Source organism: Micromonospora sp. MGP-C2 (assembly GCF_057766525.1).
On the sequence record NZ_JBYMEN010000002.1, the window covers coordinates 1 to 57,671 of the forward strand.

Here is a 57,671-nt window from a genome sequence, read left to right on the forward strand (position 1 = left end):
ACCGAACTCACCCTCGCCCTGGTGCAGGAACTGGTGCGGGCTGGCGTTGTCGCTCCGCTGTGGGTGGTGACCACCGGCGGTGCACCCGTGGGCCGCGCCGACGCCGTCACCCCGGAAGCGTCAGCGGTCTGGGGAGTCGGTCGGGTGGTCGGCCTGGAGTTGCCGCATCTGTGGGGTGGTCTGGTCGATGTCCCGGCCGGCTGGGATGCGCGGGTGGGTGCCCGACTGGTGCGGGTGTTGGCCGGTGGTTTCGGTGCCGAGGATCAGGTGGCGGTGCGGTCCTCGGGTGTGTACGTGCGGCGGTTGGTCCGTTCGGCCGCCGCAGTCGGTGACCAGCCGGGGTGGTCGCCGTCGGGGACGGTCCTGGTGACCGGTGGCACGGGCTCGCTGGGTGGTCGGGTCGCGGTCTGGGCCGCTGAGCAGGGCGCCGAGCACCTCGTGCTGGTGTCGCGGCGAGGTCCGCAGGCCGAGGGCGCGGCGGACGTCGTCGCTGCGGTCGAGGCGGCCGGAGCGCGTGCCACGGTCGCCGCCTGTGACATGGCCGATCGGGACGCGGTCGCCGCGCTGTTGCAGAACCTGGACACACCGGTGCGGGCCGTGGTGCACGCCGCCGGCGTCGAACGGTCCGCGCTGCTCACCGACACCACCCCCGACCTGTGGGACGAGGTGGTCAGTGGGAAGGTCGCGGGTGCGGTTCATCTGGATGAGTTGTTGGGTGATGACCTGGACGCGTTCGTGGTGTTCTCGTCGATCTCCGGTATTTGGGGTTCGGGTGGTCAGGGTGCCTATGCGGCGGCGAATGCGTTTTTGGATGGGTTGATCGCGGCGCGTCGGGCTCGTGGTGTGGTGGGTACGGCGTTGTCGTGGGGTCCGTGGGCTGGTGGCGGGATGGTCGCGGCTGCTGGCGATGACGTGCAGTTGCGTCGTCGGGGGTTGCCGCCGATGCCGGCGGAGTTGGCGATGGCCGCGTTCGCGCAGGTGGTGGGGTCGGGGGAGCGGGCGGTCACGATCGCCGACGTGGACTGGGAGCGGTTTGGTGCGTCGTTCACCTCGGCCAGGTCGCGTCCGTTGCTCGATGAGGTGTACACCCCGGTCGAGGACGTGACCGCAGCGCAGAGCACCTTCCTCGACGGCCTGAGTGCCACCGAACGCGCGAAGCGCCTCCTGGACGTCGTGCGCACCGAGGCGGCCGCGGTCCTCGGGCTGGGCGGCGTCGCCGACATCGGCACCGACCGACCCTTCCGCGAACTCGGCTTCGACTCACTCACCGCAGTCGAACTCCGCAACCGTTTGGTCACCACGACCGGCCTGCACCTGCCGTCCAGCGTCGTCTTCGACTACCCGAACGCCGCCACGCTCGCCGGCCACCTGGCCGCCCTGCTCGGCAACGACGACGGTGCAACCCCGCAAACGCGGGCGACGGCCGCCGCCAACGAACCGATCGCCATCGTCGGCATGGCCTGCCGCTACCCCGGCGGAGTCGGTTCGCCGGAGGACCTGTGGCGACTGGTCGACACCGGCACCGACGCCGTTTCGAGTCTGCCCGCCGACCGAGGCTGGGACCTGGACGCCCTCTACGACGCCGACCCCGACGCCCGCGGCACCTCGTACGCCGCAGCCGGCGGCTTCCTCGACGGCGTGGCCGACTTCGACGCCCGGTTCTTCGGCATCTCGCCCCGCGAGGCGCTCGCCATGGACCCGCAGCAGCGCCTGCTGCTGGAGACGTCCTGGGAGGCGGTGGAGCGGGCCGGCATCGACCCGGTCGCCCTGCGCGGCACCCACACCGGCGTCTTCACCGGCACCAACAGCCACGACTACCCGACCCTGCTGATGGCGGCGCCGGACGCCGTGGAGGGCTACCTGGCCACCGGCAACGCCGCCAGCGTCATCTCCGGCCGGGTGTCCTACGCGCTGGGTCTGGAAGGGCCGTCCGTCTCGGTGGACACCGCCTGCTCGTCGTCGCTTGTCGCGTTGCACCTGGCCGCGCAGGCGCTGCGGTCCGGTGAGTGCGATCTCGCCCTCGCCGGCGGCGCGATCGTGATGGCCACCCCGGGCACGTTCACCGAGTTCTCCCGCCAGCGTGGCCTCGCCGCCGACGGCCGGTGCAAGTCGTTCGCCGCGGGCGCCGACGGCACCGGCTGGGCCGAGGGCGTGGGCGTCCTGCTGGTGGAACGCCTCTCCGACGCCCGACGCAACGGTCACCAGATCCTCGCCCTGGTCCGCGGCAGCGCGATCAACCAGGACGGCGCCTCCAACGGCCTGACCGCCCCGAACGGCCCCGCGCAACAACGGGTGATCCGGGCGGCTCTCGCCGCCGCCGACCTCACGACCGCCGACGTCGACGCGGTGGAGGCACACGGCACCGGCACCGTGCTCGGCGACCCGATCGAGGCACAGGCGCTGCTCGCCACCTACGGCCAGGACCGCCCGAAGGACCAGCCGCTCTGGCTCGGCTCGATCAAGTCGAACATCGGCCACTCGCAGGCCGCCGCGGGCGTCGCCGGGATCATCAAGATGGTCGAGGCGATGCGACACGAGACCCTCCCGCGAACCCTGCACGTGGACGAGCCGACCCCGCACGTGGACTGGTCCGCCGGCTCGGTGGAACTCCTCACCGAAGCGCGACCGTGGCCGGCCGGCGACCACCCGCGCCGCGCCGCCATCTCCTCGTTCGGCATGTCCGGCACCAACGCGCACGTGATCATCGAGGAGCCACCTGCCGTCGACGCCGATCCGCCGGCCCGGCACCGGCCGCAGGCGGGCATCGTGCCGTGGACGCTCTCCGCACGCAGCCCCGGCGCGCTGCGCGACCAGGCCGCGCGCCTGCTGACCTGGGTCACCGGCGGGGAACAGCCGGACGTGATCGACGTCGGGCACTCGCTGGCCACCACCCGCGCGGCGCTGACCGAACGCCTGGTGGTTCTCGGCCCCCAGCACGGCGACGCCCTGGCGGCGGCAGCGGTCGGCAAGCCGGCCGCCGGCCTGGTGACCGGCGAGATCTCCGACGGCAAGCTGGCCTTCGTCTTCTCCGGTCAGGGTTCGCAGCGGCCCGGCATGGGCCTGGACCTGGTCGAGGCCTTCCCGGTGTACGCGGACGCGTTCGACGCGGCCTGCGCCGAGCTGGACCTCCACCTCGACCGGCCGATCCGCGACGTGATCGCCGACGACGCGCAGGCCCTGGACCAGACGGTCCACACCCAGGCGGCGCTGTTCGCGGTCGAGGTCGCGTTGTTCCGCCTGGTCGAGTCGTTCGGCGTCACTCCGGATTACCTGGTGGGGCACTCGATCGGTGAGATCGCGGCGGCGCACGTTTCCGGGGTGCTGTCCCTGGCTGACGCCGCGAAGCTGGTCGCGGCGCGGGGTCGCCTGATGCAGGCACTGCCGGCCGGTGGCGTCATGGTGGCGGTTCGCGCCACCGAGGCCGAGGTGCTGCCGCTGCTGACCGACGGGGTGTCGGTCGCGGCGATCAACGGTCCGCGTTCGGTGGTGCTGTCCGGCACGGAGGACGAGGTGTCCGCTGTCGCCGCCCACTTCGAGAAGTCGAAGCGGCTGCGGGTCAGCCATGCGTTCCACTCGGTGTTGATGGAGCCGATGCTGGCCGACTTCGCTCAGGTCGCGGGTTCGTTGACCTACGCCGAGCCCCGGATCCCGATCGTGTCCAACGTGACCGGGCAGGTCGCGGACACGCAGGACGCCGGCTACTGGGTGCGGCACGTGCGGGAGGCCGTCCGGTTCGCCGACGGCATCGCCACCCTGGAGGGCTTGGGCGTCGCGACGTTCGTCGAGATCGGCCCGGACGGCGTGCTCTCGGCGATGGGCGCGGACTGCGTTTCCGACGCGGTGTTCGTACCCGTGCAACGCTCTGACCGCGACCAACCGACCTCGCTGCTCACCGCCCTGGCCCAGGCCTTCGTGCGCGGCGTCGCGGTCGACTGGACCCGGTGCTACCCCGGTGCGCGGCGCGTCGACCTGCCCACCTACGCCTTCCAGCACGAGCGTTACTGGCCGGACACCGTGCGGCCCACAACCCGCGACGAGCACCCCACCGATGCCCGCTTCTGGGACGCCGTCGAACGCGCCGACCTCGACCTGATCGCCGGTGACCTCGACAATGCGGCCCGCGAGGCGCTCGACGCCGCCCTGCCGGTCCTCTCCACCTGGCGGCAGCGCAGCAGGCAGCACGACACCGTCCGCAACTGGCGCTACCGGGTCACCTGGAAGCCGCTCACCTCCGGCGCGGCACCCGCCCTCACCGGCACCTGGCTCCTGGTGTCGCCCACCGACGACACCCGATGGGTGCGCACCGCCCTGGAGGAGCACGGCGCGCACGTCATCACCACGACCGTCGACGACACCCTCACCGATCGGGGCGTGCTCACCGACCAGCTCTGGCAGATCGTCTCGGAGACCCCCGACCTGGCCGGTGTCGTCTCCCTCCAGGCCCTCTGCGACAACGGCACCGACCCCGCACTGTCGACGTTGCGCCTGCTGCAGGCACTCGGCGACAGCGGCGGTGCCGGCGCCCCACTCTGGTGCCTGACCCGGGGCGCGGTCACCGTCGACCGCACCGACCCGTTGCGGCGGCCGTCCCAGGCGACCGTCTGGGGCTTCGGCCGGGCCGTCGCCCTCGACCACCCACGACGTTGGGGAGGGCTCGTCGACCTGCCCGAGCAGATCGAGGAGCGTACCGCCGGGGACCTGGTCGCGGTCCTCGCCGCCGGCGGCGAGGACCAGGTGGCCATCCGCCGCACCGGTACGCACGGACGCCGCCTCGTCCGGGTCACCTCCGACGCCGACGGCACCTCCTGGCAGCCGACCGGCACCGTCCTGATCACCGGCGGCACCGGCGGTCTCGGCGCGCACGTCGCCCGCTGGGCCGCCCGGTCCGGCGCGGAACACCTGGTCCTGACCAGCCGGCGCGGAACAGCGGCGCCCGGCGCCGCGGAACTCTCCGCCGAACTCCAGAGCCTCGGCGCCCGGGTGACCATCGCGGCGGTCGACGTCACCGACCGGTCCGCGGTCGCCGACCTGCTCCTCGAAGTACACGCCGATCCCACCCCGCTGCGGGCCGTCGTGCACGCGGCCGGCGTCGACCACCCCACCTCGCTGGACGACTGCACCGCCGAGGAGTTCGCGGCGGTCACCCGCGTGAAGGTGGACGGCGCGACCCACCTCGACGAGCTGCTCGCCGGCCACGACCTCGACGCGTTCGTGCTGTTCTCCTCGATCGCCGGGATCTGGGGCAGCGGCGGTCAGAGCGGCTACGCGGCGGCCAACTCCTACCTGGACGCTCTCGCCGAGCACCGGCGCGCGACCGGGCTCCCGGCCACCGCGGTCTCCTGGGGGCCCTGGGCCGGGGCGGGCATGGCCGACGACCCCGCGGTCGAGGACCGCCTGCGCCGACGCGGTCTGCTGCCCCTCGACCCGGAGGCGGCGATCGCGGCCCTGGCCCGGGCGGTCGGTGGCACCGACGCCACCACCACTGTCGCCGACGTCGACTGGGCGAAGTTCACCCCGGCGTACACCATGGCACGGCACAGCAGCCTGCTCGCCGACCTGCCGGAGGCCCGCGACGCCCTGGCCGACGCGGACGGCGACGGCCCGCAGGCGGGCACCGACACGGTGACGGCCTTGCGCGACCACCTCACGGCCCTGGGCGAGCAGGACCGGGAGAAGCACCTGCTCGAACTGGTACGCACGGCGGCGGCGACAGTGCTCGGCCACTCCTCGGCGGACAGCATCCCGCCGACCCGGGCGTTCCGGGAACTCGGCTTCGACTCGCTCGCCGCCGTCGAGGTCCGCAACCACCTGAGCCGGGAAACCGGCCTCAAACTGCCCGCCACGCTGGTCTTCGACCGGCCCACCGCGACCGTGCTCGCGCGGTACCTCAAGAACGAACTCCTGCCCGACACCGCGACGATCCTGCCCACCGCGGCCGAACTCGACCGGCTCGAACTGGCGCTGACCAGCCGCGACGGCGACGACAGCGGCCGAGCCCGCATCGTCCTGCGCCTGCAGAGCCTGCTGGCGAAGCTGAACACCGGCGGGGCCGAGACCGACGGCGTCCCGGACGCCCTCGCCGACGCCTCCGACGACGAGTTGTTTGACCTGGTCGACAACGACCTCGGTCTGTAACGCCGGACATCCTGCCCCGCCCGATCAAGGAGCGTTCTGATGGCGGACGAACTACGCCTGCGCGAATCCCTCAAAAAGGTGATCAACGAACTGCAGCGCACCCGCGACCAGGTGCGCGACCTCGAAGCCGCGGACCGCGAGCCGATCGCGATCGTCGGGATGGCCTGCCGCTACCCGGGCGGGATCAGCACCCCGGCGGACCTCTGGCGGATCGTCGCCGACGGCGCCGACGTGGTCTCCGGGCTGCCCGACGACCGTGGCTGGGACCTGGCCGCCCTGGCCGGCGACCCGGACGACCGTGGCTCGTCGCACACCGCGCAGGGCGGCTTCGTCGACGCCGTCGCCGACTTCGACGCCGCGTTCTTCGGGATCAGCCCCCGCGAGGCCCTGGCGATGGACCCGCAGCAGCGGCTCCTGCTGGAGGTGTCGTGGGAGGCCATCGAGCGGGCCGGCATCGACCCGGCGTCGCTGTCCGGGTCGCGGACCGGTGTGTTCGCGGGCACCAACTCACACGACTACTCGACACTGCTGATGGGCGCCGCCGACGACGGCCTCGACGGTTACCTGGCCACCGGCAACGCGGCCAGCGTCGCGTCCGGGCGGGTCGCCTACACGCTGGGCCTGGAAGGGCCGGCGGTCACCGTCGACACGGCCTGCTCGTCGTCGCTGGTGGCACTGCACCTGGCCGCACAGGCACTGCGACGTGGTGAGTGCACCCTCGCGCTGGCCGGCGGCGCGGTCGTGATGGCCACCCCCGGCACGTTCGTCGAGTTCTCCCGCCAGGGCGGCCTCGCCGGTGACGGTCGGTGCAAGGCGTTCGCCGCCGCCGCCGACGGCACCGGCTGGGCCGAGGGCGCCGGCATGCTGCTGGTGGAGCGACTCTCCGACGCGGTCCGCAACGGGCACCGGGTGCTCGCCGTGGTCCGGGGCACCGCGGTCAACCAGGACGGCGCCTCGAACGGACTGACCGCGCCCAACGGGCCCGCCCAGGAACGGGTGATCCTCCAGGCGCTCGCCGCCGCCGGGCTCTCCGCGGCCGACGTGGACATGGTGGAGGCGCACGGCACCGGCACCACCCTCGGTGACCCGATCGAGGCGCAGGCGCTGCTGGCGACCTACGGTCAGGAGCGGGCCGCCGACCAGCCGCTGTGGCTCGGCTCGATCAAGTCGAACATGGGTCACGCGCAGGCCGCAGCCGGTGTCGCCGGCATCATCAAGGTCGTCCACGCCATGCGGCACGAGACGATGCCGCGCACCCTGCACGTCGACGAGCCGACGCCCGATGTGGACTGGTCGGCGGGTGCGGTGGAGCTGCTGGTGGACGCGCGGCCGTGGCCGGCGGGGGAGCGCCCGCGCCGGGCTGGGGTGTCGTCGTTCGGCATGTCCGGCACCAACGCCCACGTGATCATCGAGGAGCCGCCGGCCGCGCCGACTGTCGCACCGGTAGAGGTGACGGGGTCGGGTGCGCCGTGGCTGCTGTCGGGGCGTACGCCGGCTGCGGTTGCTGATCAGGCCGCGCGGCTGTCGACAGTGGCGGCGGACGCGTCGTCGGTGGCGTACTCGTTGCTGTCGTCCCGGTCGGTGTTCGATCACCGGGCGGTGGTGCTGGGTCCGGACGTCACCGGTGGGGTGCAGGCGCTGGCGGGTGGTGTCCCGTCGGGCTCGGTGGTCTCCGGTTCGGCGGCTCCCGATGCCGGTGTGGTGTTCGTGTTCCCGGGTCAGGGTTCGCAGTGGGTGGGTATGGCCACGGGGTTGTTGGATGCGGAGCCGGTGTTCGCGGCGCGGATCGCGGAGTGCGCGGCGGCTTTGGATCCGTTCGTGGACTGGAATCTGCTGGAGGTGTTGCGCTCGGACGATCCGTTGGAGCGGGTGGATGTGGTGCAGCCGGTGTTGTGGGCGGTGCACGTGTCTCTCGCGGAGGTGTGGCGGGCCAGGGGCGTGACCCCCGACGCGGTGATCGGCCATTCGCAGGGGGAGATCGCGGCGGCCTGTGTGGCCGGGGTGCTGTCACTGAGCGACGCCGCGAAGGTCGTCGCGTTGCGTAGTCAAGCGCTGCTGTCGATCGCGGGCAGTGGTGGGATGGTGTCGGTCAACGCCGGTTTGGACGTGGTCACCCCGTTGTTGACCGAGGGTGTGAGTGTCGCCGTGGTCAACGGCCCGACGAGCGTCGCCGTGGCGGGTGCGGACCTGGATGCGTTCCTGGCTGCTGCGGAGACGGCCGGGGTGCGGGCCAGGCGGGTGAAGGTGGATTACGCCTCGCACTGCGCTCTGGTCGAGCCGGTGGAGGCGGAGCTGGCCCGTCTGCTCGACGGGGTGCAGCCGCAGCCCGGTGCGGTGCCGGTGTTCTCCACGGTGGAGGACGGCGGTCAGATGGACGCCGACTACTGGTATCGCAATCTGCGCCAGCGGGTGCGCCTGGACCTGGCGGTCGCGGCGGCATACGCGGCCGGGCATCGGATCTTCGTCGAGGTCAGCGCGCACCCGGTGCTCACCGGAGCGATCGCCGACACCGCCGAGGTGGCCACGGTGGGCACGTTGCGTCGTGGCGAGGGCGGGCCCGAGCAGATGGTCCGGTCGTTGGCCGAGGCGTGGGTGCGCGGCGCACCCGTCGACTGGCACACCGTCATCCCGGCAGCCCCCGTCGTGGAACTGCCCACGTACGCCTTCCAGACCCAGCGCTACTGGCCGCGCCCCAGCACCCGGCCGCACGGCGACGCCTCGGCCTTCGGCCTGGCCCCCGTCACCCACCCGGTCCTCGGCGCGGCCCTCGGACTCGCCGGGACCGACGGCACGATCTTCGCCGGGCGGCTATCCCTCACCACGCACCCGTGGCTCGCCGACCACCGCGTCTCCGGCCGCCTGGTGGTCCCCGGCACCGCGCTGCTCGACCTGGCCATTCAGATCGGCGACCAGCTCGGCTGCGCGATCGTCGCCGACCTCACCCTGGAACGGCCGCTGATCGTGCCCGACCAGGCCGGTCTGGCACTACAGGCGGTGGTCGACGCCGCCGGGGACGGGCCGGACCGGGCGTTCACCCTCTACGCCCGGCCGGACACCGCCGACGCCGAACAGCAGTGGACCCGGCATGCGACAGGTCTGCTCAGCACCATCCGACCGCAAGCCCCGGAACCTCTCCCGGTCTGGCCGCCGGCCGGCGCGCAAGCCGTGCCGGTGGACAGCTTCTATCCGGACCTGGAAGCCCGTGGCTACGGCTACGGCCCGGCGTTCCAGGGACTGCGGGCGATCTGGCGCTCCGACGACGACGTGTACGCCGAGGTGGCCCTGCCCCGGGGGACCGACGCCGACGCGTACGGGCTGCACCCGGCGCTGCTCGACGCGGCACTGCACCCGATCGGCCTGGCCCTCGGACCGGCCGGCCCGGAACAGGGCGGGCTGCTGCCGTTCTCCTGGACCGACGTGGACCTGTTCGCCTCCGGTGCGGAGGTGCTGCGCGTCCGGCTGCGTCCGCTGGGCGCCGACACCGTCTCGGTGCTCGCCGCCGACCAGACCGGCAGCCCGGTCCTGTCGATCGCCTCGCTCGTGCTGCGCCCGATCGCCGCAGGCGCCCTGGAGGCGGCCGACGACCCGGCCCGGGACTCGCTGTTCCGTCTCGACTGGACCCCGCTGACCCTTCCCGTCGACGGTGCTCCGGCCTTCGTCGCGATCCTCGGCGCCGACGAGATTGGCGTGTCCGCTGCCCTCGCGGAGGCCGGGCACGACGTCGTGGCGTACGCCGATGTCGCCGATGACGCGAGCCGGCGCCCCGACCTGGTCATCGCGCCCCTCGGCCCGGGCGGCATCGCGGGTGCCGTCGCCACGGCCGCGACCAGCGCGACGCACTCCTTCCTCGCCCTGTTGCAGGACTGGCTCGCCGGCCCGGACGCCCGGCTCGTGGTGGTGACCCGCCATGCCGTGTCGACCGGCCCCGAGGACCCGATCGAGGACCTGGTGCACGCCCCCCTGTGGGGTCTGATCCGCGCCGCGCAGGCGGAGAACCCGGACCGGCTCCAACTCGCCGACCTGGACGGCGATCCCGCCTCGGCGGCCGCGCTGGTCACCGCGACCGGCACCGGGGAACCGCAGGTCGCGCTGCGGGGTGGCACCGCGCACGCGCTGCGGCTGGCCCGCGCCGCGACCACCTCCGCCCTGGTCCTGCCGGACGGCGACGAGCCGTGGCGCCTCGACGTGCGCGAGCGGGGCACCTTCGACAACCTGGAGCTGCTGCCCTGCCCGGAGATCGGCTGGGACCTGCCGGACGGTCACGTGCGCGTCCGCATCCACGCCAGCGGCCTGAACTTCCGGGACGTGGTGCTGACCCTCGGCATGGTTCCCGACCAGCAGGTGCTCGGCAACGAGGCGGCCGGTGAGATCGTCGAGGTGGGGCCGGGTGTGAGCGGCTACGCCGTCGGCGACCGGGTGATGGGTCTCTTCTCCGGCTCGATGGCACCGATCGGCGTCACCGACCACCGGATGATCGCCAAGGTCCCCGACGACTGGTCGTACCCGGTCGCCGCCACCGTGCCGGTCGCGTTCCTCACCGCCTACTTCGGCCTGGTCGACGCCGGCCACCTGCGCGCCGGGCAGTCGGTGCTGGTGCACGCCGCGACCGGCGGCGTCGGCATGGCCGCCGTCCAACTCGCCCGGCACTTCGGCGCCGACGTGTTCGGCACCGCCAGCCCCGGCAAGTGGGACGTGCTGCGCGCCAACGGCTTCGCCGACGACCGGATCGCCTCGTCGCGCAGCCTCGACTTCGAGCAGCGCATCCTCGCGGCGACCGACGGCCGCGGTGTCGACGTGGTCCTCGACTCCCTGGCCGGTGAGTTCATCGACGCGTCGCTGCGGCTGCTGCCCCGCGGGGGGCGGTTCGTCGAGATGGGCAAGACCGACATCCGCAACGCCGACACCGTGGCCGCCGAGCACCCCGGCGTCGGCTACCAGGCGTTCGACCTCATCGAGGCCGGCGGCGAGCGGATCCGCGAGATCTGGACCGACCTGATCGCACTCTTCGCGGCCGGGCACCTGCGCCCGATGCCGCTGCGCACCTGGGACCTGCGTCGCGCGCCGGAGGCGTTCCGCTTCCTCAGCCAGGCCCGGCACATTGGCAAGATCGCCCTCACCCTGCCGCCCCGCCCGAACCCCGAGGGCACCGTGCTGATCACCGGCGGCACCGGCACGCTCGGCGCCCTGATGGCCCGGCACTTCGCCCGACAGGGCCGCCGGCACCTGCTGCTCACCAGCCGGCGCGGTCCGCAGGCTCCCGGCGCCGCCGAGCTGTGCGCGGAACTCGCCGAGCTGGGCGCCCAGGCCCGGGTCGTCGCCTGCGACACCGCTGACCGGGACGCCCTGGCCGGGCTGCTCGCCGGCATCCCGCCCGAGCACCCGCTCAGCACTGTGGTGCACGCGGCCGGCGTCCTCGCCGACGGTGTGGTCGGCTCGCTGACACCGGAGCGCCTGGACGAGGTGATGCGGCCCAAGGTGGACGCCGCCTGGCATCTGCACGAGCTGACGCGCACGGCGCCGGTCGCCGAGTTCGTCCTCTTCTCCGCCGGCGCCGGCACGTTCGGCGGCGCCGGGCAGGCCAACTACGCGGCGGCGAACACGTTCCTCGACGCCCTCGCCCAGCACCGGCGCGACCAGGGACTACCCGCGGTGGCGCTGGCCTGGGGCCTGTGGGCCGACGCCAGTGGAATGACCGGTCACCTGGACGCGACCGACCACGCCCGGATGGCCCGCGGTGGGATGGCCCCGCTCACCGCCGGGCAGGGGCTCGCCCTGCTGGACGCGGCACTACGCCACGACGAGGCGATCCTGGTCCCGGCGAACATCGACACCGGGATCCTGCGCGGGCAGGGCGGCGCCGTGGCGCCACTGCTGCGTGGCCTGGTGCGGGCCCCGGCCCGCCGGGCAGCGGCCGCCGCCGCCGAGACCGGCGACGACCTGGGTCGGCGGCTGGCCGGGCTGGGCGCGGCGGACCAGCAGCGGATCCTGCTCGATCTGGTACGCGGGCACGCCACAGTGGTCCTCGGCCGCCCCGCCTCGGAGCCGATCGAAGCCACCCGCGCCTTCAAGGAACTCGGCTTCGACTCGCTGACCGCCGTCGAGCTGCGTAACCGGCTCAACGGCGCGACCGGGCTGCGGCTGCCCGCCACGCTCGTCTTCGACTACCCGAACGCGCAGGCGCTCGCCGAGCACCTGGGCAAGGAACTCACCACCGGCGCCGAGCCGGACGGCAACGCCGTGCACGTCGCGTTCGACCGGCTGACCGGCGCCATCTCGGCGCTGGACGCCGAGGCGCTGGCCGGCACCGGCATCACGGCCCGGCTGCGGGAACTTCTCGCCGCCGTGGAACCGGCCTCGGCCGTGCCCGCCGCGACGACGTCCGACGACGCCGACCTCGACAGCGCCTCCGCCGAGGACATCTTCGACCTGATCGACAACGAACTCGAATTCCCGTGATCCACCACTTCCGTCCTAGGGGAGGGCCGAACGATGGCCGATGAGCAGCAGCTTCTCGACTACCTCAAGAAGGTCACCGCTGATCTGCGGCGCACCAAGCGTCAGCTGCAGGCCGTCGAGTCACGCGACCAGGAGCCCATCGCGATCGTCGCGATGAGCTGCCGCTTCCCGGGCGGTGTGAACAGCCCGGAACAGCTGTGGCGGATGCTCGCCGACGGTCGGGACGGCATCACCGAGTTCCCCGCCGACCGGGGATGGAACGTGGAGGAGCTCTACGACCCCGACCCGGAGCACCGCGGCACCACGTACACCAAGCATGGCGGGTTCATCGACGAGGTCGGCGAGTTCGACGCCGCGTTCTTCGGGATCTCGCCGCGCGAGGCGCTCACCATGGACCCGCAGCAGCGACTGCTGCTCGAGTCGGCGTGGGAGACCTTCGAACGCGCCGGGATCGACCCGCTGTCGCTGCGCGGCACCAGCACCGGTGTCTACGCGGGCGTCACCATGCAGGACTACAGCGCCCGGGTGCTGATGAGCGCGCCGGACGCCATCGAGGGGCAGTTGCTCACCGGCAGCTCGACCAGCGTGGTGTCCGGGCGGATCGCGTACTCCCTCGGCCTGGAGGGGCCGGCCGTCACGATCGACACCGCCTGCTCGTCGTCGCTGGTCGCCGTGCACCTGGCGGCCCAGGCGCTGCGCCGCGACGAGTGTTCCCTGGCCCTCGCCGGTGGCGTCGCGATCATGTCGACGCCGACCCCGTTCGTGGAGTTCAGCCGGCAGCGTGGCCTGGCCCGCGACGGCCGCTGCAAGCCGTTCGCCGCGTCCGCCGACGGCACCGGCTGGGCCGAGGGCGTGGGCCTGGTGCTGCTGGAGAAGCTCTCCGACGCGCAGCGCCGGGGCCACCCGGTCATCGCTGTGGTCCGCGGCAGCGCCCTCAACCAGGACGGCGCGTCCAACGGTCTCACCGCCCCGAACGGCCCCGCCCAGCAGCGCATGATCCGTCAGGCGCTCGCCGACGCGAAGCTGACCGCAGCCCAGGTCGACGTGGTCGAGACCCACGGCACCGGCACCACCCTCGGCGACCCGATCGAGGCACAGGCCCTGATCGCCACCTACGGCAAGCAGCGCGCCGCCGAGCGGCCCCTGCTGATCGGATCGGTCAAGTCGAACATCGGCCACACCCAGGCCGCCGCCGGCATCGCCGGCATGATGAAGATGGCGTTGGCCATCCAGCACGGCGTGGTCCCGCCCACCCTGCACGTCGACGAGCCCACCCCGCAGGTCGACTGGTCGGCGGGAACTGTCGCGCTGGCCACCGAACGCCTGCCGTGGCCGGACACCGGGCTGCCCCGGCGCGGTGGTGTGTCGGCCTTCGGGGTCAGCGGCACCAACGCGCACGTGATCCTGGAGGAGGCCCCCGCCCCGTCGTCGGAGCCGGTGACCCCGGCGCCGACCGGAGGGGCCCTGCCCTGGGTGCTGTCCGGGCGTACCGAGGCGGCGTTGCGCGACCAGGCCCGCCGCCTCGCCACCCACCTGGACACCGCCGGACCCGTCGATCCGGCGGACGTCGGTTTCTCCCTGGCCACCACCCGGGCCGCCCTGGAACACCGGGCCGTGCTGGTCGGCCGCGACCTGGCGAGCCTGCGCGAGCGCCTGGATGCGCTCGCCGACCAGGGGCCGGACACCGCGGACGCGTACGCCTCCCGGGGTGAGGCGACCGGCGCGGTGCTGGTCTTCCCCGGCCAGGGCTCCCAGTGGGTGGGGATGGCCGCCGAGCTGATGGACAGCGCGCCGGTGTTCGCCGCGCGGATCGAGCAGTGCGCCGCGGCTCTGCGGCCGCACACCGAGTGGTCCCTGCTCGACGTGCTGCGCTCCACCGACCCGGCCGTGCTGAAGCCTGTCGACGTGGTGCAGCCCGCGCTCTGGGCGGTCATGGTCTCGCTCGCCGAGCTGTGGCGCTCGTACGGTGTCACCCCGGCCGCGGTCGTCGGCCACTCCCAGGGCGAGATCGCCGCCGCGGTCGTCGCCGGCGCACTGTCCCTGGAGGACGGTGCGAAGGTCGTCGCGCTGCGCAGCCAGGCCCTTTCGGCGCTGTCCGGGCTCGGCGGCATGGTCTCGGTCGCGGCTCCCGCCGAGGCGGTGCGGCGACGACTGGAGACCTACCCCGGTCGGATCAGCGTCGCCGCGGTCAACGGGCCGGCGTCGGTGGTCGTGGCCGGCGACGCGGACGCCCTGGACGAACTGCTCGCCGAGTGCGAGCGCGACGGCGTACGAGCCCGGCGGATCAACGTGGACTACGCCTCGCACTCCGCCCACGTGGAGCGGATCCGCGACGCCGTGCTGGCCGCCCTGGAAGGGCTCACGCCCGGCCCGGCGGTCATCCCGTTCTACTCCACTGTCACCGGCGAGCCGCTGGACACCACGACGCTGGACGGCGACTACTGGTTCCGCAACCTGCGCCAGCAGGTCCTCTTCGCGCAGACCGTGGAACGCCTGCGCGCCGACGGGCACACCGTCTTCATCGAGTGCAGCCCGCACCCCGTCCTGACCGGCGGGCTCACCGAACTGCTCGGCGGCACGGACGACGACGCCGCCGCGGTCATCGGCAGCCTGCGCCGGGACGAGGGCGGCCTCGACCGTTTCACCCGGTCACTGGCCGAGGCCCACGTGCACGGCGTCCGACTGGACTGGCCGGCGGTGTTCCCCGGCGCGCGTACCGTCGCCCTGCCCACCTACCCGTTCCAGCACCAGCGCTTCTGGCTGGAGGTGGAGTTCGGCGCCGCCGACCCGAGCACCGGCACCGGCAGCGGCACCCCGGCCGAGGCCGGCTTCTGGGCGGCTGTGGACCGCGCCGACGTCGACGCGCTCACCGCCACCCTCGGGGTCCCCGGTGACGTGGTCGAGCCGATCCTGCCCAGCCTCGCCTCGTGGCACCGGGGCAGTCGCGACCAGGCGACCGTCGACTCCTGGCGGTACCACATCGCGTGGCGCCCGCACCCGGGAGGCGCCGACGGCGCCCCCGCCGGCACCTGGCTGGTCCTGGTGCCCGCCGGGCGGCGCGACGACGACCGGGTCACCGCGGCCCTCGACGCCCTCGGCCAGCACGCCGCCGGGGTCATCGCCGTCGAGGTCGACACCCGCACCGCCGACCGGGACTCGCTGGCCGACACCCTGCGCGGCGCGCAGCCCGGAGGCATCCTCTCCCTGCTCGCCCTGGACGAACAGCCGCTGCCGGAGCACCCGGACGTGCCGGCCGGCTTCGCCGCCACTGTCGCGCTCACCCAGGCACTCGGGATCGCCGACCTCGGTGCGCCCCTGTGGTGCGCCACCTCGGGGGCGGTGTCGGTCGGTCGTACCGACCCGGTCACCAACCCGGCCCAGGCCCTGGCCTGGGGCTTCGGTCGGGTCGCCGCGCTGGAGCACCCGGACCGGTGGGGTGGGCTCGTCGACCTCCCGGCCGAACTGGACGACCGCACCCGACGACTGCTCGCCACCGTCGTCTCCGGCGCCACCGGCGAGGACCAGGTGGCACTGCGCAGCAGCGGTGTCTTCGGCCGCCGCCTGGTCCGCGCGCCGCTCGCCGAGACGGCCCCGACCCGCCGCTGGAACCCCGAGGACACCGTCCTGATCACCGGGGGCACCGGCGCGCTGGGTGGCCACATCGCCCGCTGGCTGGCCCGCTCCGGAGCCGGGCACCTGCTGCTGCTCAGCCGCCGTGGACCGGACGCGCCGGGCGCCGCCGACCTCGCCGCCGAACTCACCGGACTGGGCACCACGGTCTCCGTGGTGGCCTGCGACGCCGGCGACCGGGACGCGCTGGCCCGGGTCCTCGCGGACGTGCCGGCCGCGCACCCGTTGACCGCCGTCGTGCACACCGCCGCCGCCATCGACGACACCGTCGTCGACGCCCTCGACGTCGACCGGATGTCGCGTGCCCTGCACGCCAAGATGACCGCCGCGACCAACCTGGACGAGCTGACCCGCGACCTGGACCTCGCCGTCTTCATGCTCTGCTCGTCGGTGGCCGGCACCCTCGCCAGCTCCGGCGTGGGCAACTACGCCCCGGCCAACGCCTACCTCGACGCGCTCGCCCAGCAGCGTCGCGCGGCCGGCCGGCACGCCCTCTCGGTGGCCTGGGGCGCCTGGGACGGCGGCGGACTCGCCGACGGCCGGTTCGGCGACCTGCTCGACCGGCACGGCATGCCCGGCATGCAACCAGCGCTCGCCATCGAGGCGCTGCGCGGCGCGGTCGACCACGACGAGACGTACCTGGCCATCGCCGACATCGCCTGGGAGCGGTACTTCGTCGCCTTCACCGCCACCCGCGCGGCCCCGCTGCTCGACGCGGTGCCCGAGGTGCGGGAACTGCTGGCGCGCGCCGCGACGACCGCGGCCGACGACCCGGCCGCGACACCCACCAACGGGTACGCCCGGCAGCTCGCCGGCCAGTCCGAGGCGGACCAGCGGCGCACGCTGCTCGACCTGGTCCGCGCCCAGGTGGCCGCGGTGCTCAGCTACCCGTCACCGGAGGCGGTCGAGCCGCGCCGCACCTTCCAGGAACTCGGCTTCGACTCGGTGACCGGCGTCGAGCTGCGCAACCGGCTGGCCCGCGCCACCGGCCTGCGCCTGCCGGCCACCATGGTCTTCGACCACCCGTCGCCGCACGCCCTCAGCGCCCGTCTGCGGGAACAGCTAGTGGACACCGACCCGGGACCGGCCACCCCGGCCCCGACGACCCCGGTGGCGGCCGACGAGCCGATCGCCATCGTCGGCATGAGCTGCCGCTACCCGGGCGGAGTCGGCTCCCCGGAGGACCTGTGGCGGCTGGTCAGCGCGGACGGCGACGGCATGGGCGCGTTTCCTACGGATCGGGGCTGGGATTTAGGGGTGTTGTTCGATCCCGATCCCGACAACGCTGGGACCACATACACCCGGAATGGCGGGTTCCTCTACGACGTAGGTGAGTTCGATGCCGAATTCTTTGGTGTCAATCCGCGTGAGGCATTAGCGATGGATCCTCAGCAGCGGCTGGTGTTGGAAGCCTCGTGGGAGGCCGTCGAGCGCGCCGGAATCGACCCGGCGGCACTCGCCGGTTCGCGTACGGGCGTCTTCGCCGGCACCAACGGCTCCGACTATTCGGCCGTGCTGTTCGGCGCCTCCGAAGGCCTGGAGGGCTACCTGGCCACCGGCAACGCCGGCGCGGTCCTGTCCGGCCGGGTGTCCTACGTCCTGGGCCTGGAGGGGCCCGCGGTCACCGTCGACACGGCCTGCTCGTCGTCGCTGGTGGCGCTGCATCTCGCGGCGCAGGCCCTGCGCAGCGGCGAGTGCGATCTCGCCCTGGCCGGTGGTGTGACAGTGATGGCGACCCCGTCGTTGTTCGTCGGTTTCTCCCGTCAGCGGGGCCTGGCCGCCGACGGCCGCTGCAAGGCCTTCGCGGGTGCCGCCGACGGCACCGGATTCTCCGAGGGCGTCGGAATGCTCCTCGTGGAGAGGCTTTCCGACGCGCGCCGAAACGGTCACCGCGTACTCGCTGTGGTGCGCGGTTCCGCTGTCAATCAGGACGGTGCCTCGAATGGTCTGACCGCGCCGAACGGGCCCTCCCAACAACGCGTCATCCGGGCCGCTCTCGCCAATTCCGGATTGTCCGCCGCGGATGTCGACGTGGTCGAGGCGCACGGCACCGGCACCCGGCTCGGCGACCCGATCGAGGCCCAGGCGCTGCTCGCCACCTACGGTCAGGAACGTCCCGCCGACCAGCCGCTGTGGCTCGGGTCGGTCAAGTCGAACATCGGGCACACCCAGGCCGCCGCCGGTGTCGCCGGCATCATCAAGATGGTCGAGGCGCTGCGCCACGGGACCCTGCCGCGGACGTTGCACGTAGACGAGCCGACGCCGCAGGTGGACTGGTCCGACGGCGCGGTGGAGCTGCTCACCGAGCCGCGGCCGTGGAGTGCGGGCGAGCGCCCGCGTCGGGCCGGTGTCTCCTCGTTCGGCGTCTCCGGCACCAACGCCCACGTGATCATCGAGGAAGCGCCGGCCGTGGACGCCGACGAGGTCACCGCGACAACGTCGGACGTGCCGTGGCTGCTGACCGGGCGCACCGCGAAGGCGGTCGCCGACCAGGCCCAGCGGCTCGCCGCGCTGGACGCCGCACCCGGCGAGGTGGCCTACTCGCTGGCCGCGACCCGCTCGGCGTTCAGCCAGCGGGCCGTCGTGCTCGGCCCGGACCACGCGCCCGGTCTGGACGCGCTGGTCGACGGTTTGCCGTCGAGCACAGTCATCTCCGGGTCGACGTACCCCGACGCGGAGGTCGTCTTCGTCTTCCCCGGCCAGGGTTCACAGTGGATCGGCATGGCGGTGGGACTGCTCGACGCCGAGCCGGTCTTCGCGGCCCGGATCGCCGAGTGCGCCGCGGCCCTGGACGCGTTCGTCGACTGGAACCTGCTCGACGTCCTGCGCTCCGACGACCCGCGGTGGCTGGAGCGGGTGGACGTCGTGCAGCCCGTCCTCTGGGCGGTCAACGTCGCCCTCGCCGACGTCTGGCGGGCCAGGGGTGTCGTACCGGACGCGGTGATCGGTCACTCGCAGGGTGAGATCGCGGCGGCCTGTGTCGCCGGGGTCCTCTCCCTCGGCGACGCCGCCAAGGTGGTCGCGCTGCGCAGCAGGGCGCTGCTGACGATCGCCGGCACGGGCGGCATGGTCTCGGTCAACGCCGGCCTGGACGCGGTCACCCCGTTGCTTCCCGACGGCGTGAGCGTCGCGGCCGTCAACGGCCCCACCAGCGTGGTCGTCGCCGGGGTTCCGGAAAGCCTCGACGTCTTCCTGGCCGTCGCGGAGGCAGCCGGCGTACGCGCCAGGCGGGTGAAGGTCGACTACGCCTCGCACTGCGCCCTGGTCGAGCCGGTCGAGGCCGAGCTGGCCCGGCTGCTCGACGGTGTCACGCCGCTGGCCGGTGCGCTGCCGGTGTTCTCCTCTGTTCTGGACGGCGCCACGATGGACGCCGCCTACTGGTACCGCAACCTACGCCAGCCGGTGCGCCTGGACCTGGCCGTCGAGGCCGCGTACGCCGCCGGTCACCGGATCTTCATCGAGGTCAGCGCCCACCCGGTGCTCACCGGCGCGATCGCCGACACTGTGGACGCGGCCACGATCGGCACCCTGCGCCGCGACGCCGGTGGCACCGACCAGGTCGTACGGTCGCTGGCCGAGGCCTGGGTGCAGGGAGCCCCGGTCGACTGGAGCACCGTCATCCCGGCCACCCGGGTCGTCGACCTGCCCACCTACCCGTTCCAGCACCAGCGCTACTGGCCCACCGGAGGCGGCGCGATGAGCGCGACCGACCCGGTGGACAGCGAGTTCTGGAAGGCCGTCGAGGACGGCGACCTCAGCCCACTGGGCATCACCGGCGACGGCGGCGACCTGCTGCCCGCGCTCGCCACCTGGCGGCGCGCCCGCAGGGAGAGGGACACCACCGACACCTGGCGCCACACCGTCGGCTGGACCCCCATCCCGGACGCCGGCACACCGCCCCGGCTCGACGGCACCTGGCTGCTCGTCGTACCGGACACCACCGACCAGCACCGGATCGCCACCGACTGCGCCGCCGCCCTGCGCGAGCACGGCGCGGAGGTCCTGGAGATCGCACCCGCCACCACCGAGCGCGCCGAGCTGGCCAGTCTGCTCAACCGGCTCTCCGACATCGACATCCCGCTCGCCGGCGTCCTGTCGCTGCTCGCGCTCGACCAACGTCCGGATCGAGAGAACCCGCAGATCACCACCGGGACGACCGCCACGCTGACGCTGCTGCAGACGCTCGGCGACATCGGTTCCCCGGCGAAACTGTGGTGCGTCACCCGTGGGGCGGTTGCCGTCGCCCCCGGCGAGGACGTGCCGCATCCGGCCCAGGCGATGCTCTGGGGCCTTGGACCCGTACTCGAGGCCGAGGACCCGCAGCGCTTCGGCGGGCTGATCGATCTGCCCGACACTCTCGACCCGGTGGCCGGAACCCGGCTCGCCGTCACCCTTCGCGGCGAGCCGGGTTCAACCGGCGAGAACCAGGTGGCCATCCGGTCCGCGGGGGCGGTCGCCCGCCGCCTGCGACCGGCGCCGCTCAACGCCCCGGCGCCGACGACCGGTTGGGCACCGACCGGCACCACACTGATCACCGGTGGCACCGGCGCGATCGGCGCACAGGTGGCCCGCTGGCTTGCCGAACGTGGCGCCGAGCACCTGGTGCTCACCAGCCGCCGAGGCCCGGACGCCCCCGGCGCCGGTGACCTGCGCACCGAGTTGGAACAGCTCGGCGCCCGGGTGACCATCGCCGCCTGCGACGTCGCCGACCGCGACGCGGTACGCGGACTGCTCGACGGCATTGACAACCTGACCGCCGTCTTCCACCTCGCGGGAACCCGCGACTCGGGCCTGCTGACCGGGCTCACCGGTGCGCGTCTGGCCGCCGTCGCCGCCGGCCGGGCGACCGGCGCCCGTCACCTGCACGAGCTGACCCGCGATCACGACCTGACCGCGTTCGTGCTGTTCTCGGCGCTCGCCGGGACGCTCGGCAGCACCGGGCAGGGCGCGTACGCCGCCACGAACGCGTACCTCGACGCCCTGGCCGACCGGCGCACCGCCGCCGGCCTTCCCGCCACCTCGATCGCCTGGAGCGGATGGGCGCAGAGCGAGGCCACCGACGACCCCGCGACCACCCCGCTGCCCACCCCGGCCGCCCTGACCGCGCTGGGTCAGGTCCTCGACCACGCCGACACCCGGGTCGTGCTGGCCGACATCGCCTGGGACCGCTTCACCGAACAGCACCCGGCCGGCCCGCCGCGCCTGGTCAGCGACCTGCCCGCGGTGCGTGCCGCGGTGGCCGCCGGCACCGGCGACCCGTCGAGCGCGCCGTGGCTGCGCCGGCTCGACGGCCTGGACCCGGCCGAGCGGGACGCCGTCCTGCTCGACCTGGTCCGCGCACAGGCGGCCTCGGTGCTCGGCCACCCGGACAGCACGGCGGTCGAGCCGGACCGGGCGTTCAAGGAACTGGGCTTCGACTCGCTGACGGCGGTGCAGCTGCGCAACCAGATCAGCGTGGCGACCGGCGTCAAGCTCCCGGCGACGCTGGCCTTCGACCACCCCAACGCCCGGGCCCTCACCGCACACCTGGTGGGCCGGATCGTCGGTGACTCGGCTGCCGAGCTGCCGCTGCTGGCCGAGGTGGACCGGCTCGCCGGGCTGATCGCCGGGCGAACCCTCGACAAGGGCGCGCGGTCGCAGCTCACCGCGCGGCTCCAGACACTCCTGGCCGACCTGCACGGAACCACCGAACACAGCGGCGACACCGTCACCGAGAAGCTCCAGTCGGCCAGCGCCGACGAGATCTTCGACTTCATCGACACGCAACTTTCGGTGTCCTGACCGAACGATGCGCGCATCCGGAGGGGTTGGCAAGCGATGCTGACTGAAGACAAGCTCCTCGACTATCTGAAGCGGGTCACCGCCGACCTGCACCAGACGCGGCAACGGCTGCGCGAGGTCGAGGCGGGCGAGCAGGAGCCCATCGCCATCATCGGCATGGGCTGCCGCTTCCCCGGCGACGTGCGTGCCCCCGAGGACCTGTGGCAACTGCTGCTCGACGGACGCGACGCGATGGCCGAGTTCCCGGACGACCGGGGCTGGGACCTGGACGCGCTGTTCGGCGACGGGGCGGCGGGCACCTCCGACGCCCGCCAGGCCGGCTTCGTCTACGACGCGGCCGACTTCGACGCGGCCTTCTTCGGCATCTCGCCGCGCGAGGCCACCGCCATGGACCCGCAGCAGCGGATGCTGCTGGAGGTCACCTGGGAGGCCCTGGAGGACGCCGGGATCGACCCGTCGACGTTGAAGGGCAGCCAGACGGGTGTCTTCGCCGGCACCGCCGGTCAGGACTACGGCACGCTGCTGCTGGGCGCCTCCGAAGGACTGGAAGGGCACCTGCTCACCGGCAACGCCGCCGCTGTCGTCTCCGGGCGGGTCTCGTACTGCCTCGGGCTGGAGGGCCCGGCGGTCACCGTCGACACCGCGTGCTCGTCGTCGCTGGTGGCGCTGCATCTCGCGGCGCAGGCCCTGCGCCAGCAGGAATGCGGGCTCGCGCTGGCCGGCGGCGCCACGGTGATGGCCACCCCCGGCGCGTTCCTGGAGTTCTCCCGTCAGGGCGGGCTGTCCGGCGACGGGCGGTGCAAGGCGTTCGCCGCCGCGGCCGACGGCACCGGCTGGGCGGAGGGCGCCGGTGTGCTCGTCCTGGAGCGGCTCAGCGACGCGCAACGCAACGGCCACCCGATCCTCGCCGTGATCCGCGGCTCGGCGGTCAACCAGGACGGCGCCTCCAACGGGCTCAGCGCGCCGAACGGCCCGGCGCAGCAGCGCGTCATCCAACGCGCACTGGCCAACGCTGGCCTCACCCCGGCGCAGATCGACACTGTCGAGGCGCACGGCACGGGCACCAGCCTCGGCGACCCCATCGAGGCGCAGGCCCTCATCGCCACCTACGGGAAGGACCGCGACCCGGAGCGTCCGCTGTGGCTCGGCTCGATCAAGTCCAACCTCGGGCACACCCAGGCCGCCGCCGGGGTCGCCGGCATCATCAAGATGGTCCTGGCGATGCGCGCCGGTGTCCTGCCGCAGACGCTGCACGTCGACGAGCCGACCCCGCAGGTCGACTGGTCCGAGGGCGCCGTCGAGCTGCTCACCAGCCGGCGACCGTGGCCGCGGACCGGGGAGCCCCGCCGCTCGGCGGTCTCCTCGTTCGGGGTCAGCGGCACCAACGTGCACGTCGTCCTCGAACAGGCCCCGGAGGTCGCGGACGACACCGCGCCCGCGCCGGCGGTCAGCCCGACGCCGGACGGACCGTGGTTGCTGTCCGGGCGCACCGAACGGGCACTGCGGGCGCAGGCGGCGAAACTGCTCGCCAGGGTGGCCGGCGACGACCGGGTCGACCTGCGCGACCTGGCGTACGCCCTGACGACCTCCCGCGGCACGTTCGACCACCGGGCTGTGCTCCTGCCCGGTGACCGCGCCGACCTGGTGCACCGGCTCGCGGCGCTGGCGGAGGGGCGCCTCGACACCGGAGTGCTCATCGGCCAGCGGGGGACAGCGCGTACCGCCTTTCTCTTCGCCGGCCAGGGCTCCCAGCGCGCCGGCATGGGCACCGAGCTGGCCGCCGCGTACCCCGCCTTCGCGGCGGCGTTCGACGAGGTCTGCGACGCGCTCCAGCCGCACCTGGAGCAGCCGCTGCGCCAGGTGATCGCGGAGAACCCGGACGGCCTGCTGGACCAGACCGCCTACACCCAGGCCGGTCTCTTCGCCGTCGAGGTGGCGTTGTACCGGCTGATCGAGTCCTGGGGCATCGTCCCCGACCACCTGATCGGTCACTCCGTCGGTGAGCTGGCCGCGGCGCACGTCGCCGGGGTGCTGTCCCTGGCCGACGCCGCGACCCTGGTCGCCGCTCGCGGCACGCTGATGCAGGCGCTGCCCTCGGGCGGGGCGATGATCGCGGTTCGGGCCACCGAGGCCGAGGTGCTGCCGCTGCTGACCGAGGGCGTGTCGATCGCGGCGGTCAACGGCCCGCGCTCCATCGTGCTCTCCGGCCGGCAGGACGCGGTCGAGGCTGTCGCCGCGCACTTCGGCAAGGCCAAGCGGCTGACCGTGAGCCACGCCTTCCACTCGGCGCTGATGGAGCCGATGCTCGACGACTTCCGCCGGGTCGCCGAGAGCATCACCTATCACGAACCGCGAATCCCGATCGTCTCCAACGTCACCGGCCGGCTCGACGAACGACAGGACGCCGCCTACTGGGTGCGGCACGTCCGGGACGCGGTCCGCTTCGCTGACGGCATCACCGCCCTGGCGGACGCCGGCGTCACCACCCTGCTGGAGATCGGCCCGGGCGGCGTCCTCACCGCGCTGGCCGAGGACTGCCTGACCGGCGGTCAGGTGGTCGTCGCCGCGCTGCGCAAGGACCGTCCCGAACCGGTTGCCCTGCTCGCCGCGGTCGGCCGCCTGCACGTGCACGGTGTGTCCCCGGACTGGCGTGCCGTGCTCCCCGCCGGCCGGCCGGTGCACCTGCCCACCTACGCCTTCCAACACGAGCGCTACTGGCCGGACACCTCGCGCCGATGGACCGGCGACCTGACCAACGTGGGCGTACGCCCGGCCGGGCACCCACTGCTCGGCGCGGCCGTCGCGCTCGCCGACGGCGGCGGCTTCCTCTACACCGGCCGTCTCAGCCTGGAACAGCACTCCTGGCTCGCCGACCACGCCGTGCAGGGCACCGTGCTGGTGCCCGGCACCGGTTTCGTGGAACTCGCGCTGCGCGCCGGTGAGCAGGTCGGCTGCGGTCATCTGCGGGAACTCACCCTCCAGACGCCGCTGGTGCTGGCCGAGCGCGGCGACACCGAACTTCAGGTGTGGGTCGGCCCGGCCGAGGACGACGGCTCCCGCGCGGTGACCGTCCACTCCCGAGCGGTTGACGTCACCGACCCGGACAAGCCGTGGACCTGCCACGCCGCCGGTGTGGTCCAGGCCGCCGAGGCGTCCACCGCCGACTGGCGGGACTTCACCAACTGGCCGCCGGCCGGGGCGCACCCCGCCGACCTGACCGGCTTCTACGACAGGCTCGCCGCGCAGGGCTTCACCTACGGACCCGCGTTCCAGGCGCTCCAGCGGGCCTGGGTGGCCGGCGAGTACGCGTACGCCGAGGTGCGTATCCCGGACGGCAGCGGCACCGACCCGGCGGACTTCGGCCTGCACCCGGCGCTGCTCGACGCGGCCATGCACGCCACCGGCCTGCTCCCGGCCCGCACCACCGAGCAGGGCAACCGGCTCCCGTTCGCCTGGAACGACGTCGCCCTGCACTCGGCCGGCGCCACCGACCTGCGGGTCCGGGTGCGGATCGCGGAGAACGCCGACGTGAGCGTCGCCGTCGCGGACGCCACCGGCGCGCCGGTCGCCGAGGTGCGGGTGCTCACCCTGCGGCCCATCTCCGCCGAACAACTCGCCACCACCGACGACACGCTCTTCCACGTCGACTGGCCGGCCGTCACGACCACCGCCGTCGACCCGGGCCGGATCGTGATCCTCGGCGACGATCTGCCCGAACTCGACGCTCGCGGCGTCGACCGCTACCCGGACCTCGCGGCCCTCGGTGTCGCAGTGGCCGGTGGGGCGGACCGCCCGGACCTGGTCCTGGCCGGCTGCTCCGGGACGGACCCGGACCCGCGATCCACCCACACCACCACCATCGCCGCGCTGGTCACCGCGCAGCACTGGCTGGACGACCCGGCCTTCGACGGGGCCCGGCTGGTCCTGGTCACCCACGGGGCGATCGCCGCCGGCCCGGACGAGGACGTCACCGACCTGTCCGCCACCCCGGTCTGGGGCCTGATCCGCTCGGCCCAGTCGGAGAACCCGGAGCGCTTCGTCCTGGCCGACCTGGACGCGCACCCGGAGAGCGCGGGCCGGCTGATCGAGGCGGTCACCTCCGGCGAACCGCAGATCGCCGTCCGGCGCGGCACGGTTCGGGTGCCCCGGCTGGCCCGGCTCGCCCCGGCCCGCGAGCCGCACCGCCCGCTCGACCCGGACGGCACCGTTCTGATCACCGGTGCCACCGGCACCCTGGGCGGCCTGCTCGCCCGGCACCTCGTCACCCGGCACGGCGCGCGGCACCTGCTGCTCACCAGCCGCCGGGGCGGCGCCGCCGAAGGCACCGCCGAGCTGTGTGCCGAACTGACCAGGCTGGGCGCCGCGGTGACCCTGGAGGCCTGCGACACCGCCGACCGGGACGCGGTCGCCGCGCTGCTCGCCTCGGTGCCCGCCGCGCATCCCCTGACCGCCGTGGTGCACGTCGCCGGGGTCTCCGACGACGGCGTGGTCAGCGCGCTCACCCCGGACCGGGTCGGCGCGGTGCTGCGGCCCAAGGTCGATGCCGCCCACCACCTGCACGAGCTGACCCGGGACGCGGACCTCAGCGCGTTCGTCCTGTTCTCCTCGCTCGCCGCGACCCTCGGCGGTGGCGGTCAGGGCAACTACGCGGCGGCGAACGCCTACCTGGACGCGCTCGCCCAGCACCGGCGGGCCGCCGGGCTGCCCGCGGTGTCGCTGGTCTGGGGCCTGTGGGACGCCCGCAGCGGCATGTCCGAGCACCTGGACGACACCCACTTCTCCCGCATCGCCCGCGGCGGCATCGTCTCGATGCCGTCCGACGACGCGCTCGCGCTCTTCGACAGGGCGATCGCCGCGTCCGTACCGGTGGTCGCGCCGGCCCGGCTGGACTTCGCCGCGCTGCGCGCGCAGGCCGCCCAGGGCGGCGTCCCGGTGCTGCTGCGCGGTCTGGTCCGGCTGCCGGGTGGCAGGCCGGGCACCAAGACCCGCGCCGGCAACGCGTTCCTCACCCACCTCGCCGCCCTCGCCGAGGCGGACCGGGAGCGGGCACTGCTCGATCTCGTACGCGGACAGGCAGCCGCCGTCCTGGGCCACTCCGGTCCGGCGGCCGTCCCGCCGCAGCAACCCCTCTCCGAACTCGGCGTCGACTCGCTGACCGCAGTGGAGATCCGCAACCAGTTGGGCGGTGCGACCGGGCTGCGCCTGCCGGCCACCCTCATCTTCGACTACCCGACCCCGCAGGCGCTCGCCGGATACCTGCACGACCAGTTGATCGGCATCGAGGCGCCGGCACCGGCGAGCCCCGAGGCCGCGCCGATCGCCGTGGACGAGCCGATCGCCATCGTCGGCATGGCCTGCCGCTACCCCGGAGGTGTGCGGACGCCCGAGGACCTCTGGCACCTGGTCGACCTGGGCACCGACGGGATCACCGGGGTTCCGGAGGACCGGGGCTGGGACATCGCGGGTCTCTACGACCCGGACGCGGACCGACCGGGTGGCTTCTACGTCCGGGAGGGCGGCTTCCTCGACGGGGCCACCGACTTCGACGCCGCGTTCTTCGGGATCAGCCCCCGCGAGGCCGTCGCGATGGACCCGCAGCAGCGGGTGCTCCTGGAGGTCTCCTGGGAGGCGATCGAGCGGGCCGGCATCGACCCGGTGTCGTTGCGCGGCAGCCGGACCGGTGTGTTCGCCGGCACCAGCGGCCAGGACTACGGCGGCGTGCTCGGCCGTGACCCGTCCAGCGTGGGCGGTTTCGGCCTGACCAGCACCACCGCCAGCGTCATCTCTGGTCGTGTCTCGTACGCGCTCGGGTTGGAGGGGCCGTCGCTGTCGGTGGACACCGCCTGCTCGTCGTCGCTGGTCGCGCTGCACCTCGCGGCCCAGGCGCTGCGGCAGGGGGAGTGCTCCCTCGCGCTGGTCGGTGGCGTGATGGTGATGGCGACCCCGGCCGCGTTCGTCGCGTTCAGCCAGCAGCGCGGGCTGGCCCCGGACGGTCGGTGCAAGTCGTTCGCCGGGTCCGCCGACGGGATCGGCTGGGCCGAGGGCGCCGGCGTCCTGGTGGTCGAACGGCTCTCCGACGCGCGGCGCAACGGCCACCAGGTCCTCGCCGTGGTCCGGGGCAGCGCGATCAACCAGGACGGCGCCTCCAACGGGCTGACCGCCCCGAACGGCCCCTCTCAGCAGCGCGTCATCCGGGCCGCCCTGGCCAACGCGGGCCTGGGCACCGCCGACGTCGACGTGGTCGAGGCGCACGGCACCGGGACGGTGCTGGGTGACCCGATCGAGGCACAGGCGCTGCTCGCCACCTACGGTCAGGGCCGGCCCGCGGACCGGCCGCTGCGGCTCGGGTCGATCAAGTCGAACATCGGGCACGCGCAGGCCGCCGCCGGCGTCGCCGGGATCATCAAGATGGTCGCGGCGATCCGCAACGAGACGATGCCGCGCACCCTGCACGTGGACGAGCCCACCCCCGAGGTGGACTGGTCGGCCGGCGCTGTCGAGCTGCTCACCGACGCCCGGCCGTGGGAGGCGTACGGGCGTCCGCGCCGGGCCGGCGTCTCGTCGTTCGGTGTCTCCGGCACCAACGCGCACGTGATCATCGAGGAGGCGCCGGCCGCGCCGGTCGACGAGCCGGCCGTGGTGTCGCAGGACGTGCCGTGGGTGCTGTCCGGGCGTACCGCCAAGGCTGTCGCCGACCAGGCCCGCCGGCTCACCGACCTTGGCTCGGCCCCGGCCGAGGTCGCTCACTCGCTGGTGGCCCGATCCCAGTTCGTCCAGCGGGCGGTGGTGCTCGGTCCGGATCACCGCAGTGGCCTCGTGGCCCTGGCCGACGGGTTGCCGTCCAGCACGGTGATCTCCGGTGCGGCCCGTACGGCCGGCGTGGTGTTCGTGTTCCCCGGTCAGGGTTCGCAGTGGGTCGGTATGGCCACGGGGTTGTTGGATGCGGAGCCGGTGTTCGCGGCGCGGATCGCGGAGTGCGCGGCGGCCTTGGATCCGTTCGTGGACTGGAACCTGCTGGAGGTGCTGCGGTCCGACGATCCGTTGGAGCGTGTCGACGTGGTCCAGCCGGTCCTGTGGGCGGTGCACGTCTCTCTCGCCGAGGTGTGGCGGGCCAGGGGCGTGACGCCCGACGCCGTGATCGGTCATTCGCAGGGGGAGATCGCGGCGGCCTGTGTGGCCGGGGTGCTGTCGCTCAGCGATGCGGCGAGGGTCGTGGCGTTGCGGAGCAAGGCTCTGCTGTCGATCGCGGGCAGTGGTGGGATGGTGTCGGTCAACGCCGGTTTGGACGTGGTCACCCCGTTGTTGACCGAGGGTGTGAGCGTCGCGGTGGTCAACGGCCCGACGAGTGTCGCTGTCGCGGGTGCTGACCTGGACGCGTTCCTGGCCGCTGCGGAGGCGGCCGGGGTGCGGGCGAAGCGGGTCAAGGTGGACTACGCCTCGCACTGCGCTCTGGTCGAGCCGGTGGAGGCGGAACTGGCCCGTGTCCTGGACGGGGTGCGACCGCAGCCCGGTGCGGTTCCGGTGTTCTCCACGGTGGAGGACGGCGGTCAGATGGACGCCGACTACTGGTATCGCAATCTGCGTCAACCGGTGCGGCTCGACCAGGCCGTGCAGGCCGCGTACACCGCCGGGCATCGGATCTTCATCGAGGTCAGCGCGCACCCCGTGTTGACCGGTGCGATCGCCGACACCGCCGACGTTCCCGCCGTCGGCACGCTGCGACGAGGCGAAGGCGGCCCCCGGCAGGTGGTGCGCGCCCTCGCCGAGGCCTGGGTGCAGGGCGCCCCCGTCGACTGGAGCACCGTCGTCCCGCCGACCCGGACCGTCGACCTGCCCACCTACCCGTTCCAGCACCAGCGGTTCTGGGTCGACGAGGTCAACCTCCCGGTCACCGCCGACATCGCCACCGCCGGACTCAGCGCCGCCAACCACCCGATGCTCGGCGCCGCCATCCCGCTGCTCGACTCCGACGCGGTCCTCTTCACCGGCCTGCTCTCCGTCGAGGCCCACCCGTGGCTCGGCGAGCACAAGGTGATGGGCGCCAACGTCATGCCCGGCACCGCCTTCGTCGAACTCGCCCTGCACGTCGCCAACCAGACCGGATGCCGGCGGCTGGAAGAACTGACCCTGCTCACCCCGCTGATCGTGCCCGAGCGCGGGGCCCGCCAACTACAGCTCTGGGTGGGCCCACCGGACGGCAACGGCCGACGTGCCTTCAACGTCCGCTCCCGCTCCGACGACGGAGAGCCCGCCGACGCGCTCAGCCCCACCGGCTGGATCCACCACGCCACCGGCGCGATCAGCACCGCCGCCGATCCGGCCGCACCGACAGACCTCACCACCTGGCCACCGCCCGGCGCCCGGCCGGTCGACCTCACCGAGTTCTACGAGGCCGTCAGCCGGACCGCGTTCGACTACGGACCGATGTTCCAGGGCCTGCGCGCCGCCTGGGTCACCGAGGACGACGTCTACGCGGAACTGTCCCTGCCCGAGTCGGGCAGGGCCGCCGCAGGCGCGTACGGCATGCACCCGGCCCTGCTCGACGCCGGGCTCCAGGCCATGTCGCTCAACAACTTCCTGACCCGGATGGGCGACGGTGAACCCGCCGAACGGAGCCGCCTGCCGTTCGTCTGGAGTGGCGTCTCGCTGCACGCCACCGGCTCCTCCAGCTTCCGGATCCGGCTCAAGCCGGCCGGCGCCGTCGGTGTCTCGTTCACCGTCGCCGACAGCACCGGCGCCCCGGTCGCCGAGATCGATTCGCTGATCATGCGGCCGGTCTCGGCGGACCGGCTGGCCAGTGCCCGTGGCGGCGACCACGAGTCGCTGTACCGGCTGGACTGGACTCCGGTGCTGCCCGCAACCGCGCCGAGCACCGCCGTCGTCGGCGCCGACCCGTACCAGCTCACCGGTGTCGCCGGGACCGGGTATCCGGACCTGGCCGCGCTGGCGAACGCGCCGGCCGTACCCGAGCTGGTCTTCGCGACGCTCGAAGCAGATCCACTGCGGACGGCCGAACCCGGCGTCGGCGCCCGGCACAGCACCACGCTCGCACTCGACCTGGTGCAGCGATGGCTCGCGGAGCCGGCCTTCGGCGCGTCGCGCCTGGTCGTCGTCACCCGCGGCGCGGTCGCGGCGAACACCGACGATGCGGCCCGTGACCTGGCCGCGGCCGCCGCGTGGGGCCTGATCCGCACCGCCCAGGCCGAGAACCCGGACCGGTTCGTCCTGCTCGACCTCGACGACGATCCCACCTCACTCGCGGTGGCCGTCCCGGCGGTCGCCTCCGGCGAGCCGCAGGTGGTCGTCCGTGCCGGCCGCCCGCTGGCACCACGCCTGGCGCCGGTCCCGGTCGCCCCGGAACCGCGCGCGGACATCACCCCCGGCGACCCGGACGGCACCGTGCTGATCACCGGCGGCACCGGCACCCTCGGCGGGTTGCTCGCCCGGCACCTGGTCACCGAGCACGGCACTCGGCGGCTGGTGCTGACCGGACGTCGCGGACGCTCCGCCGACGGGGTGGACGACCTGGTCATCGACCTGACCGACCTCGGCGCCGAGGTCACAGTGGAGGCCTGCGACGCCACCGACCGGGACGCCCTAGCGGCGGTCCTGGACCGAATCCCGGCCGACCGGCCACTGACCGTCGTGCACGCGGCGGGCGCCCTCGACGACGGTGTCGTCACCGCGCTGACCCCGGAGCGCATCGACGCCGTACTGGCGCCGAAGACCGACGCCGCATGGAACCTGCACGTGCTGACCCGGGACCGCAAGATCGCCCGGTTCGTGCTCTTCTCATCGGCGGCCGGCGTGCTGGGCGGCGCGGGGCAGGGCAACTACGCGGCGGCGAACGCCTTCCTCGACGAGCTGGCCCGCCACCGCAGGGCGCTCGGCCTGCCCGCCGAATCCCTGGCCTGGGGCCTGTGGGAGCAGGCCAGCGGCATGACCGGGCACCTGGACGGCGCCGACCTGCGCCGGGTGGCGCGCGGCGGGGTCCGGCGACTGCCGACCGCCCGGGCGCTCGCCCTGTTCGACACGGCAGGTGTGCTGGACGAGCCGTTGCTGATCCCCGCCGACCTGGACCTGGCCGGGCTGCGCAACCAGCCGGTGGAGACAGTGCCGGCGCTTCTGCGCGGCCTGGTCCGTGGCGCCACCCGGCCGGTCGCCGAACCGGCCGATGGCCCGTCGGTGGTGGGCCTGGCCCAGCGGCTCGCCGGTCTCGCCGACGAGGACGCCGACGCCCTGGTCCTCCAGGTGGTACGCGCCAACGTCGCCGCGGTCCTCGGCTACCCGAGCCCGGACGAGGTGGACCCGACCCTGCCGTTCAAGGAGCTGGGCTTCGACTCGCTGACCGCCGTCGAGCTGCGCAACCGGCTCAACGTCGCGACCGGCCTGCGGCTGCGCGCCACCCTCGTCTTCGACTACCCGAACGCCCACTCGCTCGCCGCGTACCTGCGGGCGCAGGTGGTGCCGGACGAGGTCGGGGCGGCCGAGCCGCTGCTGGCCGAGTTGAGTCGGATCGAAGCCGCCGTGGCCACGCTGCCCGGCGACGGACCGGTCCGCGAGCAGGTGACCAGTCGCCTGCGGGACCTGCTGGCCGGGCTGGAGCCCACCGGCGCCGCGGACGTGGCGCAGGACCTCGAGTCGGCCACCGACGACGAAATGTTCGAGTTCATCACCCGAGAGTTCGGAGTGTCGTGATGGCAGACGACGAGAAGCTTCGCCATTTCCTCAAGAAGGTCACCACCAGCCTGCAGGAGACCCGGCAGCAGCTGCACGAGGCCGAGAACCGTGACCGGGAGCCGATCGCGATCGTCTCGATGAGCTGCCGGTTCCCCGGAGGCGTACGCGGGCCGGAAGACCTCTGGCAGATGCTGGTCGGCGGGCGCGACGCGCTCGGCCCGCTCCCCGCCGACCGTGGCTGGGACCTGGAGTCGCTCTACAGCCCGGACGCGGACGCACCCGGCCAGAGCTACGTCCGGGAGGGCTCGTTCCTGACCGACGCCGCCGACTTCGACGCCGCGTTCTTCGGGATCAGCCCGCACGAGGCGCTCGCCATGGACCCACAGCAGCGGCTGCTGCTGGAGGCGTCCTGGGAGGCGATCGAGCGGGCCGGTGTCAACCCGCAAAGCCTGCGCGGCAGCCAGACCGGCGTGTTCGTCGGCATCACGCAGCAGAACTACGGCACCGCGCTGCACGAGGCGCCCGAGGGCGTCGACATGTACCTCGGCACCGGCACCACCACCAGCGTCGCGTCCGGCCGGATCGCGTACAGCCTGGGCTTCGGTGGCCCGGCCGTCACGGTGGACACGGCCTGCTCGTCGTCGCTGGTCGCGATGCACTGGGCGGTCCAGTCGCTGCGGTCGCGCGAGTGTGACCTGGCCCTGGTCGGCGGCGTCACGATCATGGCGGCGCCGGGTGCGTTCATCCTGTTCAGCAGGCAGAAGGGGCTGGCCGCGGACGGCCGGTGCAAGCCCTTCGCCGAGGCCGCCGACGGCACCGCCTGGGGGGAGGGCGTCGGCATCATCATGGCCGAGCGGCTCTCCGACGCGCAGCGCAACGGCCACCCGATCCTGGCGATCGTGCGCGGCAGCGCGACCAACCAGGACGGTGCCTCCAACGGCCTGACCGCGCCGAACGGGCCGGCCCAGGAGCGGGTCATCCGGGCCGCGCTCGCCAACGCGCGGCTCACCCCGGACCAGGTCGACACCGTCGAGTCACACGGCACCGGCACCACCCTCGGCGACCCGATCGAGGCGCAGGCACTGCTGGAGACGTACGGCCGGGGCCGTCCGGCGGAGCACCCGCTCTGGATCACCTCGGTCAAGTCGAACATCGGGCACACCCAGTCGGCGGCCGGCATCGCCGGGCTGATCAAGGCGGTGCTCTCCATCCAGCACGGGGTCCTGCCGAAGACACTCAACGTCGACGCGCCCACCTCGCACGTGGACTGGTCGGCGGGCGCCGCGCAGGTGCTCACCGAGACGATCCCGTGGCCGGAGACCGGGCACCCGCGCCGGGCCGGGGTGTCGTCGTTCGGCGTCTCCGGCACGAACGGGCACATCATCCTGGAGCAGCCACCGGCCGAGACCCCCGTCGACGCCACCGACGCCACCGACGGCCAGCTCGCCGCGTGGCCGATCTCGGCACGTACCGAGGCCGGCCTCGTCGAGCAGGCCCGGCGCCTGCACGACCACCTGACCCGGCACCCCTCGCTCACACCGACGGACGTCGGCCACTCGTTGTGGAAGACCCGGGCCACCTTCGACCACCGCGCCGTCGTCGTCGGCTCCAACCGCAGGGAGATGCTGCAGATCCTCGCCGAGTTCCCCGACGGCAGCGCCCCCCGGGCCGACCGGCAGCTCGGCGGCAGGCCACTCTTCGTCTTCCCCGGCCAGGGCTCGCAGTGGCTCGGCATGGCGACCGAACTGCTCGACCAGGAGCCGGTCTTCGCCGCCCGGATCGCCGAGTGTGCCGCCGCCCTCGACCCGTACGTCGACTGGTCGCTGCTCGACGTGCTGCGCTCCACCGACCCGGCCGCGTTGAACCGGGTCGACGTGGTGCAGCCCGCGCTCTGGGCGGTGATGGTCTCGCTCGCCGAAACCTGGATCTCCCGTGGCGTACGACCCGGCGCGGTCATCGGCCACTCCCAGGGCGAGATCGCCGCCGCCTGTGTGGCCGGCGCGCTGTCGCTGACCGACGCCGCCAAGGTGGTCGCCCTGCGCAGCCGCGCGCTGCTGGCCCTGTCCGGCACCGGCGGCATGGTGTCGGTCAACGCCCCGCTCTCGGCGGTCGAACCACTGCTCACCGACGGCATCGCCGTCGCCGCCGTGAACGGCCCGTCCAGCGTGGTCGTGGCCGGCGCCGACGTCGCATGCTTCCTGGCCGCGGCCCAGGCGGCCGGTGTCCGCGCCCGGCAGGTCCAGGTGGACTACGCCTCGCACTGCGCCCAGGTCGAGCCGATCGAGGACGAGCTGGCCCGACTCCTGGACGGGATCACGCCGACCGCCGGCACCGTCCCGATCATCTCCACGGTCACCGGCGAGCCGATCGACGGCACTGCGATGAACGCCGGCTACTGGTACGACAACCTGCGCAACCCGGTCCGCCTCGACCGGGCGGTCCGCACCGCCCTGGGCGCCGGTCACGCCCTGATCGTCGAGATCAGCCCGCACCCGGTGCTGATCGCCGGGCTCACCGGCCTCGCCGAGGAGACCGGTGGCGACGCCGTGGTCCTCGGCACGCTGCGCCGCGGCGACGGAGGGCTCCGCCGGTTCACCCAGTCACTGGCCGCGGCGTACGTGCACGGTGCCGCTGTCGACTTCGCGACGGTCCAGCCGCAGGGGCGCATCGTGCCGCTGCCGACCTTCGCCTTCCAGCGCCGGCCGTACTGGCTGGGCGGCCAGCGGCCTCCGGCTCCCGCCGTCGCCACCTCGGGCACCGACGACGCGGTCTTCTGGAACGCCGTCGAGCGGCAGGACGCGAATGTGCTCGCCGAGACCATCGGCGCCGACCCGGCGGCCGTGGGGGACCTGCTCCCGGCGTTGTCGTCGTGGCGGCGGCAGCGGCAGACCGGCTCGATGCTGGACAGTTGGCGCTACCGCGACGAGTGGGTCCGCGTCCCCGACCAGCCGGCCCGTCTCACCGGCACCTGGCTGGTCGCCGTACCGGCCGGTCTCGACTCCCCGCTGCCCGCCCAGGTCAGCGGAGCCCTGCGGGCGGGCGGCGCGCAGGTGGTGCCGCTGGAGATCGACCCGGTCGACGTCCAGCGCACCGCCCTGGCCGCCCAGCTCACCCTGGCGCTCGACGCGGCCGGCTGCGACCGCCCCGACGGGGTGCTGTCCCTGCTAGCCCTGGACGAGCGGGTCCTGGACGGGCACCGCTCCACCCCGCGCGGCTTCGCCGCCACCGTCGTACTCGTGCAGGCCCTCGGCGACCTCGGCGTCGGCGCCCCACTCTGGTGCGCGTCGCACGGCGCGGTCGGCACCGGACCGGCCGACCCCCTGGCCAACCCGGTCCAGGCGCTGCTCTGGGGCTTCGGCCGGGTGGCCGCGCTCGAACACCCGGAACGCTGGGGCGGTCTCGTGGACCTGCCCGGGACGCTCGACGAGCGCGGCGCCGGCCTGCTCTGCGCCCTGCTCTCCGGCGCGATCGGCGAGGACCAGGCCGCGATCCGTCCGCCCGGCCTCCTCGGCCGGCGCCTGATGCGCGCCCCGGTCGGCGACCGCAGCCCGGCGCGGAGCTGGCAGCCGCGCGGCACCACCCTCATCCTGGGCGGCACCGGCGGCCTCGGGTCCCAACTGGCCCGCTGGCTGGCCGAGCACGGCGCCGAGCACCTGCTGCTGGTCAGCCGCCGCGGCCCGGACGCGCCCGGCGCGGAACGGCTGCGCGACGACCTCACCGCGCTGGGCGCGACAGTCACAGTGGCCGCCTGCGACGCCGCCGACCGGGACGCCCTGGCCGCGCTGATCGACGCGATCCCCGCGAAGACCCCGCTGACCACTGTCGTGCACAGCGCCGCCGTCCTCGACGACTGCGTGATCGACGCACTGGAGACACACCGCGTCGACGGTGTCCTGCGCGCCAAGGTCGACTCGGCCCGCCACCTGCACGAGCTGACCCGGGGCCTGGACCTGGACGCGTTCGTCACGTTCTCCTCGTTCGCCGGCACAGTGGCCAGCTCCGGCGTCGGCAACTACGCCCCCGCCAACGCCTACCTGGACGCCCTGGTGCAGCACCGCCGGTCGCTCGGCCTGCCGGGCACCGCTATCGCCTGGGGCGCCTGGGGTGGCGGTGGCATGGCCGACGGCGAGTTCGGTGAGCTGCTGACCCGCCACGGCGTCGCCGAGATGGCACCCGAGCTGGCGATCACCACGCTGCGCCAGGCGGTGGAGCACGGCGAGCCGTTCCTCACCGTCGCCGACATCCGGTGGGAGCGGTTCTTCGTCGCGGTCACCGCGACCCGGCCCAGCCCGTTGGTCAGCGCGATCCCGGAGGCACAGCAGGTGCTCGCGGCCATCGCCCGCGACGGGGACGGCGCCGGCGAGAGTGCCACGGCGCGCCTGGCGGGCCTGCCGCCCGCCGAGCGGGCCAAGGTCCTGCTGGAGACGGTACGCGCGCAGGTGGCCACTGTGCTCGGTTACGCCTCGGCCGACGAGGTGCCGCCGAAGAAGGCGTTCCAGGAGCTCGGCTTCGACTCGGTGACCGCCGTGGAGCTGCGCAACCGCCTGGGCGCCGCCACCGGGCTGCGGCTGCCCGTCACGCTCGTCTTCGACTATCCGAACCCGGTCACGCTCGCCGCCTTCCTGGACAGCCTGTGCGGCGGCGCCGACGACAGTTCCGCGCTGGACGACCTGGACCGGCTGGAAGCGGCCCTGGACAGCCTCGAACCGGACGACGTCACGTACGTCCGGCTGATGACCCGCATGCAGGCGCTCGTCGCCGACTGGAAGCACGGCCGCGCCGAGCCGGTGGAGACCGCGGGCGAAGCCCTGGCCGACGCCACCGACGAGGAGATGTTCGAACTCCTCGGCAAGAAGTTCGGCATCGCCTGACCCGCACGCTCACAAGGGGAGACCACCGATGGCCAACGAAGAGCGGTTGCGCTACTTCCTCAAGCGGGTCACCGCCGACCTGGAAACCGCCCAGGAGCGTATCCGGCACCTGGAGGTACGCGCCGACGAACCGATCGCGATCATTGGTGTGGGCTGCCGGTTCCCCGGTGGCGTGGACTCCCCGGAGTCACTGTGGAACCTCGTCGCGGCGGACGGGGACGGCATCACGCCGTTCCCGGCCGACCGGGGCTGGGACACCGAGGCGCTGTTCGACCCCGACCCGGACAACCCCGGGACGTCGTACGCCGCCGAGGGCGGGTTCCTCAGCGGGGCGGGTGACTTCGACGCCGGCTTCTTCGGGATCAGCCCGCGCGAGGCACTGGCGATGGACCCGGCGCAGCGGCTCCTGCTGGAGGTGTCGTGGGAGGCCATCGAGCGGGCCGGCATCGACCCGGCGTCGCTGTCCGGGTCGCCGACCGGCGTGTTCGCGGGCACCAACGGCTCGGACTACGCGGCCATGCTGATGGGTGCGTCCGAGGGCCTGGAGGGTTACCTCGCCACCGGCAACGCGGGTGCGGTGATCTCCGGCCGGGTGTCGTACTCGCTGGGCCTGGAGGGGCCGGCGGTCACCGTCGACACGGCCTGCTCGTCGTCGCTGGTCGCGCTGCACCTGGCGGCGCAGGCGCTGCGGGCCGGTGAGTGCTCGCTCGCGCTGGCCGGCGGTGTGACAGTGATGGCGACCCCGTCGCTGTTCGTCGGCTTCTCCCGTCAGCGCGGCCTGGCCGCCGACGGCCGTTGCAAGGCCTTCGCCGGTGCCGCCGACGGCACCGGCTTCGCCGAGGGCGCCGGTGTGCTGCTGCTGGAGCGGCTGTCCGAGGCCCAGCGCAACGGGCATCCGGTCCTCGCCGTGGTACGCGGCAGCGCTGTCAACCAGGACGGTGCGTCCAATGGGCTGACCGCCCCGAACGGGCCGTCGCAGCAGCGGGTGATCCAGGCGGCGCTGGTCGACGCCCGGCTCTCGGCGGCGGACGTCGACGTGGTGGAGGCGCACGGGACCGGCACCCGGCTGGGCGACCCGATCGAGGCGCAGGCACTGCTTGCCACCTACGGCCGGGAGCGCCCGGCGGACCAGCCGTTGTGGTTGGGGTCGGTGAAGTCGAACATCGGGCACACACAGGCCGCCGCCGGCGTCGCCGGGATCATCAAGATGGTCGAGGCGCTGCGTCATGAGACGTTGCCGCGGACTCTGCACGTGGACGAGCCGACGCCGCAGGTGGACTGGTCCGACGGTGCGGTGGAGCTGCTGACGGCACCGCGCCCGTGGGCGGCGGGGGAGCGTCCCCGCCGGGCGGGGGTGTCGTCGTTCGGGGTGTCCGGCACGAACGCGCACGTGATCATCGAGGAGGCGCCGGCCGCGCCGGTCGACGAGCCGGTCGTGACGGCGCCGGATGTGCCGTGGCTGTTGTCGGCGGCGGCGCCGGAGGCGCTGCGCGGGCAGGCGGATCGGTTGTCGCGGGTGACGGTGGATCCGGGCGCGGTGGCGTACTCGCTGCTGTCCACCCGGTCGGTGTGGAGCCACCGGGCGGTCGTGCTCGGCCCGGACCACTCTGCGGGCCTGTCCGCCCTCCGGGACGGCCTGCCGTCGGCCTCGGTGGTCTCCGGTTCGGCCCACCCGGACTCGGGCGTGGTGTTCGTCTTCCCCGGTCAGGGTTCGCAGTGGGTCGGCATGGCCACTGGGTTGTTGGATGCGGAGCCGGTGTTCGCGGCGCGGATCGCGGAGTGCGCCGCGGCGCTGGATCCGTTCGTGGACTGGAACCTGCTGGAGGTCTTGCGGTCCGACGATCCGTTGGAGCGGGTGGACGTGGTGCAGCCGGTGTTGTGGGCGGTGCACGTGTCCCTGGCGGAGGTGTGGCGGGCGAAGGGTGTGACTCCGGATGCGGTGATCGGTCATTCGCAGGGGGAGATCGCGGCGGCCTGCGTCGCCGGGGTGCTGTCGCTCAGTGACGCGGCGAAGGTCGTGGCGTTGCGCAGCAAAGCGCTGCTGTCGATCGCGGGCAGTGGTGGGATGGTGTCGGTCAACGCCGGTCTGGACGTAGTCACCCCGTTGTTGACCGAGGGTGTGAGTGTCGCGGTGGTCAATGGTCCGACCAGTGTCGCCGTGGCCGGTGCTGACCTGGATGCGTTCCTGGCGGCTGCGGAGGCGGCCGGGGTGCGGGCGAAGCGGGTCAAGGTGGACTACGCCTCGCACTGCGCTCTGGTCGAGCCCGTGGAAACGGAACTGGCGCGTCTCCTCGACGGGGTGCGAGCGCAACCCGGTGCGGTGCCGGTGTTCTCCACGGTGGAGGACGGCGGCCAGATGGACGCCGGCTACTGGTATCGGAACCTGCGCCAACCGGTGCGCCTCGATCTGGCGGTCGAGGCGGCGCAGGCCGCCGGGCACCGGATCTTCATCGAGGTCAGCGCTCACCCGGTGCTCGCCGGGGCGACCGAGGCCACCACCATCGGCACGCTGCGCCGTGACGCGGGCGGCCCCGAGCAGGTCGTACGGTCGTTGGCCGAGGCGTGGGTGCGGGGCGCGCCGGTCGACTGGAGCACCATCATCGCGGCCACCCGGGTCGTGGACCTGCCGACGTACCCGTTCCAGCACGAGCGTTACTGGCCCACCCGTGGCGGCGCGATCAGCGCGGCCGACCCGGTGGACAGCGAGTTCTGGCAGGCCGTCGAGAACGGCGACCTCACCCCGCTGGGCATCACCGGCGACGGTGGCGAGCTGCTGCCCGCCCTCACCGCCTGGCGCCGCCGCAAGCACGAGCACCACACCCTCGACGACTGGCGGTACCGGGTCACCTGGCAGACCAGGACCACCCCGACCGAGAACACCCTCACCGGCACCTGGCTGGTCCTGCGCCCAACCGGCGAACCCTGGTCGGACGCCGCCGAGGACGCCCTCGCGCAGGCCGGCGCCCGGGTCGTACCGGTGGCCATCGCTCCCGGCCCGATCGACCGGAGCGCCCTCACCGACGCGGTCAACGCCTCCATCGGCGCGACACCCGTCGACGGAGTGCTGTCCCTGTTCTCCCTGCCCGCCGCCGAGGCCGCTGGCGCGGTGCACGACGCGTCCACAGTGCTGCACGGTCTCGCGGACGCGGGCATCACCGCCCCGCTCTGGCTCGCCACCCGCTCCGGAGTCCGGGTCGGCCGTTCCGACGCCGCCCCGGCACCCACGCAGGCAGCGCTCTGGGGCTTCGGCCGGGTCGTCGCACTGGAAGAGCCGCACCGCTGGGGTGGCCTGATCGACCTGCCGGCGCAGCCCGACCCCCGGTCGGCCGCCCGGCTCGTCGCGGCACTCACCGCCGGCGACGACGAGGACCAGTTCGCCGTCCGCGCCTCGGGCCTCTACACCCGCCGGCTGACCCGCGCCCCGCAGGGCACCACTCCCGGGTGGTCGCCGTCGGGCACCGCACTGGTCACCGGCGGCACCGGCGCGATCGGCGCGCACACGGCCCGCTGGCTGGCCCGCAACGGCGCCGAGCACCTGGTGCTCACCAGCCGCCGAGGCCCGGACGCCCCTGGCGCCGACGACCTGCGCGCCGAGTTGGAGCAGGCCGGCGCCCGCGTCACCATCACCGCCTGCGACATCGTCGACCGGGACGCACTGCGCACCCTGATCGACGGCCTGCCGGACCTGACCTCCGTCTTCCACACCGCCGCCGTCCTGGACGACGGCACGCTCGGCAGCCTCGACCGGGACCGGATCGAGCGGGTGCTCGCCCCGAAGGCCGTCGCCGCCCAGCACCTGCACGACCTCACCCGGGACCGGGACCTGACCGCGTTCGTGCTGTTCTCGTCGCTGTCCGGCACCCTCGGCAACGCCGGGCAGGGCGCGTACGCCGCCGCGAACGCGTACCTCGACGCCCTGGCCGAGCAGCGGGCCACCGCCGGCCTGCCGGCCACCTCGATCGCCTGGGGCCGCTGGGGCGACGGTGGCCTCGCCGAGGAGGCCGTACGCCGGGAGCGGCTCAGCCGGGGCGGCCTGGGCGCGATGGACCCGGCGCTGGCCCTCACCGGCCTCGCCGCCGCGATCGGCGCCGGTGAGCCGGCCCTGGCCCTGACCGACGTGGACTGGGAGCGGTTCGCCCCCACCTTCACCGCGGTTCGCCCCAACCCCACCCTCGCCACCCTCTGGGAAGCCGCAGGGAGCACCGGCACCGACCCGTCCGGCGACCTGACCCGGCGGCTGCTGTCGATGACCGCCCGGGACCGTGCCGCAGCGCTGGTCGAGCTGGTCCGCGGGCACGCCGCGGCGGTCCTCGGCCACTCCGGCGCGGACGGCGTGGAACCGGAGCGCGCCTTCCGTGACCTCGGGTTCGACTCCCTCACCGCTGTCGAACTGCGCAACGCGCTCGGCGCGGCCATCGGCCTGCGGCTGCCCGCCACCCTGATCTTCGACCATCCGACCGCCCTCGCCCTCGGCGCCCACCTCGGCGGTCTGCTCGCCGGAGGGGCCGACGGTGACGCCGAGCCGGATGCCGGCCCGGACGCCTCCACCGCCGTCGACCAGGACGACCCGATCGTCGTGGTGGGCATGTCGTGCCGCTTCCCCGGCGGTGCGGACAACCCGGACCAGCTGTGGCAGCTCGTGCACGACGAGGTGGACGCGATCTCCACGTTCCCCGCCGACCGCGGCTGGGACGTCGACAGCGTCTACGACGCCGACCCGGACAACGCCGGCACCAGCTACGTGCGCGAGGGCGGCTTCCTCTACGGCGCCGCCGCGTTCGATCCCGAGTTCTTCGGCATCTCCCCGCGTGAGGCTCTGGCCATGGACCCGCAGCAGCGGCTCCTTCTGGAGACCGCCTGGGAGGCCTTCGAGCACGCCGGCATCGACCCGTCGACCGCCCGCGGCGAGCAGGTCGGCGTCTTCGTCGGCTCGAACGGCCAGGACTACGGCGCCCTGCTCTACGGCTCCACGGAGGGCGTCGAGGGGCACACCATGACCGGCAACGCCGGCAGTGTCGCGTCCGGCCGGATCTCCTACGCGCTCGGCCTGGAGGGACCGGCCGTCACCATCGACACCGCCTGCTCGTCGTCGCTGGTCGCGCTGCACCTCGCCGCCCAGTCGCTGCGCCAGGGCGAGTGCCGCCAGGCGCTGGCCGGCGGCGTCACGGTGATGGCCACCCCGGGCCGGTTCGTCGAGTTCAGCCGCCAGCGCGGGCTCGCCGCCGACGGCCGCTGCAAGGCGTTCGCCGACGGCGCCGACGGCACCGGCTGGGGCGAGGGCGCGGGCATGCTGCTGCTCGAGCGCCGATCCGCGGCGCTGACTGCGGGCCACCAGATCCTCGCCACGGTACGCGGTAGCGCGATCAACCAGGACGGCGCGTCGAACGGGTTGACCGCCCCCAATGGCCCCGCCCAGCAACGGGTGATCCGGGCTGCGCTCGCCGACGCGGGCCTGCGACCCTCCGAGGTGGACCTGGTGGAGGCGCACGGCACCGGCACCCGGCTCGGCGACCCGATCGAGGCCCAGGCGCTGCTCGCCACGTACGGGCAGCACCGACCGGCGGACCGCCCGCTGCGGCTCGGCTCGATCAAGTCGAACATCGGCCACACCCAGGCCGCCGCCGGTGTCGCCGGTGTGATCAAGGTGATCCAGGCGATGCGGTACGGGGTGCTGCCCCGGACGCTGCACGTGGACCAGCCGAGCGCCGAGGTGGACTGGGAGTCCGGTGCGGTAGCGCTGCTCGACCGGTCCCTGCCGTGGGAGGGCGCCGGGCCGCGCCGGGCCGCGGTGTCGTCGTTCGGTATCAGCGGCACGAACGCCCACGTCGTGCTGGAGGGCGACCCGGCCCCCGCGACCGCCGCCCCCGCCACGAACCCGCAGCGCCCAGCCACGTGGCTGCTCAGCTCGCGGACCGAGGAGGGGTTGCGCGACCAGGCCGGGCGGTTGCTCGCCCACCTGGACGAGCACCCGGGGCTGGACCCGTACGACGTCGGTTTCTCCCTCGCCACCACCCGTACCCAGCACCGGCACCGGGCCGCGGTGTTCGGGCGTGCAGAGCTGGCGGCGGTGGCCGCCGGATCACCGGCTCCGATCACCGGTTCGGTGGTGCGGGGCAGGACGGCGTTCGTGTTCTCCGGGCAGGGGTCGCAGCGCCCGGGCATGGGCTTGGAACTGGCCGCCACGTACCCCGTGTTCGCCGAGGCGTTCGACGCGGCCTGCGCGGAGCTGGATCTGCATCTGGACCGTCCGCTGCGGGCGGTGATCGCCGACGGCGGTGAGCTGGACCAGACGGTCTACACGCAGGCCGCGTTGTTCGCTGTCGAGGTCGCGCTGTACCGCCTGGTGGGTGCCACCCCCGACTATCTGGTGGGGCACTCGATCGGTGAGATCGCCGCCGCGCATGTCGCCGGGGTGTTGTCGCTGGCCGACGCGGCGAAGCTGGTTGCCGCGCGGGGTCGCCTGATGCAGGCGTTGCCCGCCGGTGGCGTGATGGTCGCGGTGCGGGCCACCGAGGCGGAGGTGCTGCCGCTGCTGGTCGACGGGGTGTCCGTGGCGGCGGTCAATGGCCCTCGCTCGGTGGTGCTGTCCGGTGCCGCCGACGAGGTGGCATCCGTGGCCGCGCACTTTGAGAAGTCGAAGCGGCTCAAGGTTTCTCACGCGTTCCACTCGGTGTTGATGGAGCCGATGCTGGCGGAGTTCGCACAGGTTGCGGAGACGTTGACCTACGCGTCTCCGCGGATTCCGGTCGTCTCGAACGTGACCGGGCAGATCGGTGCGACGCAGGACGCCGCGTACTGGGTGCGGCACGTGCGGGAGGCGGTCCGCTTCGCCGACGGCATCGCCACCCTGGAAGGCGCGGGCGTCAGCACGTTCGTGGAGATCGGCCCGGACGGTGTGCTGTCGGCGATGGGCGCGGACTGCGTGACCGACGCGGTGTTCGTGCCGGTGCAACGCGCCGACCGGGACCAGCCCACCGCCCTGCGCACCGCGCTCGCCCAGCTTCACGTCCGGGGCGTCGCGGTGGACTGGGCGGCTCTGCACCCCGGAGCGCGCCGGGTCGACCTGCCCACCTACGCCTTCCAACGGCAGCACTACTGGCCCGGTTCGGTCTCCTGGGCCCGGCCCACCGCCGACAACGACGAGCACCTGTGGGACCGCATCGAACGCGCGGACCTCGACGGCATCGGCGCCGAACTCGCCCTGCCGCCCGACGCCACCCTCCCGGCGGTCGTCCGGGCACTCTCCGACTGGCGGCGGCAGGCCCGGCGCAGCTCCACGATCGACGGGTGGCGCTACGGCGTACGCTGGCGCCCCCTGTCCTCGACCGGGACGCCCACCCTGACCGGCACCTGGCTGCTGGTCAGCACCCCGGAGCACCCCACGGCGGAACTCGCCGCCGTGCTGCGCCGACACGGCGCGGCGACCGGAACCGTCACGCTGACACCGGCCGACCTGACCCGGGCCGGCACCGCCGCGCGACTCGGCGCGGCCCTCGACGAACACGGCCCGGTGCACGGCATCCTGTCCCTGCTCGCCCTCGACCAGGAGCCGCACCCCACGCACCCGATCCTCACCAGAGGCGTCGCCGGAACGGTGACGCTGGTCCAGGCCCTCGACCAGCTCGGCGCCACCGCTCCGGTGTGGAGCGTGACCCGCGGCGCCGTCGCGATCGGCGGCTCGGAGCGGGTCGCCGCGCCCGCCCAGGCGCAGGTCTGGGGCCTCGGCCGGGTCGCCGCCCTGGAACAGCCCCGACTGTGGGCCGGTCTGGTCGACCTGCCACCCCTGCTCGACGACCGCGCCGGCTCACGGCTATGCGCCGTGCTGGCCGGTGCCGGCGCCGGAGGCGGTGAGGACCAGGTGGCGGTCCGCGCCTCGGCGATCTTCGGTCGCCGACTGGTCCGCCACCCGCGCAGCACGACACCGGGTCCGCAGTGGCGTCCGCGCGGCACGGTCCTGATTACAGGTGGCACCGGAGCGCTGGGCGGGCGGGTCGCGCGGCTGCTCGCCGAACGAGGAGCCGAGCACCTGCTCCTGCTCAGCCGCCGGGGCGCCGACGCACCCGGGGTGGCCGAACTGACCGGCGAGCTGACCGCGCTCGGCGCCCGGGTCACCGTCGAGGCCTGCGATGTCGCCGACCGGGACGCCCTGGCCGGCGTGCTTGACCGTGTTCCCGCCGACCTGCCGCTGACCGCTGTGGTGCACGCCGCCGGCATCGGCACCCCCGGATCGCTGCGGGACACCGATCTGGACGAGTTTGCCTCCGTGGTCCGCGCCAAGATCGCCGGTGCGGTGCACCTGGACGCGCTGCTCGGCGAACGGCCGCTCGACGCGTTCGTGCTCTTCTCCTCCATCGCGGGGATCTGGGGCAGCGGCGGCCAGGGTGCGTACGCGGCCGCCAACGCGTACCTCGATGCCCTCGCCGAGGCCCGGCGGGGTCGCGGCCTCGCCGGTACCGCGGTGGCCTGGGGTCCGTGGGGCGACGGTGGCATGGCCGAAGGACCAGCCCAGGAGCAGTTGCGCCGCCGTGGCCTGCCGGTGATGAACCCGGAGTCGGCGATCGAGGCGCTCGCCGCCGCCATCGACGACCGCGAGGTGGCGCTCGCCGTCGCCGACGTCGACTGGGCCCGGTTCGCGTTGCCGTTCCAGGCGGTCCGCTCCGGCCGGCTGCTGGACGAGATCGACGAGGCGCGGGCGGCGCTCACCGCCGCCGCGCCGGGCGCCGAGAGCGCGGCCGACGCCGACGCGTTGCGCCGCAGTCTGACCGGCCTGCCGGCAGCCGAGCGGGAACGGGTCGTGCTCGACCTGATCCGCAAGAACGCGGCCACCGTGCTGGGGCACACCGCCCCCGGCGGCGTCGACGTCGACCGCGGGTTCCTGGAACTCGGCTTCGACTCGCTGACCGGGGTGGAGCTGCGCAACGCGCTCTCCGCCGACCTCGGCCTGCCGTTGCCCGCGACGCTGATCTTCGACTACCCGTCACCGCTGGTCCTGGCCGAGCACGTCCTCGACCAGTTGGCCGGCCCGGAGGCGGGCGGGGACCCGGAGGAGCAGCAGGTCCGGCAGGTCCTGTCCCGGATCCCGGTGGAGCGGCTGCGCGCGGCCGGCCTGCTGGACACCCTGCTCGGCCTGGCACAGACCGGGCCGGAGGCGCCGGATGCGCCGCCGGCCACCGATGACGACGGTGAGGACCTGGCCGAGCTCGATGTCAGCGAGCTGGTCCGCCTCGCCCTCGACGGCACCGAGAGCTGACGGGGAGTAAACGATGGCCACGAGTTACGACGAGGTGGTGGCGGCGCTGCGTGCGGCGCTCGCCGACAACAAGCGGCTGAAGCAGCGCAACGCCGTCCCGGCGGCCCCGCCCGCGCCCGAGCCGATCGCGATCGTCTCGATGGGCTGCCGGCTGCCCGGCGGGATCCGCGGCCCCGAGCAGCTCTGGGACCTGGTGACCGACGGCCGGGACGCGATCGGCGAGTTCCCGCCCGACCGGGGCTGGGACCTGGGTGCCCTGTCCGAGCTCAGCACCGCCGGCGCCGGCGCGTTCCTCTACGACGCGGGTGACTTCGATCCCGGCTTCTTCGGTATCTCGCCGCGCGAGGCGATCGCCATGGACCCGCAGCAGAGGCTGCTCCTGGAGACCGCTTGGGAGACCTTCGAGCGGGCCGGGATCGACCGGGCCACCGCCCGGGGCAGCCGCACCGGCGTCTTCGCCGGCACCAACAACCAGGACTACACCGGCGTGCTGGTCGCCGCCCTGGCGCAGGGCTTCGACGGGCACCTCGGCACCGGCAACTCGGCGAGCGTGGTCTCCGGGCGGATCTCGTACACGTTCGGCCTGGAGGGGCCGGCGCTCACAGTGGACACCGCCTGCTCGTCGTCGCTGGTCGCGGTGCATCTCGCCGCCCAGTCCCTGCGCGACGGCGAGTGCAGTCTGGCGCTGGCCGGCGGCGTCGCGGTGATGGCCACCCCATCGGTGTTCGTCGAGTTCTCCCGGCAGGGTGGGCTCGCCACCAACGGCCGCTGCAAGTCGTTCGCCGCCGCCGCCGACGGCACCGGTTGGGGCGAGGGCGCCGCGATGGTCCTGCTGGAACGGCTGTCCGACGCCCGCCGCAACGGCCATCCGGTGCTCGCCGTGCTGCGCGGCAGCGCTGTCAACCAGGACGGCGCGTCCAGTGGCCTGACCGCCCCGAACGGCCCCGCCCAGCAGCGGGTGATCCGGACCGCGCTGGCCAACGCCCGGCTCACCGCGGCCGACGTCGACGTGGTGGAGGCGCACGGCACCGGCACCCGGCTGGGTGACCCGATCGAGGCGCAGGCGCTGCTGGCCACGTACGGCCAGGACCGGCCGGCCGACCAGCCGGTGTGGCTCGGCTCGATCAAGTCCAACATCGGCCACACCCAGGCCGCCGCCGGGGTCACCGGCATCATCAAGATGGTCCAGGCGATGCGCCACGGTGTCCTGCCGGCCACCCTGCACGTCGATCGGCCCACCCCGCAGGTGGACTGGTCCGCCGGAGCCGTCGAACTGCTCACCTCGGCGCGCCCGTGGCCCACCACGGGTCGGCCGCGTCGCGCCGCCGTCTCCTCGTTCGGGGTCAGCGGCACCAACGCCCACGTGATCCTCGAACAACCGGCGGAGGAAGAGGACCGGCTCGCCACCCCGGGGACCCGTGCGACGCACGACGTCCTGGCCTGGCCGGTGTCGGCCCGCGAGCCCGCCGGGCTCCGGGCCCAGGCGGCACAACTGCTCGACCACCTGAGGGAGCACCCCGGCCTGGACCCGGCCGACGTGGCCGGCTCGCTCGCTGTCACCCGGTCGCACTTCGAGTACCGGGCGGTGGCGGTCGGCACCGGGACGGACAGCCTGACCGCGGCGCTGACGCGGATCGCCGACGGGACCGACCCGGGCGACCTCGCGACCGCCCGGCCGCAGGTGGCCTTCGTCTTCTCCGGCCAGGGCGCCCAGCGGGCCGGTACGGGCCGGGACCTGTACGCCACCTTCCCGGTGTACGCCGAGGCGTTCGACGCGGTGTGCGCCGAACTCGACGTCCACCTGGACCGGTCGATCCGGGAGGTGATCCTCGACGACGAGGCGGCGCTGCAGCGGACCGGGTACGCCCAGGCGGCGCTGTTCGCCGTCGAGGTCGCGCTGTACCGCCTGGTCACGTCGTTCGGAGTGGTGCCGGATCAGCTCATCGGCCACTCCACCGGGGAGATCGCGGCGGCGCACGTGGCCGGGGTGCTGTCGCTGCCCGACGCGGCGGCGCTCGTCGCGGCACGGGGCGGCTCATCCAGGCACTCCCGGCCGGTGGCGTGATGGTCGCGGTCCGGGCAACGGAGGCGGAGGTCCGCGAGGCGCTCACCGGCCACGAGGCGGTGGTGTCCGTCGCCGCGGTGAACGGGCCGAAGTCGGTGGTGGTGGCCGGTGCGGCGGAGGCGGTCGAGCAGGTCGTCGCCCGGTTCGGCAAGACCCGGACGCTGGACGTGGGTCACGCCCTGCACTCGCCGCTGATGGCGCCGATGACCGCGGACTTCGCCCAGGCCATCGGCGGGCTGACCCACGCGCCCGCCCGCATCCCGGTCATCTCCACGGTCACCGGCGACGTCGCCAAGTTCGGCACCGACTACTGGGTGGACCAGATCCGCGCCACAGTGCGCTTCGCGGACGGCATCCGGGCTCTGCACGAGCGGGGCGTCAGCGCCTACCTGGAGATCGGCCCGGACGCGGTGCTCACCCCACTGGGCGCCGACTGCGTCGAGGGCGCCGACCGGGACAACGCCCCGCTGTTCGTCGCCGCGCAGTCACGCGACGGGGTCGAGGCCCTGGTCACCGCGCTCGCCCGACTGCACTGCCGGGGCGTACGACTGGACTGGGCGGCGCTGCTGCCCGGGACCACGCGGGTCGACCTGCCCACCTACCCGTTCCAGCGGCAGCACTACTGGCCGGCGCTGGAACCGGTCGCGATGCCGACCGCCGCGGCACCCGCCGAGCAGCCGCCGGCCGTCTCGTCGGCGCCGGTCCTGTCGCGGGACTCCGCGTTCGAGGAGGTCCGCGACCTCATCCGGCAGGAGACCGCCGAGATGCTCGGCTACTCCGGCATCGAGTCCATCCGGCCCGGGCGAGACTTCCTCGAACTCGGCGTCGACTCGGTGATCGCGCAGGAGATCCGCCACCGTCTCAGCGCCGCCACCGGTCTCACCCTGGCCCCCGGTCTGCTCTTCGCCCACCAGGACCCGGACCGGCTGGCCCGGCACCTGATGGCGGAGATGGCCGGGACGACCGCGGCCTCACCGGCCCCCACGCTGGACGTGATGTTCCGGCAGGCGCGGCACCGCGACGACCTGCACGAGTTCACGACACTGCTGATGCGGCTGGCCGAGTACCGGCCGAGCTTCACCGCGGCCGACGTGGACGAGGGGCGGGTGGCCGTACCCGCTCTGGCGCGCCTGGCCGAGGACGGCGGCGGCCCACGGATCATCGCCTGCTGCACCACCTCGCTGATGGCCGGGCCGCAGGAGTACGCCCGGCTGGCCGGCGCCCTGCGCGGTCGGTACCAGATCTCCGCCCTGGTCAACCCCGGTTACCAGGAGGACGAGCCGGCCCCCGCCGACCTGGCCGCCGCGCTGCGCCTCCAGGTCCGGGCGATCCGCGCGGACGTCGGCGCCGAGCCGTTCATCCTGCTCGGACACTCGGCCGGCGGCCTGGTCGCCAACGCCCTCGCCGCCGAGCTGGAGGCCGAGGGCGTCGGTCCGGCCGCCGTGGTGCTGCTCGACTCCTACCCGCCGGCCGACGCGGTGCTCGGCCGGTGGATACCCGAACTGCTCGACGGCCTGGACCTGGACGACGCCGGCGTGGCCGATCAGCGGTATCTCGCCTGGGCGTCCTACGTGCGTCACTACGGCGACTTCGAGCCGCTGCCCACCAGCGCACCGACCCTGCTGGTCCGCGCCGGTGAGCCCCTCGGCACGGTGCCGGACGACCGCGACTGGCGGCCGTCCTGGCAGCACCCGCACACCGTGGCCGACGCCACCGGCAACCACTTCACCATGGTCGGCGACCAGGTCGACCGCACCGCGCAGACAGTGCACGACTGGCTGACCGCGACCCTCTGACCTGACTTTCGTGAACGGAGACCCGACATGACCATCACGACGACCAGCACTGTCGACACCAGCCTGTGGCTGCGCCGGTTCCACCCGAAGCCGGACGCGCCGGTGCGTCTGGTCTGCCTACCGCACGCCGGCGGCTCGGCCAGTTACTATCACCCGGTCTCGCGCGCCCTGACCGGCGTCGAGGTGTTCGCGGTGCAGTACCCCGGCCGGCAGGACCGTCGCGCCGAGCCCTGCATCGACACCGTTCACGGCCTGGCCGCCAGGGTCGCCGAGCAGGTCGCCACGCTCGCCGACCGCCCGATCGCCCTGTTCGGCCACAGCATGGGCGCCTCGGTCGCCTTCGAGGTGGCCCGGCTCCTCGAGGAGGACGGCATCGTCCTGAAGCACCTGTTCGCCTCCGGGCGGCGTGCGCCCTCGCGGCACCGCGACGAGCACATCCACCAGCTGGGTGACAACGGCCTGATCGCGGAGATGCGCCGGCTCAACGGCACCGAGGGCAAACTGCTCGACGACGACGAGCTGATCCGCATGATCATCGGGGCGATCCGCAACGACTACAAGGCCGCGGAGACCTATGTGTACCGACCCGGCCCGCCACTGTCCTGCCCGATCACGGTGATGACCGGCGATTCGGACCCGAAGGTCACCGTGGACGAGGCCGACTCCTGGCGGACGCACACGACGGGCCCCTACGCCATGAAAGTTTATAGGGGTGGTCACTTCTACCTGAACAACCACCAGACGGACATACTGGAGACCATTGTGGATCGCCTGACGGCAGGCTGACGGCAACGGCGGCCCGACCAGTCCGAGACTTCCGGAGGTACCAGTGACAACCCCGACACCCACGCCGGCTCTGCGGCTCATCGGGCTGTCCAAGGCATTCGGTGACAAGCGTGCCGTCGATCACGTCGATCTGGAGGTTCCGGGCGGCTCGTTCTTCGGGCTGGTCGGTCCCAACGGGGCCGGCAAGACCACATCGCTGTCCATGGCGGTCGGGCTGCTGCGCCCCGACAGCGGTCGCGCCGAGATCTTCGGCGTGGACGTCTGGGCCGACCCGGTCCGGGCCAAGGAACTGATCGGCGTCCTGCCCGACGGCCTCGGCATGCCCGAGCGGCTCACCGGCCGGGAGGTGCTCAGCTACCTGGGTCTGCTGCGGGGCATGGAGCCCGAGGCGGTCGCCAAGCGCAGCCAGGAGCTGCTGGAGGTCCTCGAACTCGACCGGGCCGACAGCACCCTGGTCCTCGAATACTCGACCGGCATGCGCAAGAAGATCGGCCTGGCCACGGCCCTGCTGCACGCACCGAAGCTGCTGGTGCTCGACGAGCCCCTGGAGGCCGTCGACCCCGTCTCGGCGGCGACGATCAAGGTGATCCTCCAGCGCTTCGTCGCCGCCGGCGGCTCGGTGGTCTTCTCCAGTCACGTCATGCCGGTCGTCGAGCAGCTCTGCGACCACGTCGCGGTCGTCACCGACGGCCGGGTGGTCGCCTCCGGCCCGCTCGACGAGGTCCGCGGCGGCAGCTCCCTGGAGAACCGGTTCGTCGACCTGGTCGGCGGCCAGCCGGTGAGCGCGGGGGAGCTGTCATGGTTGGCATCCTGATCCGGATGAAGCTGGCCGTTCTGCGGCACTCGATGACCGGGCAGCGTGCCGCCGACATGATCGGTGGCGGCGTGCTGGGCCTGGTCCTCGCCGGCGGCACGATCTGGCTGGCCCTGCACGACTGGCCGGTCGACGGCCTGCCGCTGGACCTGGTCGGCGCGGCGTTCGCCATCTGGATGATCGGCTGGCTGTTCGGCCCGGTGCTGTTCGGTGGGGGCGACGAGACGCTGCGCCCGGAGCACCTGGCCCTGCTGCCGATCCCGCCGCGCCGGCTCGCCACCGGTCTGCTCGCCGTCGCGTTCGTCGGCGTCGCCCCGGTGGTCAGCCTGGTGGCCTTCACCGCGCTGATCGTCGTCGCTCTCCCGGTCGGTGGTGCCGCCGCCCTGATCGCGGTGCCGGTGGTCTTCCTCCAACTGCTGTTCGTGGTGCTCGCCTCCCGGTTCGTCACCGCCGCGCTCAGCACGCTGATGCGCGCCAAGATCGGTGCGGTCCTGGCCGCCGTGATCAGCGGCGGCATCCTGGCGCTCACGCACACCGGGTGGGTGCTCAAACCCACCATCCAGCACGCCCTCACCGCCGGTTTCCCGGAGAACCTGGCGGACTGGGTGCGCCGCCTGCCGTCCGGCTGGGGCATCGTCGCGGTGGAGGCCGCCGGCCGTGGTGACTGGCTGCTCGCCCTCGCCGCGCCGGCCGGTCTCGCCGTACTCAGCGTGCTGGCCATGCTCGGTTGGTCCGCGCTGCTGGTCCGCCGGCTCAGCCACCGGGGCGCAAGCGGCCGCCCGGCCCGTGGCCGCACCGCCGCGCAGCAGATCCGCGGTGGCGGCGTGCGAGCCGTCGTCGGTCGTGAGCTGCGCACCGCGTCCCGGGACCTGATGCGCTTTCACTACCTGGTCTTCTCCCTGGTCTACGCGCTGGCGTTCTGCCTGCTGCCGCTCCTGGTCGACCTGCCGATCTTCGTGCCGTTCATCGGTGTCGCGTTCGGCATCTGGGCCGCCGCCATCTCCGCCAACCTGTACGGCGAGGACGGCACGGTGATCTGGCAGACCGTGCTCACCCCCGGGGCCGCCCGCAAGGACGTCCGCGGTCGTCAGCTCGCCTGGCTGCTGCTGACCGCCCCGGCGGTCGTGGTCCTCAGCGTCGTGCCGACAGTGCTCAGTGGGCAGACGTGGGCCTGGCCGTGGCTGGCCGCCCTGGTGCCGGCCCTCATCGGCGGCGGCGCCGGCGTCATCGTGCTGATCTCGGTGCTGCGCCCGGTGCCGATGACCGACCCGCACAAGCGCAGCGGCAACCTCCTGGAGAACGGCACCGACTTCACCCAGGTGCTGCTCATGCTGGTGCTGGTCGCCGCCACCGCGGCCCCCGCCTATCTCACCGTCCGTTACGGCCCGGAGTGGGCGGGCGCCGGGGTCGGCCTGGTCACTGGCATCCTGCTGGCCTGGCTGCTCGGCGATCTGGCCGCCAAGCACCTGGAAGCGACCGGCCCCGACCTGCTCGCCACCATGCGGGCCTCCACCTCCCGCAAGAGCAACCTCAGCGGCGACGTCGACTGGGACCAGATCACCGCCTCCCTCGGCGGGGTGGATCTCGGCGAGAGCCGCCTCGGCATCGACAAGGCGTCGCCGGCCCGCCGCGCCGTCATCTACGTGTGCTTCACCGTCTGCTGGGTCCCGCTGGTCGCCCAGGGCGTCGTTCCGGCCTTCCTGAAATACAGCGACCCCGACCGCGACTCCTGGTTCGTGGCCCGCCTCGTCCCCGAGGCGCTGCACTGGCCGGTCGTCGGCGTCATGGTCGTGCTCGGCCTGGGTCTCATCGCCGTCGGCTTCCACCAGCTGCGGGTGGCCCGTGCGGAGAGCCGCCAGGCCACGGTGGACCGGGCCGGCCACGCTCCGGTGGTGACTCGCCAACCCGAGAAGGTGGACGAGCTGAACCACTGACCGGACGGAAAAGGGGCTCGGCCACCGTGGTGGCCGAGCCCCTTTCGCGTGCCTGGAGCGTCACCAGGCGATGGGCAGCTCGCGTACGCCGTAGATCAGGGACTCGGAGCGCAGCGGAACGTCCTCGATCGCCCCGTGCAGGCGCAGGCCGGGGAAGCGGGTGAACAGGGCCCGCAGGGCGATCCTGAGTTCCGCGCGGGCGAGTTGCTGGCCGATGCAGAGGTGCACGCCGTGGCCGAAGGCGAGGTGCTGGTTGCCGGTCCGGGTCACGTCGAGGACGCCGGGATCGGCATAGCGGGACGGGTCGCGGTTGGCGGCGGACAGCGAGAGGCTGACGCTCTCGCCGGCGCGGATGAGCTGCCCGCCCACCGGCACGTCCTCGGTGGCGAGGCGGGTCACGCCGAACTGGAAGGTCGGTAGATAGCGGAGCAGCTCCTCGACGGCGTCCGGGACCCGGTCCAGGTCGGCGCGCAGGACGGCCAGCTGCTCGGGGTTGCTGAGCAGCGCGAACACGCCGAGGCTGAGCTGGTTGGCGGTGGTCTCGTGGCCGCCGACGAGCAGCAGCATGGCGATGCTGGTCAGCTCCTCGTCGGTGAGCGGGTCGTCGTCCGAGTCGTGGATCAGGCCGGAGATCAGGGCGCCGTCCGGCTCGTCGTGTTTGGTGGCGACCAGGGCGGCCAGATACTGGCGCAGGTTCCAGGCGGACATCCCGATCTCCATCGGGGTGGCGTCGGTGCGCAGCATCGCCGCGGTCAGCGTCTGGAACTGGGCGCGCTCGGCGTAGGGGACGCCGAGCAGCTCGCAGATGACCAGCGAGGGGATCGGCAGGGCGAAGTCCCGGACCAGGTCGGCAGGCGCGCCGGCGGCCTCGATCGCGTCGAGGCGCTCGGTCACGATCTCCGCGATCCGCGGCTCCAGGGCGCGGACCCGGCGCATCGTGAACTGGCCCATCAGCATCTTGCGGTAGCGCGTGTGGTGCGGCGGGTCGACGTGGATGAAGAACGCCGGGTCCGGCGGAAGCAGCTTGGCCTCCTCCGGTATCACCTGGATCGGGTTGGACGCCTTGAGGATGTCCGCGCTGAACCGGTTGTCGGCGAGCACCGCGCGGACGTCCTCGGCCCGGGTGACCAGCCAGCCGACCGAACCGTCGGCCATGATCAGCGGACTGACCGGGTGTTCCTCGGCGCGCTGGAGGAGTTCGTCGGGTGGGGAGAACGGACACTTGCCGCGCTGTCGGGGCAGCGGAGCCGGCTCCCCGGTGCCCGATCCGGCCGGGGCGGGCTGTTGCGTCGCACTGGTCATCGTCACCACTCATTTCCGCATGGACATTGTCTCCACGTTAGGTTGAACGGGCCGTCAGGAAATGCGCCCCGATCCGGATCGGGGGTCGATCCAGGGGAGTAGGGGTCCCGTCCGAACGGCCTTCCCCCGGGGTGCACTCGATCGCTTAGGGGTGTCCGGCCTCCTCTGACGCTCATTACCGTCCGAACCGAACGCGCCATCGGGTCGTGTGGACGAGTGGGGGCCGCGGATCGTCATGAAGAGCGAATCAGCATTCACCGATGGAAATGCGGAATTTGACGGCGTCGCCATTGTGGGTATCGCGTGCCGATTGCCCGGCGCGGACGATCCTGGCGCTTTCTGGCGCCTGCTGGCGGACGGCCGCGACGCGGTCACCAAAGCACCGGCGCACCGCTGGGAGAGCGCGGGAGATCGCCCACGCGGCGGCTTCCTGGACCGCGTCGACGGCTTCGACCCGGGCTTCTTCGGCATCGCCCCGCGCGAGGCGGCCACCATGGACCCCCAGCAGCGCCTCATGCTGGAGCTCGGCTGGGAGGCCCTGGAGGACGCGGGCATCGTCCCGGACGCCCTCGCCGGCACGCGGGCCGGCGTCTTCGTCGGCGCGATCGGGGACGACTACGCCACCCTGTTGCGCGGCCTCGGCACCGACGGCATCACCCCGTGGACCCTGACCGGCACCAACCGGGGCATCATCGCCAACCGACTGTCCTACGTGCTCGGGCTGCGCGGCCCCAGCCTCACCGTGGACGCGGCCCAGGCCTCCTCGCTGGTCGCCGTCCACCTGGCCGCGGAGAGCCTGCGCGACGGCCGTTGCAAGGTCGCCCTGGCCGGCGGCGTCAGCCTCAACCTGGTCCCGGAGAGCACCCTCACCGCCGCCGCGTTCGGTGGCCTGTCGCCCGACGGGCGCTGCTACACCTTCGACGCCCGGGCCAACGGTTACGTCCGCGGCGAGGGCGGTGTGGTGCTCACCCTCAAGCTGCTCACCGACGCGCTCACCGACGGCGACCAGATCTACGGCGTGGTCCGTGGCAGCGCGGTCAACAACGACGGTGGCGGCGACAGCCTCACCACACCCACCAGCGACGGCCAGACCGACGTGCTGCGCGAGGCGTACCGGCAGGCCGGGGTGGACCCGTCCGTGGTCCAGTACGTGGAGCTGCACGGCACCGGCACCCGGGTCGGTGACCCGGTGGAGGCCGACGCGCTCGGTGCGGTCCTCGGGATGGCGTCCGGGCGGCGGCAGCCGTTGCTGGTCGGGTCGGCGAAGACGAACGTCGGGCACCTGGAGGGTGCGGCGGGTGTGGTCGGGCTGCTCAAGACCGTCCTGGCGCTGCATCACCGGGAGCTGCCACCGAGCCTGAACTTCGCCACGCCGAACCCGCAGATCCAATTCGACGAGCTGCGGTTGCGGGTGCGTACGACCCACGGGGCGTGGCCGGAGACGGACCGGCCCCTGGTCGCGGGGGTGAGTTCGTTCGGCATGGGCGGCACGAACTGCCATGTCGTGCTGTCCTCGGCGCCGGCCTGGCCGTCCGTGGCCGGACCGGTGGCTGGCCCTGCTTCCGGTGGGCCGGTGGCGTGGCTTCTGTCGGGGCGTACCCCGGCCGCCGTGCGGGCGCAGGCCGCTCAGGTGCGTGACACGCTCGCGCAGGACGCGCGGCTGGTGGACGTGGCGTACTCGCTGGCCCGGCACCGGAGCGGCTTCGACCACCGGGCGGCCGTGGTCGGCGCGGACCTGGCCACCCTGAAGGAGCGACTGACCGCACTGGCCGACGGTGAGTCGCCGGTGCAGCGGGCCGGCGACGGCCCGGTGGCGTTCCTGTTCGCCGGTCAGGGCTCACAGCGGGCCGGGATGGGCCTCGACCTCGCGGACACCTACCCGGTGTTCGCGGAGGCCCTCGACGACACCTGCGCCGCACTCGACGTGCACCTGGACCGCCCGCTGCGCGAGGTCATCGCGGAGGGGACGGAGCTGGACCGGACCGTCTACACCCAGGCCGCCCTGTTCGCCTTCGAGGTGGCATTGTTCCGGCTGGTCGAGTCGTTCGGGGTCACCCCGGACTACCTGGTCGGGCACTCGATCGGGGAGATCGCCGCCGCGCATGTCGCCGGGGTGCTGTCCCTGCCCGACGCGGCGAAGCTGGTCACCGCCCGCGGCCGGCTGATGCAGG

Annotated in this window: 9 protein-coding genes and 4 pseudogenes (1 of these 13 running past the window's edge); 12 read left to right on the forward strand and 1 reads right to left on the reverse strand. The window is 73.5% G+C overall.

Features of this window, described 5'->3' with window-relative positions:
* Positions 1–21: 21 nt before the first annotated feature.
* From AC3CF1_RS00015 to AC3CF1_RS00065, 11 genes and pseudogenes are all read left to right on the forward strand, one after another.
* Positions 22–6,135 (forward strand): annotated as a pseudogene (locus tag AC3CF1_RS00015) (type I polyketide synthase); the annotation flags it as partial.
* 129 nt (positions 6,136–6,264) lie between these two features.
* Positions 6,265–12,591, forward strand: a pseudogene (locus AC3CF1_RS00020) (type I polyketide synthase); the annotation flags it as partial.
* Between the two features lie 33 nt (positions 12,592–12,624).
* Entirely contained in the window at positions 12,625–22,002 is a 9,378-nt protein-coding gene (locus AC3CF1_RS00025; RefSeq protein ID WP_488449190.1) for a type I polyketide synthase, read from the forward strand.
* A 36-nt stretch (positions 22,003–22,038) separates the two neighbouring features.
* Complete coding sequence (locus AC3CF1_RS00030) at positions 22,039–32,700, forward strand: type I polyketide synthase (RefSeq protein ID WP_488449191.1); 10,662 nt, start codon at positions 22,039–22,041, stop codon at positions 32,698–32,700.
* The gene (locus tag AC3CF1_RS00035; RefSeq protein ID WP_488449192.1) at positions 32,700–37,553 is read left to right on the forward strand and encodes a type I polyketide synthase; all 4,854 of its coding nucleotides are present in this window, start codon (positions 32,700–32,702) and stop codon (positions 37,551–37,553) included. Before AC3CF1_RS00030 ends, AC3CF1_RS00035 begins: the two co-directional genes overlap by 1 nt.
* Positions 37,554–37,599: 46 nt before the next feature.
* On the forward strand, positions 37,600–46,803 hold the full coding sequence (locus AC3CF1_RS00040) for a type I polyketide synthase (RefSeq protein ID WP_488452021.1): 9,204 nt from the start codon (positions 37,600–37,602) through the stop codon (positions 46,801–46,803).
* A 37-nt stretch (positions 46,804–46,840) separates the two neighbouring features.
* Positions 46,841–49,749, forward strand: a pseudogene (locus tag AC3CF1_RS00045) (type I polyketide synthase); the annotation flags it as partial.
* Between the two features lie 297 nt (positions 49,750–50,046).
* Positions 50,047–50,664 (forward strand): annotated as a pseudogene (locus AC3CF1_RS00050) (alpha/beta fold hydrolase); the annotation flags it as partial.
* Positions 50,665–50,691: 27 nt separating this feature from the next.
* Entirely contained in the window at positions 50,692–51,450 is a 759-nt protein-coding gene (locus tag AC3CF1_RS00055; protein ID WP_282102593.1) for a thioesterase II family protein, read from the forward strand.
* 43 nt (positions 51,451–51,493) lie between these two features.
* The gene (locus AC3CF1_RS00060; protein ID WP_210924083.1) at positions 51,494–52,264 is read left to right on the forward strand and encodes an ABC transporter ATP-binding protein; all 771 of its coding nucleotides are present in this window, start codon (positions 51,494–51,496) and stop codon (positions 52,262–52,264) included.
* On the forward strand, positions 52,249–54,198 hold the full coding sequence (locus AC3CF1_RS00065; protein ID WP_488449193.1) for a hypothetical protein: 1,950 nt from the start codon (positions 52,249–52,251) through the stop codon (positions 54,196–54,198). Before AC3CF1_RS00060 ends, AC3CF1_RS00065 begins: the two co-directional genes overlap by 16 nt.
* A 60-nt stretch (positions 54,199–54,258) precedes the next feature.
* Here AC3CF1_RS00065 and AC3CF1_RS00070 read toward each other — a convergent pair whose 3' ends face one another.
* Positions 54,259–55,500 (reverse strand): cytochrome P450, encoded by a 1,242-nt coding sequence (locus tag AC3CF1_RS00070; protein WP_488449194.1) that lies wholly within the window; start codon positions 55,498–55,500, stop codon positions 54,259–54,261.
* Between the two features lie 235 nt (positions 55,501–55,735).
* Between AC3CF1_RS00070 and AC3CF1_RS00075 the strand changes: the two genes are divergently transcribed.
* Positions 55,736–57,671, forward strand: partial view of a type I polyketide synthase gene (locus AC3CF1_RS00075; RefSeq protein WP_488449195.1) — the 5' end (the start) only. The gene runs 14,720 nt beyond the window's last position; 1,936 of the gene's 16,656 nt are visible here — the first part of the coding sequence; the start codon lies at positions 55,736–55,738; the stop codon falls past the right edge of the window.

Bases quoted from the DNA above. Each gene is read 5' to 3' on its own strand.
- AC3CF1_RS00025 (WP_488449190.1), top strand. From the start codon at position 12,625: ATGGCCGATGAGCAGCAGCTTCTCGACTACCTCAAGAAGGTCACCGCT.
- AC3CF1_RS00030 (WP_488449191.1), top strand. From the start codon at position 22,039: ATGCTGACTGAAGACAAGCTCCTCGACTATCTGAAGCGGGTCACCGCC.
- AC3CF1_RS00035 (WP_488449192.1), top strand. From the start codon at position 32,700: ATGGCAGACGACGAGAAGCTTCGCCATTTCCTCAAGAAGGTCACCACC.
- AC3CF1_RS00055 (WP_282102593.1), top strand. From the start codon at position 50,692: ATGACCATCACGACGACCAGCACTGTCGACACCAGCCTGTGGCTGCGC.
- AC3CF1_RS00065 (WP_488449193.1), top strand. From the start codon at position 52,249: ATGGTTGGCATCCTGATCCGGATGAAGCTGGCCGTTCTGCGGCACTCG.
- AC3CF1_RS00070 (WP_488449194.1), bottom strand. From the start codon at position 55,500: ATGACCAGTGCGACGCAACAGCCCGCCCCGGCCGGATCGGGCACCGGG.